The following is a 55,490-nucleotide window of genomic DNA, read 5'->3' on the forward strand; positions in this document are numbered from 1 at the left end:
CACATCATCGCCAAGACGATCGTGACCGAGGCTGAACGCACCTCGGCCGGGATCTCCCTGGAAGAACTCAAGGGAATCCGGCAGAGGGTACGGCTTGGCAAGCCCCAACGGGTCGCGCTCCACTCCTGGTCCTTCGCCCAGCTCGCAGACTTCATCGTCTACAAGGCCAAGGGGGCAGGCGTGCCCCTGGTCTTCGTCGATCCCGCGTACACGTCCCAGACATGCGCCGAGTGCGGCCACGTCGACAAACGCAACCGTGTCGACCAGGGACTTTTCATCTGCCGCGGGTGCGGGGTCGTTGCCCACGCCGACCGGAATGCTTCCCACAACATCGCCACCCGTGGCGAGATCGTGTGGAACGCGGGGCGTGAGTCACGCGTCCCTGCCACCCGATAGGGGTGTCTGGACGGAGGAGTCAACCCAGCAGCCAGTTGGGCGCTACCTCCAAGCCCGGTCCTTTAGGGCCGGGTCAAGTTGACCCGAGGTTCCCCGTCCGGGCGTCCCGCCACAGGTCGACGCCGCCGTCGGTCGCGTACTTGTCGATCTCGGCGAGCTCCTCGGTACTGAAGTCGAGGTTCTCCAGTGCGGCGACGTTCTGCTCCAGCTGCTCCGTCCGCGATGCGCCGATCACGAGCGACGTGACCCGCTCGTCCCGCAGCGCCCAGGCCAGCGCCATCTGCGCCAGCGTCTGCCCGCGCCGGGCGGCGATGTCGTTCAGCGCACGCAGCCGGCCCAGCATGTCCTCCGACAGCCACGACGTGTCGAACGACGTCCCCGCCGCGGCCCGCGAGCCCTCCGGCACACCGTCCAGATAGCGCCCGGTCAGCAGCCCCTGCGCGAGGGCCGTGAACCCGATGACCCCGAAGCCCTCCTCCTGCGCGGCATCCAGCAGCCCCTCGGTCTCGATCCAGCGGTTCAGCATGCTGTACGACGGCTGGTGGATGAGCAGCGGAGTACCCAGGTCCCGCAGGATCGCCGCGGCCTCACGGGTGCGCTCGGCGTCGTACGAGGAGATGCCGACGTACAGGGCCTTGCCCTGGCGCACCGCCGTGTCGAGCGCGCCCATCGTCTCCTCCAGCGGCGTGCTGGCGTCCAGGCGGTGGGAGTAGAAGATGTCGACGTAGTCCAGGCCCATGCGCTTCAGGGACTGGTCGAGCGAGGCGAGCACGTACTTGCGGGAGCCTCCGCCCTGGCCGTAGGGGCCGGGCCACATGTCCCAGCCGGCCTTGGTGGAGACCACCAGCTCGTCGCGGTACGGCGCGAGGTCCTGGCGCATCAGACGCCCGAAGTTGATCTCCGCCGAGCCGTAGGGCGGGCCGTAGTTGTTGGCGAGGTCGTGGTGGGTGATCCCGAGGTCGAAGGCGCGCAGGGCGATCTCGCGCTGCCGCTCGAACGGCCGGTCGTCGCCGAAGTTGTGCCAGTAGCCCAGGGACAGCAGGGGGAGGTCGAGGCCGGAACGTCCGGTGCGCCGGTAGCGCATGGTGCCGTTGTAGCGCTCGGGATCCGCGAGGTGGTTCATGGGTTCACTCTGCGCGCGCAGGATTCCGGAGTCCAACAACTCCCTTTCATCGGATTCAGCGATGTCTCTTCTTAATCGGGCTGCGGGGCGGGTGAACTCGTGAACTAGGGTGCGGGACGTGCCCACCCTGCTGATCGTGCATCACACACCCTCACCCAACTGCCAGGCCATGCTCGAAGCCGTCGTCTCCGGAGCCACCGCGCCCGAGATCGAGAACGTCGACGTCGTACGGCGGCCTGCACTGTCGGCCACGGCGTCCGACGTCCTGGCCGCCGACGCCTGCCTGCTCGGTACCCCCGCCAACATCGGCTACATGTCCGGCGCCCTCAAGCACTTCTTCGACCAGATCTACTACCCGTGCCTGGACGCGACCCAGGGCAGGCCCTTCGGCTACTACGTCCACGGCGGGAGCGACGTCACCGGCGCGGTGCGCGGGATCGAGGCGATCACGACCGGCCTCGGTTGGAAGCTCGCCGCGCAGCCCGTCACCGTGACGGGAGAGCCCGCCAAGAGGGACATCGAGGCATGCTGGGAACTGGGCGCGACGCTCGCCGCCGGGCTGCTGGACTGATCCCGAACTGCCGTGCCCCAGCGGCCACTTGAGCCCCACGGTCCCCGCACAACGGTGGCTCTTGGGGAACAGGTGCGCTAATTTGAGGTGCAGGTCACAGGTGACGTACACCCGTGGAGAGCGGGGAGGTTCTCGTTGACCCCGGCACAGCTGCGGGCCTACGCAGCCACCGTGCGACTCGGCTCGGTGAAGGCCGCCGCGGCCGATCTCGCCGTGACCGAGTCCGCCATCTCGATCCACATCGCCCATCTGCGCAGGGAACTCGGCGACAAGCTGTTCACCCGGACCGCCCACGGGCTGGCGTTCACCCCGGGCGGGCTCCGGCTCGCCAGCCGAGCGACCGAGATGCTGGGCCTGCAGGACCGCACCATCCTGGAGGTACGGCGGGCCGGCTCCGGACGGCGGCTGCTGCGCGTGGCCGCGTCGAGCCTGTTCGCCGAACACGCGGCCCCCGGCCTCATCGAACTGTTCGCGCAGCGCGCCGCCGACCTGGACGTCGAGCTGAGCGTGGACGACCCTGAGCGGTTCGGCACGATGCTCGTCAACCGCGCGGTCGACGTGGCGATCGGACCCCGGCCCGCCACCCTCGAATCCGCCATGACCTGCGCCCACTTCCTCAACTACCAGGTGATCGCGGTCGTCGGCCCCGACCATCCGCTCGCCGCCGGCGGCGTCGGCCCCACCGAGCTGCGCGAGCAGACATGGCTGCTCGGCCCCTCCGCCGTCGGCCGCACCGGCCTGGTGCCCTCGGTGCTGCGCCGGCTGAGCGTCCCCGAGCACAACCAGCGCATCTTCCAGAGCCACGCCGCCGCCGTGGACGAGGCCAAACGCGGCAAGGGCATCTCCCTCGTGGTCGCCTTCGCCGTCGCGAAAGACCTGGCCGACGGCCATCTACGGCGGCTCGACGGCCCCCACCTGCCGGCCCGCGGCTCCTGGAACCTGCTGGCCCTCCCGGACCGGGAGGCCCCGCCGGTCGCCGCGGAACTGCGCCGCTTCGTGACCACACCGCGGGCCACTCAGGCCATGCTGCGGGGCGCGGGAGTGACCGCGGGCCGCTTCCGGCCCGCCATCCACGTCACCTTGTGGAGCTAGGTTGCCGCGCCGCGGACGTTCCGCCGATGAGTTTTCGGCGGTGGTGCGGTCTACCTGTCGACGAAGGGAGCGCACCATGCGCCAGATCATCGTTTGCACGTTCCTGACGCTGGACGGCGTCATGCAGGCGCCGGGCGGTCCGGACGAGGACGCTGAGAGCGGCTTCGAGCACGGCGGCTGGCAGAAACCGGTGGACGACGACGAGGTCGGCGCGGCCATCGCCGGTTGGTACGAGCACTCCGACGCGATGCTGCTCGGCCGCAAGACGTACGACATCTTCGCGTCGTACTGGCCGACCGCCGATCCGGGCAACCCGTTCACCAGCCGGATGAACAGCATGCACAAGTACGTGGCGTCTCGGACCCTGACGTCCGTCGAGTGGCAGAACTCCACGCTGCTGGAGGGCGACGTCGTCGATGTCGTACGCAGGCTGAAGGAGTCCGACGGCGGCAACATCAACGTCGTCGGCAGCGGCGACCTCGCCCAGACCCTCATGCAGCACGGCCTCGTCGACGAGTACCGGCTGACCATCCATCCGGTGATCATCGGCACCGGCAAGCGGCTGTTCGCCGACGGGGCGATCCCCACTGCGCTGGAGCCGGTCAGCGTCTCGACGACGAAGGGCGGCACCATCGTCGGCGTCTACCGGCCGAACGGTAAGCCCAGCTACGACAGCTACTAGGCGATTTACCCAGTCCTTGCGTGGAGCCGGGGGAGACGCAGGTCACATTCGGGCGTGTCACACCGTGTCGAGTCGCTCCGTCAGAGGGGTGTAGCCACCAACAACGACACGGGAGCGCAGCATGGAAGCTCGCATGAACGTCTTCGAGAACGCGGTCGCCGCCAAGGTCTTCCGTTACATCAACTCGGCGGGCAAGGCCGTCTCCGACTCGACGCTGCCGCACGCCACACAGGAGCTGGTGAAGCTCCGTGCCAGTCAGATCAACGGCTGTGGTTTCTGCACCGACATGCACACCAAGGACGCCCTGGCCGCGGGCGAGGACTCGCAGCGCCTCCACTTGGTCGCGGCCTGGCGGGAGGCCAAGGTGTTCACCGAGGCCGAGCGCGCCGCCCTGGAACTGGCGGAGCAGGGCACCCGCATCGCGGATGCGGCCGGCGGGGTCACGGACGAGGCCTGGGAGAACGCCGCCAAGCACTTCGACGAGGACCAGCTCGCGGCCCTCGTTGCGACCATCGCCCTGATCAACATGTACAACCGCTTCAATGTCATCGTCCAGCAGCCCGCCGGCGACTACCAGCCCGGCATGTTCGGCTGACGCGCAGCACGGACGGCACACGGCCCGGACAGGCTCCCCGCCCCGGGCCGTTCAGCCGCGCCGCGCATGCCGGGCGATCTCGCCCGGCACCCGCAGCAGCGCCCCGAAGCTGTCCGCCGGCAGCAGCAGGTCGACGTACGGCAGCGCCGCCGCCATCGTCGTCGTACGAGGGACGAATCCGGGTGTCCCGGCCCGCGGGTTCAGCCAGATCACCGTGTGCGCACGGCGCCGCAGCCGGGCCATGGCCGCGGCCAGCCGCTCCGGCGGATCACCGTCCCAGCCGTCCGAACCGATCAGGACGACCGCGCCCCGTACCGTGCCGCCGTGGTGCGAGGCGAGCAGCGTCGACAGACAGTGCGCGATCCGGGTACCGCCGAACCGGTCGGCGACCCGCTCCGTCGCCTCGTCCAGTGCCTCCTGCGCCGAACGGTGGGCGAGAGCCGTGGTGAGCCGGGTCAGCGAGGTCGCGAACGCGAAGACCTCGGCGTGGGTGGTCAGCGTGAGTGCCCGCATCAGATGCAGATAGGCCATCGCCTGCGCCTGCATCGAACGGCTCACATCGCACAGCACCACCACCCGACGCGGCCGGGCCACGGGCCCTGTACGCACCAGTCGGACCGGATCCCAGCCGGTGCGTCGCGCCCGGGCCGCCGTCTCCCGGATCGCCACCCGGGGTCCGCCCGGCCGCACCGCGTACCGGCGCGACCGCCGGGTGGGCCACTCCCGCAGCGCCCGCTCCAGCCACCGGCCCAGCAACTGCGCATCCGCGGCGCCGAGTTGCTCGAACGGCGTGTCCAGGGCACCGGCGAGATCGCTGGGCAGACGGTCCGGCACGGACAGGGCGACGTCGTCCCGGTGGTCGGGGCGCGCGACAACCGGCGGCAGGGTCACCCAGGGCAGACCGCGCCGGTCGCCGGATGCATCGGAGACGTCGTACGGCTGCACGGGCGCCGGCGTACGGGCTTCGCCCCCGCGCGGGGCCGGCCGGTCGCTGCTGCGCCGGGCGTGCGGGTCGACGGAGAGCAGCGCCTCGCCGAACACGGCGTCGAAGACCTCGTCGAACCGCGGCAGATCCGGTTGACGGCGGACGAGCGTCACGCGCGCCGCCCAGTACAGCGCCGTCCGCGACACGGGCGGAACGGCGACGAGCGCACGGACGAAGTCCTGCGTGGCGGTGAGCCCCACGGCAACGCCCCGCTCCCTGAGCCGGGCGGCGAACGCGACGGCGAAGGCGGCCCGGTCCACCGCCGGGAGCAGTGGCCCGGCCCTGGTCACAGCGTCAGCAGGAGGACCACGGCCGCGATGACCACCACGACCACGACGAGCGCCGGGACCAGCCGCCGGTACACGGACTTCCCCGCCAGCCGCATCAGGTCCAGGGGCTCGGTTGCGGCCTGGGGTGCTTCCGCGGGCTCGGGGACGGCCGCCTCCTCCGGCTCGGGAACGGCCGTCTCCTCGGCCGACTCCTGCGGAGCCAGCAGCTGCGTCTCCACGTTCTCGACGAACTGCGCGAACAGCTTCTCCGAGATCTCCTTGATCATGCCGCTGCCGAACTGGGCAAGTTTCCCGCTGATGTTGAGATCCGTGCTGACCGTCACGACCGTGCCCACGCCGTCGGGGCGCAGCCGGGCGTGGATGGTCGCGGAGGCGTTCCCGCCCCCGCGGGTGTCCTTCCCGGCCGCACTGATGACGGCGATGTGGGCGGCGTCGTCCAGCTTCACGAAGCGAGCCGTACCCGCGAACTGACTGACCACAGGCCCTACTTTGACCTTCACCCGCCCCTTGTAGGTGTCGCCCTCGACTCCGGTCAGCTCGGCGCCCGGCATGCACGGGGCGAGGCCCTCCAGATCGGTGAGCGCCTGCCAGGCACGCTCGACGGGCACGTCCACACCGAACTCCTGGTCGATCTTCATGGTCTCCTCGCCTGTTCGGGGTAGCCGAGTTCTTCGAGCGCCTCGGTGATGGCGATGCGGTCGTCGGGGCTCTTGGCGACCGCGCTGAGCGTGCTGACCACGTCGGTGCGGGTAAGCCGTGCGACACGCAGTGCTGCCAGCGCCGAGAGCCAGTCGATGGCCTCCGCCATGCCGGGCGCCTTGTCGAGGTCCAACTGCCGTACGCGACCGATGAAGTGCGTCGCCGACGCGATCAGGGGCTCGTTCGCGGCCGGTACCGAACGGCGCAGGATCCGGGCGGCGCGCTCCGGGGAGGGGAAGTCGATCCAGTGGTAGAGGCAGCGGCGGCGCAGCGCGTCGTGCAGTTCGCGGCTGCGGTTGGAGGTGAGCACCACGACCGGCGGCCGCACGGCGGCGAACGTGCCCAACTCGGGCACGGTGATGGACCGTTCGCCGAGGAACTCGAAGAGCAGCGCCTCGAACTCGTCGTCGGCCCGGTCGATCTCGTCGATCAGCAGGACGGGCGGAACCGGGCCCGCATGACGCACCGCCCGCAACAGCGGCCGGTCATGCAGGAACTCCTCGGTGAACACATCTGCGTCGTCGAGCCGCCCGCCGCGCGCCTCGGTGAGCCGGATCGCGAGCAGTTGGCGCTGGTAGTTCCACTCGTACAGGGCCTCGCCCGGTGTGAGTCCCTCGTAGCACTGCAGCCGGATCAGCGCGGTGTCCAGCACCTCGGCGAGGGCCTTGGCGAGGCTGGTCTTGCCGACGCCGGGCTCGCCCTCCACCAGGAGCGGTCGGTCGAGGACGGTGGCCAGGAAGAGGGCGGTCGCGGTGCCCTCGTCGACCAAGTGGCCGACGGCATCCAGGCGTTGGCGTACCTCCTCGGCGTCCGTGAACAGCTCGCTCACGCGCTAGCCCACCGGCCTCGCGGCGTGACGGTCCCGGCAGCCGGTGCCGCAGAACCACAACTCGCCCTCGTCCGTGGTCAGATGAGGGGTGTCGGACCGAACGATCACGGTCATCCCGCACACCGGGTCGACGGCCTCGACCGGCCGCGCCGCGGTCACGGGTTTCGCCCGTACGACCTCCACCACCTCGGCCAGGATCGACAGTGCGATCTCGGGTGCCGTGCGGGCGCCGATGTCCAGGCCGGCGGGGGAGTGGACACGGGCTCTTTCCGCCTCGTCCAGGCCGAGTTCGTCGAGGAGGGCGGAGCCCCGACGGCGGCTGGCGACCAGCTCGATGTGCGGGACGGCTGCGTCGAGGGCGGCACGTACGGACTCGGCGTCGCCGTGCCCCTGCCCCGCGACGATCACCGCGGCCGCGTTCTCGGCGGGCGGGCCGTCGGGCAGGGAGCGGGCGGTGGCGTAGCCGAGGACCTCGGCCAGGGCGAGGAACGCCTCGGCGATCGGCGTGTCCCCGGCGACCTCGATCAACGGCGGCGGCAGCACCGGCTCCAGGAAGATCTCCAGAGCACCGCCCGACAGACAGGGATTGACCACGACCTGCGCGCCCGGCGTCTCCGGGAACCCTTCCTCGCCCGCCGGCAGCACCCGCAGCAGCAGCGGTGTGCCGCCGTGCAGGGCGCCCAGCGCGGCCGTACGCACCGAACCCTCCGCGCACTGGCCGCCGACGAAACCGTCGATCGTGCCGTCGCCGTGCACGATGGCCTCGTCACCGGGATGCGCGGAGGCCGGCGCCTGGGCGCGCACCACGCGCGCGTGCACGAACGGCACCCGCCGCTCGACGAGTTCCAGCGCCCGCGCGCTCACTGTGCCGGTCATCGCGACCACCTTCAGATCGGCGGTGTCGGCCGGCCCTGCATGGCCTCCCACACCCGGGACGGAGTGAGCGGCATGTCGGCATGCCGTACACCGAAGGGCTTCAGCGCATCGACGACGGCGTTGACGATCGCGGGCGGTGAGCCGACCGTCGCGGACTCGCCGACGCCCTTGGCGCCGATGGGATGGTGCGGGGACGGGGTGACCGTGAACCCCGTCTCCCAGTCGGGGACTTCGAGGGAGGTCGGGATGAGGTAGTCCATCAGCGAGCCGCTCAGGCAGTTGCCGTCCTCGTCGAAGGCGATCATCTCCATCAGCGCCATGCCGACGCCGTCGGTGAGCCCGCCGTGCACCTGCCCCTCGATGATCATCGGGTTGATACGGGTGCCGCAGTCGTCGACCGCGACGAAGCGGCGGACGGTGACCTTCGCGGTGCCCGGGTCGATGTCGACGACACAGATGTAGGCGCCGTGCGGGTAGGTGAGGTTCTCCGGGTTGTAGCAGATCTGCGCGTCCAGGCCGCCCTCCACCCCGTCGGGCAGATCGCCCGCGCCGTGCGCGCGCATCGCGACGTCCTGGATGGTGACCGAGGCCTTCGGGTCGCCGGCCACGTGGAAGGAGCCCTTCTCCCACTCCAGGTCGGCCACCGACACCTCCAGCATCGAGGAGGCGATCAGCCGGGCCTTGTCGCGCACCTTGCGGGCGACCAGCGCCGCGGCCGCGCCCGAGACGGGGGTGGAGCGGCTGCCGTAGGTGCCGAGCCCGAAGGGCGTCTGGTCGGTGTCGCCGTGGACCACCTCGATGTCCTGCGGCGGGATGCCGAGCTCCTCGGCGACGATCTGCGCGAACGTCGTCTCGTGCCCCTGTCCCTGCGTCTGCACCGACAGCCGCACGACCGCCTTGCCGGTGGGATGCACCCGCAGCTCGCAGCCGTCGGCCATGCCGAGACCGAGGATGTCCATGTCCTTGCGGGGGCCCGCGCCGACGGCCTCGGTGAAGAACGACACGCCGATGCCCATGAGTTCACCGCGGGCCCGCTTCTCGGCCTGTTCGGCGCGGAGTTCGGCGTATCCGGCGAGCTGTGTGGCCAGCTCCATGGTGGGCGCGTAGTTCCCGGAGTCGTACACCCAGCCGGTCTTGGTCCGGTACGGGAACTGCTCGGGCCGGATGAAGTTCTTCTTGCGCAGCTCGACCGGGTCCATCTTCAGCTCGTACGCGAGACAGTCCACGATCCGCTCGACCAGGTACACCGCCTCGGTGATGCGGAACGAGCAGGCGTACGCCACCCCGCCCGGCGCCTTGTTGGTGTAGACGGCCGTCATCTTGCAGTGCGCGGCCTCGAGGTCGTAGCTGCCGGTGAAGACGCCGAAGAAGCCCGCCGGGTACTTCACGGGCGCGGCGGTGCCGTTGAACGCGCCGTGGTCGGCGAGGACATGGGTGCGGATGGCGAGGATCCTCCCCTCGCGGGTCGCCGCGATCTCGCCGCGCATGATGTAGTCGCGGGCGAAGCCGGTGGTGATGAGGTTCTCCGAGCGGTCCTCCATCCACTTCACCGGTTTCCCGGTGAGCAGGGACCCCACGATCGCGCACACGTAACCCGGGTAGATCGGCACCTTGTTGCCGAAGCCGCCGCCGATGTCGGGGGAGACGACGCGGATCTTGTGCTCGGGCAGCCCGGCGACGATCGCGTACAGGGTGCGGTGGGCGTGCGGTGCCTGCGTCGTGGACCACATGGTCAGTTTGCCGTCGACGGCGTCGTAGTCGGCGACCGCGCCGCACGTCTCCATCGGCGCCGGGTGTACGCGCGGATAGACGATGTCCTCACTGACCACGACGTCGGCGCGGGCGAAGACGGCGTCGGTCTCGGCCGCGTCGCCGGTCTCCCAGTCGAAGCAGTGGTTGTCCCGCTTGTCCTCGAGGTCGTCGCGGATGACGGGCGCGTCCGGGGCGAGCGCGGTGCGCACGTCGATCACCGGGTCGAGCGCCTCGTACTCGACGTCGATCAACTCCAGTGCGTCGCGCGCCGAGTAGCGGTCCTCGGCGACGACGAAGGCCACCTCCTGGCCCTGGAAGCGGACCTTGTCCGTGGCGAGCACGGCCTGGACGTCGTTGGAGAGGGTCGGCATCCACGCCAGGCCCTTCTCGGCCAGCATCGCGCCGGTCACCACCAGGCGGACCTTGGGGTGCGCCTCGGCCAGGGTGGTGTCGACGGAGACCACGCGCGCGTGGGCGAGCGGCGAGCGCAGGATCGCCAGGTGCAGCATGCCGGGCAGTTGGAGGTCGTCGACGTAGCGGCCCTTGCCGCGGACGAAACGCGGGTCCTCCTTGCGGAGCATCCGCCCGTGGCCGCAGGGCTTCTGGTCGTTGTCGACGAACTCGGTGCGCCGGCCGTTCTCGGAGACGGTGGTCATGACGCACTCCCCGAGACGCTCTCCGGAGCCGTGGTGCGGGTTCCTGCCTCCTCGGCGGCCGCCCAGCGCACGGAGCGGACGATGGTGGCGTAACCGGTGCACCGGCAGATCTGCCCGGAGATCGCCTCCCGGATCTCCTGCTCCGACGGGTCGGGATTACGGTCCAGCAGCGCCCGAGCCGTCATCATCATGCCCGGCGTGCAGAAGCCGCACTGCAGGCCGTGGCACTCGACGAACCCCTTCTGCACGGCGTCGAGTTCGCCGCCCTGCTCCAGTCCCTCGACGGTGCGCACCTCGTGCCCGCCCGCCATCGCGGCCAGCACCGTGCACGACTTGACCGGCTCGCCGTCCAGCCACACCACGCACGTACCGCAGTTGCTGGTGTCGCAGCCCCAGTGCGTCCCGGTCAGCCGCAGGTGATCGCGCAGGAAGTGGACGAGGAGCAGCCTGCCCTCGATCTCCCGGGTGACCTCTTCGCCATTGACGGTCATGGTGACCTGCACGATCACGCCTCCTGTCCGCCGGCCCGGGCCACGGCCCGGCGCAGCACCCGCACGGTCAACTCACGCGCCAGATGGCGCTTGTACTCGGCGCTGCCGCGCCGGTCGGTCACCGGCGAACAGGCCGCGGCCGCGAGGTCCCCGGCCCGTGCGTACAGCTCCTCGCCGGGCGGCCGGCCGCGCATCAGCTCGGCGATGCCCGGGATGCCGGCGGTGTTCGGGCCGACGGCGGCGAGACCGACCCGGGCGTCGGACACCAGCCCGCCGTCGAGCCAGACCGCGGAGCCCGCCGAGACGACCGCCCAGTCGCCGGCCCGCCGTTCGACCTTCTCGTAGGCGCTCGACCCGCCGGGGCGGACGGGAAAGCGCACCTCGGTGAGCATCTCCGCGTCGCCGACCGCGGTCTCGTACGGCCCCTGGTGGAAGTCCTCCATCGGCACGATCCGTTCGCCCTCGCGCCCCTGGATCACGCAGGAGGCGCCCAGCGTCGTACACACGGCGGACAGGTCCTCGGACGGATCGGCCTGGCACAGCGAGCCGCCGAGGGTGCCCCGGTTGCGAACCACCGGGTCGGCGATCACGCGCTCGGCGTCGCGGAAGATCGGGAAGGCGGCGGCGAGTTCGTCGGACTCCAGCAGCTCGCGGTGCCGGGTCATCGCGCCGATGCGGATCGACCCGGGCTCCACGCGGATGTAACCCAGCTCGTCGTGCAGCTCGTTGATGTCGATCAGGTACTCGAAGTTGGCCAGCCTGAGCTTCATCATCGGGATCAGGCTGTGCCCCCCGGCGACCAGGCGCGCAGTGTCGCCCAGCCGGTCCAGGAGCGCGATCGCCTCGTCGACGCTGTGCACCCGCTGGTACTCGAACGGAGCGGGAACCTGCATGTTGCCCTCCCCCTGTCAGGGCCCCATTGGGCCCTCGGCACCCAGGGGTGTCAACGGTTGGTTAACTGTTCACTTAAGTCGCCGACGCGGGTGGAGGGCGGTGCGGCGGGTCGACTGTCTTTGTGCATCGGGCGCACTGCAACACTCCGGCTCCCGGCACGGTCCTCGGCCGGCCCCGAAGTGCCGGACATCCACGACGAGTACGAGGTCCGCGTGCTGGTCGGAGCCGACTGACGCAGGGCTGCCGGCGTGCGGCGGAGCCGTTGGAGTCCTTTATGCTCCTCGCCATGAACGAGGGGGAGCCCGCCAGACGGGTTGTCGACGGTCGCTTCGAGCTGGAGTCCAGGCTCGGCGGCGGAGGCATGGGCACGGTGTGGCGCGCTCGCGACCTGCTGCTGCACCGCAGTGTGGCCGTCAAGGAGGTCCGGCCTGCGGATCCGGACCTCGCCGAGTACGACCCCGGCACGGCACGGATGCTGCGCGAGCGAGTGCTGCGCGAGGCGCGCGCCCTGGCCCGGGTCCAGCATCCGAACGTGGTGACGATCCATCACATCGTCGACGGCGGCGAAGGCACCTACCCGTGGATCGTCATGGAGATGGTCGACGGCGGTTCGCTCGCCGACCGGCTGGCCCGGGGGCCGATGGCTCCCGCCGAAGCCGCCCGCATCGGCCGGGGCGTACTCGACGCCCTGCGCGCGGCACACGCCGCTGGTGTGGAGCACCGGGACGTGAAGCCCGCCAACGTCCTGCTGCGCATCGACGGCCGCCCCGTGCTCACGGACTTCGGCATCGCCGCGATCCGTGAGGCCACCGCGCTGACCGCCACGGGCTCGATCATCGGCACGCCGGACTTCATGGCCCCGGAACGCGTCTCTGGCGATCCCGGCGGCCCGGCGGCCGACCTGTGGTCGCTGGCGATGATGCTGTACGTGGCCGTCGAGGGCCACCATCCGCTGCGGCGCGGAACGACACTGGCGACGCTGGCTGCCGTGCTGCACGAGGACGTACCGCCACCCGTGCAGGCCGGCCCGCTGACGCCCGTACTGGCGCGTGTGCTGGTACGTGATCCTGCGGCGCGGCCGGATGCGGAGACGGTGGACCGGATGCTCGCCGTCGCGGCCCAATCAGGCGCCGATGTGATGCCGACGGCCTACCCGCCGGCGCCTCCGCAGGACACCGCGCCCACGTCCTATCCGCTGTCCCCTCCGCAGAGCTCCGTGCCCACCTCCTATCCGCTGGCGCCGCCGCAGGACGCCGTTCCCGTCCCGCCGCCGTCGGCGCTCTCCAGCACCGTCGTGCCATCGGCACCCCCGCAGCGGCACCCGCGTCGGATCGCCCTCGCCTCCGTCGCGGTCGGTGCGCTGCTGGTGGGCGGGGTGACCTGGGTGGCCCTCTCGGGCGGGGACGGCAATGACGCCTTGGCGCCCACCGGCAAGGGCGAACAGACGCAGCAGACCGGGACCGGTCACACGGGCTCGACCGCCACAGCGTCCACTACAACGCCCTCCACCGCGGCGAGCACGGCGAAGACCGCCAACCTGCTCACCCCCGGCAACATCCGGATGGTGATCAAGGCTCTCGAGGACGCATCGGGAAGCGACAGCTTCGGTGACTTCCTCGTCTACCCGGACCACGCGACCGGGTCCATGATGGCGAACGGCAGCAAGACCCGGTACATCGACTACAACTACCGTCCCGGGACCGGGGCGGAGGAGGGCATCATTAAGAGCACGCTGCCCGACAGCGAGGAGCCGGTGAGCCTGAAGAACTTCCGCTGGGACGCTGTGCCCGCCCTGTTCGCCCGGGCGGAGAAGGAGCTGAAGGTCAAGAATCCGACCACCCGCTACCTGACGATCCGGCAGCCGGACAACGTCTTCCACACCCCGGCGGCCATCGCGGTCTACCTCAGCGACGACTACGGCAGTGGCGGCTACCTGGAGGCCACCCCCCAGGGCAAGGTGACAAAGGTGATGCCCGCCGACGAATGAGTCGTTGGGCCGTATGCAGCAGCTCAAGGGGCCTCCACCCGGACCCGGCGAAAGGCTTGGCCGCATCACCGGCCTGTCACGGGAGTTCCGATGCCCCTTCGCTCTGCCCCGGCCCGCCCTTTCCGCTCCCGCCTGCGGGCGACCTGCGTCATCGCGGTCTGCGTGACGGCGCTCAGCCAGGCGCCCACCAGCACGGCCGCCGCCCCCGGATCGGGCGCCGACGACCTGCGCGGCCAGCTCGAACAGCTCGTGGCCGCCCCCGGCGGACCGCCCGGTGCCATCGCCGTGCTGCAGCGGGACGGCGTGACCCGCGTCGTCCGCGCGGGCGTGGCCGATCTCGCCACGGGACGGCCGCCGCAGCCGGGCGACCACATGCGGATCGCCAGTACGGCGAAGGCCTTCAGCGGGGCGGTTGCTCTGAGCCTGGTCGACCGGCATGCCCTGCGCCTGGACGAGACCATCGGCCGGCGGCTGCCGCGGCTGCCCCGCGCCTGGCACAGCGTTACGCTCCGGCAGCTGCTCAACCACACCAGCGGTCTGCCGGACTACACGGAGGACGAGGAGTTCCGGCAGATTCTCGCGGCCGACCCGCGCCATCACTTCGACTCCCGCCGGCTGCTCGACTTCGTCGCCGACCGGCCCCTCAACTTCCCCCCGGGAACCCAGTACCGCTACTCCAACTCCGACAACATCGCCGTCGCCCTGATGGCGGAGGCGGCGACCGGCACCCCGTACGAGCAGCTGCTGCGCATCCTGGTCTACGGGCCGTTGGGCCTGCGCAACACGAGCCTTCCCCAGGGTTACCGGATGCCCGAGCCCTATCTGCACGGGTACGCCGTGACCCCGCCGCCCCCGGAGGACGTCAGCGAGCTCTTCGGCGTCTCCGGCTCCTGGGCGTCGGGCGGCATCATCTCCACACCGGCCGACATGACCCGCTTCATCCGCGGCTACGCGGGCGGCGCGCTCTACGGCAGGGGTGTCGTACACGAGCAGCGGCGCTGGATCCCCGGCGCCTCCCAACCCGCGGGCCCCGGCGCCAACATGGCGGGCCTTGCCATCTTCCGTTACACGACACGCTGCGGCGTGGTGCTGGGGCACACCGGCAACTTCCCCGGCTATACGCAGCTGATCGCCGCCACCCCGGACGGCCGCCGGTCCCTGACCTTCTCCATCACCACGCAGATCAACGACTCCAGCAACCCGGACCTGTTGAACCGGATGCGAGCCGTTCAGGAGAACTTCGTCTGCGCACTGCTGACCCGGTCCGCGCACTGACCCGGTCCGCGCACTGACCTGGTCTCGCTAGCCGCCGCCATGACGAGGGAAGATGGGGCGGCAAGCGTTTTGGTCAACCGATGTGGAGGAGCGGGCACATGCAGCACGAGCGAGCGGGTCAGCCTGCCGGTCCCGAGGATCTCGTCGACGTCGCCCGGCTGGTCACCGCGTACTACGCGCTGCACCCGGACCCGGCCGACCCGGGGCAGCGGGTGGCGTTCGGTACGTCGGGACATCGCGGGTCGTCACTGGCGACCGCGTTCAACGAGGACCACATCGCCGCGACCAGCCAGGCGATCTGCGAGTACCGCGCCGACCAGGGCACCGACGGCCCCCTGTTCCTCGGCGCCGACACCCACGCCCTGTCCGAGCCCGCGCGGGTCACGGCGTTGGAGGTGTTCGCGGCCAACGAGGTGACCGTGCTCATCGACAGCGGGGACGGCTACACGCCCACCCCCGCGCTCTCGCACGCCATCCTCACCCACAACCGCGGCCGCACCTCCGGCCTCGCCGACGGCGTGGTGGTCACCCCCTCGCACAACCCGCCCGCCGACGGCGGCTTCAAGTACAACCCGCCGAGCGGCGGCCCGGCCGGTTCCGACGCGACGTCCTGGATCCAGAACCGGGCCAACGACATCATCGCCGCCGGGATGAAGGACGTACGGCGCATCCCCTTCACGCGGGCGCTGGCAGCGGAGACCACCCGCCGCCACGACTTCCTCGGCGCCTACGTGGCCGATCTGCCCAGCGTGCTGGACCTGGACGCGATCCGCGCCGCCGGCGTCCGCATCGGCGCCGACCCGCTCGGCGGGGCCTCGGTCGCCTACTGGGGCCGTATCGCCGAACAGCACCGGCTCGATCTGACGGTGGTCAACCCGCTCGCCGACCCCACCTGGCGCTTCATGACGCTCGACTGGGACGGCAAGATCCGTATGGACTGCTCGTCGCCGTATGCGATGGCCTCGCTCATCGAGCAGCGCGACCGCTTCCAGATCGCGACCGGCAACGACGCCGACGCCGACCGGCACGGCATCGTCACCCCGGACGCCGGGCTGATGAACCCCAACCACTACCTGGCCACCGCCATCTCCTACCTGTACGCCCACCGCAAGGAGTGGCCCGCCGGCACGGGCATCGGCAAGACGCTGGTGTCGTCCAGCATGATCGACCGCGTCGCCGCCGACCTGGGGCGCCAACTGGTCGAAGTGCCGGTCGGGTTCAAGTGGTTCGTGGACGGCCTGGTCGACGGATCCATCGGCTTCGGAGGGGAGGAGTCGGCCGGTGCGTCGTTCCTGCGCCGGGACGGCTCGGTGTGGACCACGGACAAGGACGGCATCATCCTGGCGCTGCTCGCCTCCGAGATCACCGCGGTCACCGGGAAGACGCCCTCGGAGCACTACGCCGACCTGACCGCCCGCTTCGGCGAGCCCGCCTACGCGCGCATCGACGCCCCGGCGACCCGCGAGGAGAAGGCCCTGCTCGCCAAGCTCTCGCCGGCACAGGTCACCGCCGACACCCTGGCCGGAGAGGCGGTCACCGGGGTGCTCACCGAGGCGCCGGGCAACGGCGCGTCGATCGGCGGCATCAAGGTCACCACCGAGAACGCCTGGTTCGCGGCCCGGCCCTCGGGCACCGAGGACGTGTACAAGATCTACGCCGAGTCCTTCCGTGGCCCCGACCACCTCCGCCAGGTGCAGGACGAGGCGAAGGACGTGGTGATGGCGGCACTGGGCGGCTGACACGGCACCGAGGGGCCTGGTTCGTCCGGGCCCCCTTTCGTAGATATTTCCGGTTTGTCTGGTCAGGGGCTTATGTCGCTATCATCTCCTAAACGCGACGTATGGGTTTATGCCCAGAAGGGGCCACGGCCCACGGCCCCGCCGGAGTGATCAATGTCCCTCGAGCGCCCAATGGAGGACGGCGACGAGCTGCTCGCCAGACTCGGGTCGCTGACCGCCCAGGCACGTGAGCTCGCGGAGCTGCAGCGCTCCCGGGTCGAACTGGCCGTCGCCCTGCAGCGCGGCATGCTGCCCCGGGATCTGCCCACGGCCCGCCGCTTCCACCTTGCCGTCCGCTATGCCCCCGCCTTCCACGGCCTCAACGTGGGGGGCGACTGGTACGACGCCTTCACCATGCCCGACGGCCGCATCGGGCTGTCCATCGGTGACGTCCAGGGCCACAACATCGAGGCGGCCGCCTTCATGGGCCAGGTCCGGGTCGGCCTGCGCGCCCTCGCCTCCGTCACGAGCGAACCCGGCGAGCTGCTCTCCCGTACCAACGACCTGCTCATGTCGCTCGGCACCGATCTGTTCGCCACCTGCACCTTCATGCGGCTCGACCCGTGCACCGGCGTGCTGGAGAGCGCACGGGCCGGGCACGTGCCCCACATCTGGGCCACCGCGGACGGACAGTCCGGCATCGCCGACGACGAGGGCGGACCGCCCCTGGGCATCGTGGAGGGGATGGAGTACCCGGTTACCCGGTACCGGCTGACCAAGGGCGGTGTGTTCGTCCTGCTCACGGACGGCGTGGTGGAAGGGCCGTCCCTGAGCGTCGACGACGGCCTCGACCACGTCGTACGGCTCGCCGGGATCGCCGCCGTAGCCGGCATGGAGGCCGACGCACTCGCCGGCGCCGTGATGAAGGTGGCCGAGCGAGTGGGGCACGAGGACGACGCGGCCGTACTGGTCGTCGGCCACGACGGGCTCGACGACCGCCCCCGGGGCTGGAGACCGCGCCGCTCGCCTCGCCGAGCGGGCGGCAGCGGTGTCTGATGGCAGCTGTGGTGGGTATCGCGGATCTGCGCCGACCGGCCGGCCTCGCCCTCCAGACGCTGGCCGTCGCCGCCGGGTACTACGCGGCCGGGCGGCTGGGGCTCATGCGCCGGCTCGTCGTCGATGGCGCGGTGGTCACACCCATCTGGCCGCCCACGGGCGTCGCGGTGGCTTGTCTGCTCCTCTTCGGCCTGCGCGTCTGGCCCGGCATCGCGCTCGGGGCCCTGCTCGTCGTCATGTCCATCACCTCTCCGCAGCCCGCAGTGATCGGCACGCTGGTGGGCAACACCGCCGCCCCCGTCTGCGCGTACTACATGCTGCGCAAGGTGGGCTTCCGCACCGACCTCGCCCGTTTACGGGACGGCTTCGCTCTGGTCTTCCTGGGAGCCCTGACCGCCACGCTCATCAGCGCGACCGCCGGCGCCGGCCTCCTCGTCCTGACCGGCAAGCTCGCCCCGCACGGCTTCTGGCTCGTCTGGTCGGCCTGGTGGGCGGGCGACGCGATGGGCGTCTTGATCGTCACCCCGGCCCTGCTGGTGCTGTTCGGACTGTACGGCGCGCGCCGTACCGCGCACCCGCGCCGGTGGAAGGAGGCGGTGGGGCTGACCCTCATCGCGTGCGGCCTCGTGCCGTTCGCCGCCCAGAGCTCCGTCAGCCTGCTGTTCCTCGTCTACCCGCTGGTGATCTGGGCGGCGCTGCGGTTCCAGCTCGCGGGCAGCATGCTGTGCGCCCTCTTCGCCTCCGTCATGGCCACCATCGCGGCGACGGACCAGGCCGGACCGTTCGCAGGACTCAGCCCTATCGAGATCATGATCAAACTTCAGGCGTTCAACGGCGCGATGGCCCTCACCGCGCTGCTCCTGTCCGCCGTGATCACCGAACAGCTCAACACCAGACGCTCGGTGGAACGGGCCTGCCAGGAACTGGTCGAGGTCCTGGAACACCTCACCGCAGGCGACACCCCACAGCCCAGACCGCCCCTGGACGCGGACGACCGCCGCTGAGGCGGGCGGCACGCCGCATCGTCCGGCCCTCCCGGCGATCAGCGCCGCGAACCGGGGTAGGCGAAGTCGACCACGACGGAAGGACCGCCATGACGACGTACCTGATCACCGTGCCCGGCACCTTCACCACCGCGACCGGCGCCGACACACGGGCCGAGCTGACCCGCGCCCTGCGCCCCGTCGACCCGCACCGCACGCGGACGGGCGACGCGGAGGGCCTCGACGTCCTCACCGTGAACGAGGACAACACCTTCACCATCCGCCTCACCGTCGAGGCCGACAGCGGCCCGCGCGCCGAACAGGACGCTCAGCACCTCGCGGAATCCGCTCTGCGAGCCGCGGGTCTGGACATGGACAAGGCGCCACTCGGACCCGCCGTGATCACCGGCATCGACTCCGGCGCCTGAGCCCGGCGCGCGGTCAGTTCCACAGCGGATACGTCACCGTCCGCGGGAAGTCGTCCGGCCTGCCGTCGGAGTAGGTGAGGGTCATCCGGGTGTAGTGCTGCACCTGTGGGCGCTTCTTCCAGGGCTCTGCTCGGTCGAGGCGCACGACGACCCGGTACGAGTGGAACTTGCCCGCCGCGCAGTAGGGCTTGCAGTCGTTGAGCCAGTTGACGCCCTCCGCCTTCGCCGAGTGCGCACCCCAGTGGGACCAACGCAGCGAGGACAGGCGGCTGTTGCCGTCGCCGCACGCGAGGATGAAGTCGGCCGGGCGCACATGCGGGTGCCAGAAGCAGTCGACGATCACCGGGCCCCGGGGCCGCTGCTGAACGGCCTGCGCGGCCGGCGACGAGGTCGTTCTGGCGGCGGAGGGAGCTCCCGCGGCCGCTGCAAGTGATGCAGCAAGACAAAGCGTGATCGCCGTGGTCAGTACGTGTGCGCGCATGTCCGCTCCCGGCTGCCGCCTCCGGAACCGGGGCCGCAAGCGAAGGCCCCGCTACCGACGCTACGACCGGTGGGAGCCGTGCACCACTCGGACGGAGCAATGCACTGCGCGACCGCGCGGTTCAATATCGACAAAAGGGGCACGCGTCGCCTTGTACGACACCCTGCCGAGGGACGAGGAGCGATGACCGAATACGAGCGTTCCCGCGCCATGCCCGCGCTGCCCGAGCATGTCTTCGACCAGGCGGCGAACATCGGCCAACTCGACGGCTGGCTGCCGGACGAACTGCACGTCCACGCCGAGGCCCCGCCCGCCGTCACCGTCCACGAGGACCAGACCGACCAGGACACCCCCGCCCTCCTGCGGTCCCGCCAGGACCGGATGCGTCTGGAGTGGGGCACCCGCGACGACGGCAGCTACACCGGCTGGCTCCAGGTCGAGGACACGGGCAGCGGCACCAGCGAGGTGACCGTGCACCTGTCCTTCGCCGACGCCGAGCACGACCCGGGCGACACGGCGGCGCAGGAAGCCCTCGACCGAAGCCTGGAGCGCCTCGAGGAGCAGGTACGGCTGCGGGTCGACAACGCGGGCGGCTGACGTACGGCACCCGCAGGCGAGTGCCTGACCCGCAGCGTCGGGTCAGCCTCCTTGGCGCAAGGCGAAGGTCGTGAGGACCGCCGCATGGTCCGACGGCCAGTCGTTGTCGGCGACGTCCGGCCAGGCCCGCGGGACGCCGGTCACGACCGTGCGGGAGTCGACCACTGCCAGACCTCGTCCGTTGTGCAGGACATAGTCGATCCGGTCCTGCGGCTCCGGGAGGGCGGGGTCGTTCTCGTGCCGGGGGTGGATCGGGGACCAGGTGTGGCCCGGGTCGAGAACGGGATCGGGACGGGCCTCGCGGTACGAGTCGCGCAGGCCGGCCTCCTCGGCCGCCCTGGTCACCGGCCATGCCACGGCGGGCCAGTCCAGATGGGACGGGGCGTTGAAGTCCCCGGTGAGGATCACGGGCCGCTCGCTGCCACCCGACTCGGCGATCTGCCGCAGGGCCTCCCGCATCTGGGAGAGCCTCAGCTCCTCGTGCGCGATCAGCTCCTCCGGCGGCAGCCCGTCGAAGGCGGCTTCGTAGGGGCCGTACGGCGTGTAGTGGAGGTGGGCCGTCCATACGTCCACCTCGTGCGCGCGGCCGATGCGCAGGCGTACGCCCGCCGCCCCGTAGAAACCGACGTCGGGGTCGCCGAGGCGGGCCGTGATGGGGTGGCGGCTGATGATGCCGAGGTTCTCGCCGGCCTGGTGGTGGTGCCAGCCCAGCGCGTCGGCGAGCTCGCGGGCCGCCGTGCCGGCCGTCTCCTGCAGGCCCACGACGTCGGCCTCGGTGTCCAGGAGGACCTTGAGCTGTTTGGCGCGGTGGTCGTCGACCTTCGCGCCGCCGTACCAGAGGTTCCAGCTCATGACGCGCAGCCGGGGGGCGACAAGTGCGCGCAGCCGGTCCGGCGTCACCTCCTCCAGGCTGGCCACGACCGTCCGCCCGGGTGCCGCGTCGATGGGGGCCAGCGACGGCACCGCCAGGACCACGCACCCGGCGGCCTCCGCGGAGCTGACGCCGGTGGGCGTGTCCTCGACGGCCACGCAGCGGGCCGGGTCGACGCCGAGGGCCTGGCTGGCGGCGAGATACGGGTCGGGGGCGGGCTTGGTGTGCGGCGTGTCGTCCGCGGTGACGGACACCCGGAAGCGGTCGGCGCCGAGCACGGCCAGGACACTGTCGGCGACCGTGCGGGGGGAGGCGGTGACCAGGGCGGTCGGCACACCTTCGCGGGCGAGCGCGTCGAGGAGGTCGAGTGCGCCGGGGCGCGGCACGATGCCGGTGCGGACGCGGTCGGTGAACCCGCGGTGCAGGCGGTCGGTCAGCCCCGGGACCGGCTGCCCCGTGATCCGGCCGAGCCATGCGGCGGTGTGCTCGACCGGCCTGCCGAGCACCTCCGGCTGATCCGCTTCGGTCAGTGGCCTGCCGAGGCCCGAGGCGATGTCCTGCACTGCCTCCCACCACAGCCGCTCGGTGTCGACGAGCGTGCCGTCCATGTCGAACAGGACGGCCTGGAGCGGGGGTTGGGTCACGGTTTCTTCTTTCGCGTGGGGGGATTTCCTACGAGGCAATGGTGGGCGTGCCTCACGCCGCTCGCTCGGCGACCAGGACCGGCCGCTCGGGCAGCGACACCCGTACGGCGGCTCCGGCGCCCAGCGTGGCGACCTCGTGGGTGGGCAGGTCGGCCTTCACCTCGGTGCCGTCGGCCAGCCGCACGGTACAGCGGGTGGCCGCGCCGAGGAACGCGGTGGCGATCACGCGCGCGTTGCCGGTGTCGTCGGCGGTGACGTGTACGGCCTCCGGTCGCACCAGCACATCCACCTCCGCCGTCGCGGGAAGGGTGCCGTCGGCGGGCAGCCGGAGCCCGAGGACCTCGACCGTCTCTCCGGACAGCCGTCCGGGAATCCGGCTCATCGTGCCGACGAACTCGGCGACGAAGGCGGTGGCAGGTCGGCCGTACAACTCGGCCGGTTCGGCGCACTGTTCGAGCCTGCCCGCGTGCATCACGGCGACCCGGTCGGCGACGGACAGGGCCTCCTCCTGATCGTGCGTCACGAACAGTGTGGTGATGCCGAGTTCCTGCTGCAGCCGACGGATCTCCTCGCGCAGCGTCAGCCGCACCTTGGCGTCGAGCGCGGACAGCGGCTCGTCCAGCAGGAGCACACGCGGACGCAGCGCGAGCGCCCGGGCGAGCGCGATGCGCTGCTGCTGGCCGCCGGAGAGCTGGTGCGGAAACCGGTCGCCCTTGTCGGCGAGCCCGACCAGCTCCAGCAACTCGGCCGCACGGGACCGGCGTTCGGCCGTACGCACCTTCCGCATCCGCAGCCCGAAGGCGACGTTGTCGAGGGCGTTGAGATGCGGGAAGAGGCTGTACGACTGGAAGACCATCCCGGCGTCCCGGCGGTGGGCCGGCACCCGGGTGATGTCCTCGCCGTCGACCAACACCTCGCCGGAGTCGGGGTGTTCGAACCCGGCGAGCATGCGCAGCGCGGTGGTCTTGCCGCAGCCGGACGGGCCGAGCAGCGCCAGGAACTCGCCGGGCTGCACGGTCAGGTCGAGTCCGTCGAGGGCGACGGTCGCCCCGAACTCCCGGCGCAGCCCGCGGAATTCGACCGTGGCGGCCTTGTCGACGGCTGTCTTCTCAAGCGTGGTGACGGTCATGGATCATCCCCGGGACGAAGCGGTACGGGTCCGCCCGCCGACACCGGCGAGCGCGAGCAGCAGGGCCCATGTGACGAGCAGGCTGAGCACGGACACGGCGACGGACAGCTGGGCCTGCGAGCCGCCGACGCTGTAGATCCACACCGCGAACGGCTGGAAGCCGAGCAGCTGGGCCACGGTGAACTCGCCGAGGACCAGGGCGAGGGTGAGGAAGGACGCGTTCAGCAGCGCCCCGCGCAGGTTGGGCAGTACGGTCCGCACGAGGGCCTGCGGCCAGTTCGCGCCGCAGCTGCGGGCGGCCTCCACGAGCGTCCGCACGTCGATCGCGCGCAGCCCGGCGTCCAGCGACCGGTGCACGAACGGCAGCGCCATCACGACGTACGCCATGACCAGCACGAACGGAAAGCTCGGGTTCTGGACTGCCACGAACGTCTCGAACAGCGGGGTCCGCGACAGGTACTCGGGGCCCCACTTCAGCACGGTCGAGATCCCGGCGACGAACGCGATCGGCGGGACGACCAGCGGCAGTTGGCAGATCACCTCGACCACCGGCCGCAGCCGGGGCGCGCCGAGCCGCAGCGCCACCATGGCGGGCACCATCAGCAGCAGCACGATTGCGATGGTCGCGAGCGCCAGCTCCAGCGAGAGCAGCAGGCTGGAGACGAAGCCGTCGGTGGAGACGATCTGCGAGTAGGCGTCGAAGGTGACGCCCTGCCCGGGCACGTCCACGGTGAAGACCACGGACGCGGCCAGGGGCACCAGGAAGTACAGCGCGGCGAGGCCGAGGACGACCCACCGCCACGGGTTCAGGCGAGCCATCGCGTACTCCGTCGTTGCAGGGGCAGATACACGGCCATCACGAGGCCCGCGACCAGGACCATGTCGAGGCTGAGCGCGAGCGCCACGTTCTCCTGGCCGACGAGCACGTTGCCGGAGATGGCGTCGGCGATCTGCAGGGTGACCAGCGGGACCGAACTGCCCACCATCGCCGCGGCGGTGGCGTAGGCGGCGAACGCGCTGCCGAAGAGCAGCACGAACCCGCCCAGCAGCGAGGGCACCAGCACTGGCAGGGCGACGTGCAGCCAGTACTGCACGGCCGTAGCCCCGTTGTTCTGCGCCGCCTCCCGCCACTGGGAGCGCAGGCCCTCCAGCGCGGGCATGATGGTGAGCACCATCAACGGGATCAGGAAGTACAGGTAGACGATGACCAGGCCCCAGAAGCTGTAGAGATCCCAGCCCTTGTCCGTGAGGCCCAAGTGCCGTGTCAGTACACCGGCGTTGCCGAGCGTGGCGACGAAGGCGAAGGCCAGCGGGATGCCGCCGAAGTTGGCGAGCACGCCGGACGCGGTGAGCGCGGCGTTGCGCAGTGCCTGGAACCGGGAGGTGACCACGACCTGCGCGAGCGGCAGTCCGAGCACGGTGCCGATGCCCGCGGAGACGGCGGAGAGCTTCACACTGCCGAGCAGGGCGGTCAGGTAGGCGCCGTGCAGCGAGGTGGTCAGGTTCTCCGCGCTGTACGAAGTCGCCCCCGTCGTCTGGTTCTTGACGGTGAACGCGCCGTTCAGCATGGCGATCGCCGGTACCCCGAAGGCGATCGCGGTGAACACGAGCAGCGGGACGACGGCGAGCCAGCCGGGGGCACGGCGCCGCCGCTTCACCGAAGCGACCGGCGGCGCCACGTCCACGCCCGTGAGGGTGGCCGTCATCCGGAGACGGCCTTCGCCCAGCCCTGCGCGATGACCGTCTTGGCCTTGCTCTGCTGGGCCTCGGTCGGGAAGGACGGCGTACCGGAGACCTTCGGCAGCTTGGCCGCGGCCGTCTTGTCGAGCGTGCCGGCCTTCTCCATGGCCGTCATCAGCGCCGGACGGGCGTACCCCTTGAGCCACAGGTTCTGGCCCTCGGTGCTGTAGAGGTACTCCTGCCACAGGCGGGCGGCCGCCGGGTGCGGGGCGTCCTTGTTGATGGCCTGGGAGTAGTACTGCGAGAACTGGCCGTCGGACGGCACCGACACCTTCCAGTCGACGCCCTTGGACTTGAACTCGTCGGCGTAACCGGCGTTCAGGTAGTCCCAGTCGATGCTGATCGGCGTCTCGCCCTTCTCGACGGTCGCCGGAGTCGACTCGACGGGCGTGTAGTTGCCGTTCTTCTTCAGCTTGGCGAAGAAGTCCAGACCGGGCTGGATGTTGTCGAAGGAACCACCGCTCGCGAGCGCGGCCGCGTAGACGCCACCGAAGGCCGAACCCGACTTGGTGGGGTTGCCGTTGAGCGCGACCTGGCCCTTGTACTGCGGCTTGAGGAGGTCCGCGAAGGTCGTCGGACAGGTCTTCACGCGCTTGGCGTCGCAGCCGATGGAGATGTAGCCGCCGTAGTCGTTGTACCAGCGCGCCTTGGGGTCCTTCTGACCGGTGGGGATGTCCGCGTACGAGGCGACCTTGTACGGCGCGAGCAGGCCCTGCTGGGCGGCGCTGAGCGCGAAGGAGGAGCCGAGGTCGAGGACGTCCGGGGCGCGGTCCTGGCCCTTGCGGGAGGTCACCGCGTTGATCTCGTCCTGGCTGGAGCCGTCGGGGTTCTCCACCTCGATCTTGATGCCGTACTTCTTCTTGAAACCGTCGATCAGCGCGCCGTAGTTGGCCCAGTCGCGGGGCAGCGCGATGGCGTGCAGCGTGCCCTCCTTCTTGGCCGCCTTCACCAGCGCGTCCATACCGCCGAAGTCGGCGGCGGAGCTGGCGGTGGCGGCGTTCTTGCCGTCGGCGGTCGTCGACGCGTTGTCGGGAGCGGCGCCGCAGGCACTCAGGGCGAGCGCGGCTACGACCGCGAGGGAGCCGGTCAGGACGGCTGTTCTCGGCTGGGACACGGTGACTCCAGAAGGGGGTGCAGGGGACGCACAAGAGGCGGCAACTTGTCTGAACAAGTTGGCCCCAGTAATGCTGCCTGTGGTGACGCGTTCGTAAACAGTGGCGAAATTGTGACCTCCCAATCCCTGCACAGTTCGAGGAAAGCGCAGTCACCCGCCGGCCTCGACTAGGGTGGTCACGCTGTGCACAGCTGCCGACTCGGAGGGAAACGGTGCCGACGCGACACGAGGAGATCGCCGACGAACTGCGGCGGGCGATCGACCGCGAGGAGTACGCGGTCGGCGGCAGGCTGCCCTCCGAGTCCGAACTCGCCGCCCACTACGGCGTCTCCCGCGGCACGGTCCGCCAGGCCGTCGCCGCCCTGACCACCGAGGGCCTCATCGGCTCCCGGCAGGGCGCCCGTCGTGTCGTCCTGGCCAGCCGGCGCAGCCAGAGCTTCGCCGAACTGCGCAGCTTCGCCCAGTGGGCGCGCGCCATGGGCCGGGAGGCGACCGGGCGCGTCGTGGCGCAGGAGTACCTGCCCGCCACAGCGCAGGACGCCGCCCGGCTCCAACTGCGCGAGGGTACAAGGGTGTTGCACGTCCTGCGCGTGCGCGGCCTGGACGGCGAACCGGTCCTGGTGGAGCGCACCGTGTACGCCGACTGGATCTCACCCGCCGTCGAGGTCATCGACCCCGACGCCGCGTCCGTCACCCAGCTGCTGTTCGAGAGCACGGGCCTGGTCTTCGCATACGGCGAGCACATCATCGACGCGGTCGCGGCCGGCGCCCAGGACGCCGACCTGCTCGGCATCCGCCGCACCAGCCCCCTGCTGCGCGTCCGCCGCGTGACCACGACCCGCGAGGGACGCCCGGTGGAGTGGTCGGACGACCGCTACCGCTCGGACGCCGTGAGCTTCAGCGTGCACAACTCCATCGACAACAACGCACTGGCCCGCAAGACGGCCGAGTGAGGCGTCAGGGACGCGTCGGGGAGGTCCGGCCGCCCGTGACGCGCAGAAGGTCCAGCTTACCCGCGTCGCTGCTCCCGGCTGCCGCCGTGTAGGTGACCATCCGCAGGTCCGCGCCCGGCACCACGAGGACGTCGCAGTCGAGGACGATGTCTCCGACCTCGGGATGCTCGACGGTCTTGCGGTCGCTCGTGTGCTGAGAGGCCGTCGCCGTGGCCCAATAGTGGGCGAAGGCAGGAGACGCCGTCCTCAAGTCCTCCACCAGGCGGGCCAGTTGGACGTCGGCGGGGTAGCGGGACACGGCGTGTTTGAGGTCGGCGACGATCGACGCGGCGAAGGCGTCGTCCGCTCGCTCGGAGCGGAACGGACGCAGCGCGGCGTGGGCGGGTCCGTCGCCGAACACGGCGCGGGCGAGGTTGCGTTCGGAGACGGGCAGGGTCTCGGGATCACCGTGCAGGGCGCACCACATGGCGTTCCACCACACCAGGCTCCAGTCGGCGGAGAACACCCCGATGGGCACATCCGCCAGGCGTGCGGTGAGTCGCTGGACGCCTGGCGGAACGTGCGTGTGGATCGTGGCGTCCTGCGGCGGCAGCAACCCGGCGCTCCGGTACAGCTCGTCGCGTTCGGCCCGCGAGAGCTGCAGGGCCCGGGCGAGCGCGCCGACGACCTGGGCCGATGGGTGCTGCGCGCGCCCCTGCTCCAGACGCAGTACGTAGTCGACGGAAAGGCCGGCCAGCTGCGCGAGTTCCTCACGGCGCAGCCCCGGGGCACGCCGACCGGCCGTGGCGGTGAAGCCGGCGTCGGCGGGGGAGAGTCGGTCGCGCCAGGCGTGCAGAAGCGAGCCGAAGTCGGAGCGGGAGGCAGCCATACGGCCATTGTCGTCACCCGCGCCGGGATCAGCCTGGGTACTGCCGGTCCTACCGTTGCGGGCGGCCCTGGCTGCCGGGACGGGGAGAGGCGAGCGTGGGTGACGCACCGCTCGAATCGGATTCCGACCGGCGAAGGAGCCGTACATGCAGTCCACCATCGTGATGACGGGCGCCGGCCGCGGAATCGGCCGTATCGCAGCGGAGCGAATCCTGCGTGACTCGCCTGACACACACCTCCTCGTCGTGGCGCGCGGCTCCTCCGGGCCGCGGCCGGCCGCCGAACTGGGTGCAGCAACCGGGCGGAAGGTCACAGACGTCACGGCAGACCTCGGGTCACTCGAAAGCGTCCGCTCGGCGGCCGGGGAGATCCGTGACCGGCTCGACCGCGGTGAACTGCCGCCCCTGCACGGCTTCGTGGGCAACGCGGGCATCCAGTACACGAACGCGCTCACCGAGACACCCGAAGGCCACGAGGCCACATTCGCCGTCAACGTCCTGGCCAACCACCTGCTCGTCCGCCGGCTCCAGGAGCACTTCGCCCGCCCCGCCCGGATCGTGATCACGGTCAGCGACACCCACTTCGGCGACTTCAGGCACAACCTGGGCATGGTCCCCGGTCCGGCCTGGCGCGCCCCGGACACCCTCGCCCGCCCGGGCGCCTTCCCCGAGCCGCACACCACGGCCGCAGGCCGCACCGCGTACTCGACGAGCAAACTGGCCGCCATCCATCTCGTCCACGAGTACGCACGCCGCCTGCCGGCCGGCATCGACGCCGTCGCCTACAACCCGGGCTTCGTCCCCGGCACCGGCCTGGCCCGCCACGCGGACGCCCTCTCCCGCTTCGCGATGCGCCGCATCCTGCCGGCGCTCACCCTCACCCTCTTCGCCACCACCCGCACGGCCGCGGGCCGCCACCTCGCCGACCTCGCCCTCGGCGCGATCCCTGCTCCGACCGGTTCGTATGTCGACCGTGCGCGGGTGGCCCGGTCGTCGGCGGAGTCGTACGACCCGGAGCGTGAGCGTGAACTCTGGGACGCCGCCGAACGGTTGGTACGCTCTCCCGGCTGATCATGGACTGGACAGGGGGATCCATGCGGAACATGGCCGCCGCGGTGACGACCGCACTCACATGCCTGTTGACGGGAGCAGCGGTATCGGGATGCGGTGGCGACGGCAGCGCCGACGAGCGGTCCGCCGAGGAGATACTCGACGACGCCAACGACACGATGCGCGCACTGAAGTCCGTGAGGATCGACGTCACCGCCGACGCGACCAAAGGCGGCACCGTCACCAGCCGGCTCGTGACCGACCTGGACGATCGGTGCCGGGCGAAGACCACCTGGTCCGAGGGCGGCAGCCTCGAACAGATCCGGCTCGGCGAAACGGACTACGTCCGCCCGGACCGCACCTACCTCCAGCGATGGAAGGGCGACACGAGCGTCCGCAGCTCACTGAAGCTGTGGGTGAAGTCGCCCGTCGAGGAGGGGCAGGACGGCGAGAACGGTCTCACCTCCTGCGAACGCTCCTTCGACTCCTTCGGCAAGGCGACGAAGGGCAGGATCACGCGCATCGACGGCAGGAACGCTCTCGCACTGACCGTGACCGACGAATCGGTCAAGGAAGGCACGTACACCTTCTACGTGGCCACCGACGGCAAGCCGTACCTACTCAGAACGGTCTACAAAGGCACCGACTACCACACCACCACATCGTTCAGCGACTTCGACGAACCGCTGAACGTCCAGGCCCCGAAGCCGGCCGAGGTGCTGGACGTGGAGGGCCTCACCGACTGACCGGGCGAGCCAGCAAGTGGGTGACGTGCTCACGTACGGCTCCCCACGCCGCCGGCTCGAGCGTGCCGATGGAGGTGTCCGCCAAAGAGTCGATCGCCTCGTCGCTCCCGGCATCGCAGCCAACGCTGTCCGTGAGCACGTCGTAGCCGTCACGGACGGCCACGTGCAGGCGGTTGCGGCCGCCGTCGCCGGTGCGCACCGCGGCGGCGACGACGAGCGGCGGCGGTCCGCCCGCCTCGCCGGGCAGCTTGCGGTAGCTGCTGGTGAGCGGATCGCGCCAGTGGAGGCTGAGCAGCAGGTGGCGCTTGGCCAGGACTTCGGCGAGGTCGGTCTCGTAGACCCGGTCCTGGTCGAGCACTGTCGCCCGGGCGTCCAGCACCAGGGCGGCCGGCAGCAGACAGCGCAGCGTGCTGCCGACGAGGTTGCCGCCGACGGTGGCCGTGCGGCGTACGGCTCCGGTGCCCACCGTGGCGGCCGCATGCGCGAGGACCTCGGGCACCCGGTCGTCGATCCGGTTCAGCACCACGGCGGAACCCAGCGTCCCGCGCGCGATGACGTTGGCCTCCGGGAGGTTGCGCAGCGACATGGCCTGCGCCGGAAACCCGTCCTGTTGCCAGCCCGCCCAGACGAGCGTCGCCCCGCCGATGGGCACCGCCCCCTCCGCCATGCACTCCTGCGCTTCGGACACGGACTCGGGCAGACGTAGCAGCACGGGAGCCGACCTGCTTTCTCGACGAGTTGGAGCTGAGGTGCACGACGACTCGGTCACGAGACCGCCGACCTGGCGCATTTTCCCCGTCCGCGTGGAGGCGCGTACAGGGCTCACTTCTCCGCTTAGTGCGCCCCCCGCGCAGTCGGCGCTCCGGATCTCTGGGGGAGGATGGGGGAGTCCGGAGCGGAGAGGTGCCGTATCGATGAGGGCTGGTGGGGACGTGCAGCGCAACGAGTCCGCGCTGATGGTGCGGCACGCGCCGAGCGGAGCCGCGACCGCGGCGATCGTGACACTGCACGGCGGGCGCGAGGTGAGCCGTCGGGCGGCGCGCCCGTGGCAGCCGGCCGCGCTCCGTATGCACCCGGTTCTGCGGGCCGCCGCGGCGGCCTCGCCCGGAGACGTCCTGCTCGGGCACGTTCGCTACCGGTACCAGGGCTGGAACGACAGCGATCCCGCCCAGGACGCACTACGGGCGCTCGACGAACTCGAGCGGCTGGTCGGCGACGTGCCCACCATCCTCGTAGGGCACTCGATGGGCGCGAGAGCGGCCCTGCGTGCCGCATCGCACCCGCTGGTGCACGGCGTGCTCGCACTGGCACCGTGGTGTCCGCCCCAGGACTCCGCCGCCCATCTCGGCGGTGTGCGGCTGGTGGTCGTGCACGGTGACCGCGACCGCGTGACGTCTCCCGCCGAATCGGCGGACTATGTGCGCCGGGCCCGGGCCGCGGGGGCCCAGGCCGGCATGGTCATGGTCAAAGGCGGAGACCACGCGATGCTCCGCCGCAGCGCCGACTGGCACCGGGCCACGGGCGAGATCGTCGCCCAGATACTGCAGCCGGATCAGGACGCGCAAGGGCTGGCCACGCAGGCCTGCGCGGCGGACGGCGCGATCGACCTCTAGCCGGGACCGGAGGAGTGCCGAGCGGGAGGCACCCGAGTCGCGGCCTTCCGTCTCTCGTGCGAGCCTGAACTCATGATCAGGTGACCGCCTTGCCGCCTGCCCGTTCGGGGGAGGGCATGGAGGGGTGGCCGTCGGGCGGGAACGCTCCAAAGGAGTTGGCCACATGATTCCTGTCACCGCGTCGCCTGTGCGTATCGAAGCGTTTCTCGATCCCCGGCTGTCCAGATGGCTGTGGCTGGTGAAGTGGCTCCTCGCGATCCCGCACTACATCGTGCTGTTCTTCCTGTGGATCGCGTTCTTCTTCGTGACCGTCGTCGCGTTCTTCGCCATCCTCTTCACCGGCCGCTACCCCCGGTCCCTCTTCGACTTCAATGTCGGCGTAATGCGCTGGAACTGGCGTGTCAGCTATTACGCCCACACCGCGCTCGGCACCGACCGGTACCCGCCGTTCACCCTGGCGGAAGTGCCCGACTACCCGGCGCATTTCGACATCGCCTATCCGGAGCGTCTCTCCCGCGGCCTGGTCCTGGTGAAGTGGTGGTTGCTGGCCATCCCGCAGTACATCGTCGTCGGCATTTTCGTCGGTGGCTGGGGTTGGGGAGAAGGTGACAGCTGGCGTGGCGGCGGCCTGATCCCCTTCCTCTCACTGGTCGCTGTGATCATCCTGGCGTTCACCGCCCGTTACCCGGTTCACCTCTTCGACTTCCTGCTGGGCCTGGCCCGCTGGGCCGCACGGGTGGCCGCCTATGCCGCACTGATGACGGATCAGTACCCGCCGTTCCGCCTCGACCCGGGCGGCCAGGACTCCCCGGTCACCGTCACCGACCGGGCGTGAGCAGCTCGCTCAGCCGCGTGCCCTGGCCCCAGCGCCGGAGCGAGGAGCCGTCGAGCAGCCATGTCTTGCCCTGACGCCGCGCCCAACGGATGTCACGGTCTCTGAAAGTGCCGCGGTGCACGACCAGTTGGAGATGCGGAGCGGTGTCCGTGCCGCGCAGCTCGGAGTGCGGCACGTCCTCGTCGGGGAGGGGCTCCGCGACCGGCCGGAAGGCCACGTCGAGCCGGCGGCCACTGCTGTCCCGGGCGCAGAGTCGCGGCCGGTCCGGTGCGGGCAGCAGCCGTACCCGCCACCCGTCCCGGCGCAGCATCCGGGCCACGGCCAATGCGAGTCCCTCGGTGTCGAGTTCGAGCAGTTCGCCGGGGTCGTAGTAACCGAGCCGTCGGCGTGCCGCCGGACGTCGGCGCCGGACTCCCATCACGACGAGGAAGACCAGAAGCGCGACTCCCCCGAGGGGAACACCGATCCCGAGTGCTCGATAGCCGGTGGCGAGTACGGCGACCACCGAGCACCACGCGGCAACCACTCCGGCGAGCGCCGGCAGTACGTCGCGAAACCTGGGCCCGTGGCGTCCGGGCGCCCGCACGGACGCCACGGTGTTCCGTCGCCATGATCGGTGTGTCTGAGAGGGGCTGGAAGTCCACCCTCGGCGCGCCACAGTGCCAGCCCCCCCAACGCAGTCCGCTTCGGCCTATGCGCAGGGATACCCAGTGGACAGAGGACGGGCCGACCGGGGGAAGGAATCCGGCCACTCGCGCCGTCGCCAGGAGCGAGCCGGAATCAGCACGCCCCCTCGTCCTGCCACGGACCCCAGTCGGTGGCGGCCGGGACCTCGTTCTGGGTCCACCATTTCGCCTTCCAGTTGTGCTTGTTGTACGAGACCTCGTCGCCCGCGGTGTAGACCGAGCCCGAACTCCAGGCGGCCTTGCACCCGGTGGGCGTCGGAGTCGGTGTGGGGGTCGGGGTGGGCGTCGAGGACGGCGGGGTGGCGCCCGCGAACTTCACCGAATACTTCGCGAAGTCCCAGGAGTTCTGCGCCACGCTCGAGCAAGTGCCCGACGTACGGCCGCCGTTGTCGGGCGGCGTGCACTGCCGGTCGCGGTTGAGGGACCAGAACGTGAAGCGGTCCATGTTGTGGCTGGTGGCGTAGTCCAGCACGGTCTGGAAGTCGGCCTGGGTGAAGATCTCGCCGGTGTCGCTGCGCCCGTTCATGCCGGAGAAGCCCTCATGGGCGTAGGCCGTCGCCTGGTCCCAGCCGAACGTCGACTGCAGGATGGCGTTGAAGTTGGTCAGCGCGCTGGTCTGCGAGGCCGCTCCGTTGAAGCCGCCGTCGAACGGCATGATGGAGAAGTTGTTCGGCGTGAAGCCCTGCGACTTCGCCTCCAGCAGCATCTGCTTGCCGAACCAGCCGGTGCCGTCGGCCGTGCCGGCCGTCGTGACGGAGACGTACAGCCCCGGGTTGTTCTGCTGGAGTATCTTCGCGGCGCCGATCTCGTTCTTGATCGCTGCCGTGTTCTCGTACTCCGGCTCCTCCAGGTCGAAGTCGATCGCGTGGAGGCCGTACTTGGTGATGACCTGCTGGTACGCGGCCGCCGTCGCCGCCGCGTCCGAGCACACCTGGCCGAGCTTCGTGCCGCCGTAGCCTCCGATGGAGACGGACACGTCGCCGCCCTTGGCGCGGATGCCGTTGATGACGGACTGCACGGCGGTGTCCGAGGAGACCGGTGCGGTGCCGCCCCAAGTGGGTGAGCAGCCACCGCCGTTGGGGGCCAGGACGAAGGCGAGCTGGAAGGCCTTGAGGCCGGTGGCATCCATGATGGCGCCCGGGTCCGGCGGGTCGTTGTCCAGCGGCATCAGATAGGGAGCCGCCGCGTACCAGCGGTTGTCGAGCGTGGCGGTCGCGCCCGAGGCGTTGCCCGCTACCAGGGCTGTGGTGCCCACGGCGGTGAGTCCGACGGCGGCGGCTGCGCCCAGACATGCACGAAGACGTCTCACGGTGTGCCTCCGGTGGGGGTGGGGGAGTGCCCCAGCTTCCCGCCGAGTCGGTGACATGTCCACGCTCTGGACTAGACCAAACAGCATCTTGGTCTAGACCATACGTTCCCTTTACGGTGCCACTGTCGGTGCAGGTGGTGGGACTTGTGTGTCACCGCCGATGTGCGGTATTTCGTGACTCGTGACCTATTACGACCTCGGCAGCCACGGCCGACGCGTGACGACCTCGTCCTCCGAAGCGCAGTCGTGGTTCGACCGCGGACTGAACTGGACCTACGCCTTCAACCACGAAGAGGCCGTCCGCTGCTTCGAGGCCGCCGCCGCGGCGGATCCCGACTGCGCCATGGCCGACTGGGGTGTCGCCTACGCACTGGGCCCCAACTACAACAAGCCCTGGGAGTTCTTCGACGAGCAGGACCTGGCGCGGACGGTGGAGCGCACGCACGCGGCCGTCCAGAGCGCCCAGGCGAAGGCCGCCGCTGCCACCCCGGTCGAGCAGGCTCTCATCGACGCCTTGAGCGCCCGCTATCCGCAGCACCGGGCCCCGGCCGTCGAGGAGTGCTCGGTGTGGAACATCGCCTACGCCGACAGCATGCGGGCCGTCCACGGACTGGCCCCCGACGACCTCGACGTGGCCACCCTGTACGCCGACGCCCTGATGAACCTCACCCCCTGGCAGCTCTGGGACCTCCGCACGGGCAAGCCGGCTCCCGGCGCGCGCACCGTCGAGGCCAGGGCGGTGCTGGAGCGAGCACTCGCCAAGGAGACAGGCGGTCGGCACCCGGGCCTGCTCCACATGTACATCCACCTGATGGAGATGTCCCCGACCCCCGAGACCGCCCTGCCCGCCGGTGAACGGCTGCGCAATCTCGTGCCGGACGCCGGACATCTGCAGCACATGCCGTCACATCTCGAAGTGCTCTGCGGTGACTACCGCCGAGTCGTCTCCGACAACACCACGGCGATCGAAGTCGACGAGAAGTTCCACGCCAAGGCCGGGGCGATGAACTTCTACACCCTGTACCGGTGCCACAACCTCCACTTCAAGATCTACGGCGCGATGTTCCTCGGCCGCTTCCAGGACGCGATCGAGACCGTGCACCGACTCGAAGCTGCCGTGCCCGAGGACCTGATGCGCGTGCAGAGCCCGCCCATGGCCGACTGGCTGGAGGGCTTCCTCGCCATGCGGGTGCACGTGCTCATCCGCTTCGGCCGCTGGGACGCCATCCTCGCCCTTCCGCTGCCCGCCGACGCACGGCTGTACTGCGTGACCACGGCGATGCTGCACTACGCACGCGGCGTCGCGCTCTCGGCCACGGGCCGGATCGACGAGGCCGAGGCCGAGCGCGAACTCTTCCGCGCCGCGGTCGCCCAAGTCCCCGACACACGCATGCTGTTCAACAACACCTGCGCGGACATCCTGGCGATCGCCGCCGAGATGCTCGACGGCGAGCTCGACTACCGCAAGGGCAACCACGAAGCGGCGTTCGCCGCCCTGCGCCGGTCGATCGAACTAGACGACGGCCTGCCGTACGACGAGCCGTGGGGCTGGATGCAGCCCACCCGCCATGCGTACGGCGCACTGCTCCTGGAACAGGGCCTGGTCGCCGAGGCCGAGGCCGTCTACCGCGCCGACCTGGGCCTGGACGCAACCCTGCCGCGCGCACAGCAGCACCCGGGCAACGTCTGGTCCCTGCACGGCTTCCACGAGTGCCTCGTACGGCTCGGAAAGGACGGCGAGGCGCAGATCGTGGCCCAGCAGCTGAAGCTGGCCACCGCGACGGCGGACGTACCGATCGAGGCGTCCTGCTTCTGCCGTCTTGAGGCGGTCGCCGGTTCCACGGACGCCTGCTGCGGACGGGGGGACTGAGCGCCATGGACTGCCTCCCGCTGGGGCGGGCCCGGTGCGCGGTGCAGGCACTCCTTGGGTTTGACACGATTTGATGGTGTTCGGTGTTGTCCGCTTGATCCGCTCGCTCCGCGGTCCCCCGGCGAAGGACGCGGCCGGGCGCGTGGACCCGTCCGGCCCGGTGGAGGACGCACCGGTCGCGACGGGGGAGCTGCGGGCGGTGCTGGCCCGGATCGGCACGACGCTCGACGAGGGAACGACCTGTGCGGAGCTGACCCGGATTGTCGCCGACCGGTTCGGCTGCTCGGCCGCGGTCATGCGGGTCGACGGAGCGACCGTCTCGGGCTACGAGGCGATCACCGGGGACGCGGTCGCCCTCCCGGACGCCCCATGGGCAGCCGCCGTGGCCCGGGACACGACGTCCCCCTCGTCCCACCCGTCGACCGAGAGGGACGGGCAGCGCATCGCCTACCCGGCGGTCGGCACGCTCCGGCCGGTGCTCTGCGTCCCCCTGGCCACCGGCGAGCACTACTACGGCATCCTCGTGTGCGCCCGGGAGGGCGACCCCTTCACCCATGCCGACGCGGAACTCTTCGCCCTCCTGACCGAACGGGCCGCCTCACACATCCGCCACGCGCGGGAGTACGCCGAGGTGAGCCGGACCGCCGGGAACCTGCAGCGCGCCCTGCGCACCGAACCCGGACGGCCGCATCCGAACCTTGAGGTGGCCACCCGGTACCTGCCCGCGGGCAGGCGTGCCCTGGTCGGGGGTGACTGGTGCGAGACCGCACGGCTGCACTTCGGCCGCACGCTGCTGGTCGTCGGCGACGTCATGGGGCACGGCGTGGAGGCCGCCGTCGACATGACCGCGTACCGCGCCGATCTGCGTTCGCTCGCCGCCGCCGATCTGCCGCCGCACCGCATCCTGCGCCAGCTGGATGACATCGCCGCCGGCGAACCGGACCGCAGGCCGGCCACGTGCCTGGTCGCCCGGGTGGACCCGGTGCGCGCTCAGGTCACGCTGGCCGGAGCCGGCCATCTGCCACCCGCGTTGATCGGCGGGCAGGGCGACACCTCGGTGCTCCCGGTGCCCGTCGGGCCACCCCTGGGCACCGGAGTCGGCGGCTACGAACCCGCGACGTACGGCCTGGACGAGGCCCAGACCCTGCTGATGTTCACGGACGGCCTGGTCGAGCGCCGGGGCGAGGACATCGACCTGTCCCTGGACCGGCTCACCCGCATCCGTTTCACGCCGGGGGCCGGTGTCGAGGCCATCCTCGAAACCGTTCTGGCCCGCCTGGCCGCCCGGCACGCCGAGGACGACGTGGCGGTCCTGGCCGCCCGCCCGCGCTCCACGGGACACCGCTAGCCTGGGCGCTGTTCAGCCCGCGTGCTGTGGCGTCACAGGGCCCGGCACGGGCCGCTTCGCCGTGAATCCGTCGCCCGGCACATGGCCGCGCAGACGTCGCCACAGCCAGGGTCCGACATGGTCCACGGCCCAGCGCACATCGGCCCCGACGGCATGGAGGACGGGGACGGGGGAGCGCGGCGGCAGGGGCTCCGTCCAGCCGTCGTAGCCCGGCAGGCCGAACCTGTGAGCCATGCCGGCGGCTATTCGCTCATGCCCGATGGGGCTCGCGTGCAGCCGATCGTCGCTCCACAGGCGCGGGTCGGCCGTGAACGGGTGCGGGAAGACGTCCAGGACAGCGACACCGTGCCGCGCCGCCACGATCCGCAGACGGGCGTTGAGGTCGAGGATCCGCGGCCGCACCCGACGCGCGACCGGTGAGACCTTGCCCAGGTCCGGGAAGGTCATGGTGGCGACGCGGGCGCCCGCCGCGGTCAGCCGGGCGAACGTCTCCTCGATGTTCGCGGCGACCGACTCGGGGTCGAAGCGCGGGCGTACGACATCGTTCATGCCCGCCGTCACGGTCACCAGGTCCGGCTGCAACGCGAGGGCCGGGCCGAGCTGATCGGCTCTGATCTGCGTGCTGGTCTTTCCGCGTACGGCGAGATTGGCGTAGGCGAGACCCGGTTGCGCCTCCGCGAGGATCTCGGCGAACCGGTCGGCCCAACCGCGGTGCCCGCCCGCCGGACCGGGGTCGCCGATGCCCTCGGTCAGACTGTCGCCGATCGCGACGTAGCGCATGAACGGGTGTGAGACGGTCATGCCGCACGAGTCTATCTGCGGTTCATCAGGAGTTCAGACCCGCACCGCGGACCCGCGCTCGCTCATCCGCGGCGCACACAGCACCCGCTTCTTCCGTACCCGCTTCCCCTCGATCGCCGCGACGGTCAGCCGCGCCGCCTCCGCCGCGATGTCGGTCAGCCCCCAGTCCACCGTGGTCAGCGGCGGGGTGAGCACCCGTGACACCGGATGGTCGTCGAAGCCGACCACGGAGACGTCCCTGCCCACCGTCAGCGAGGCCTCCGCCGCGGCCGCGTACACCCCGTACGCCAGCGAGTCCGAGAAGCAGAACACGGCGGTCGTGGGGCGCGCACCGTCCAGCACCCGGCGTGCCACCGCCGTCGCCTCGCCCAACTCCTGGGGGCAGGGCACCAGTTCGGCCCGCAGGCCGAGCCGGTCGGCCGCCTCGCGCACATACACGTCGGCGGGACGGTCCGGTGTGCTCGGCCGGGTCGGGGTCAGGACGGTCACCCGGCGGTGGCCGAGCCCGTGCAGATAGTCCAGCACGGCGTCGATGCCGGCCCGGTTGTCGAAGATGACCTGACCGGCCGTCCGTGCCCGGCTCAGCGAGTCGCCGACAGCCACCACCGGCAGCGCGTCGGCGATCGCGGCCCAGCCCTTGGCGGAGGGGTCCACGGGAGACACCAGCAGCGCGTCGACCCGCTGGTCGCGCAGCTGCTTGGCGAGGACCAGCTCGCGGTCGGGGTCGCCGCCCGCGTCCAGGATCAGGGCGTAGCGGTCGCCCGCCAGCAGCTCCCGTCCGATGGCCGCCATCAGCTGCTGCTGCCACAGGTCCTGCAGGTCGCCCGCGAGGACGCCGACCATGCTGGTGCGGCCGCTGGCCAGGGCGCGGGCGATGGGATCGGCCTCGTAGCCGAGCTCGGCCGCGGCCCGGCGCACCCGCTCCTCGGTCTCCTTGGAAACGTGCTTGCCACGCAGGGCGTAGGAGACGGCTGCGGTGGAGAGGCCCGTGGCCTCGGCCACCTCCCTGAGGGTGGTGCGCTTGTTGGGCCTGGCCATGCCGGGAAGCCTACCGGGGTGTGTGCACGTTGTGGGCGTGCCGCCCCGTACGCGGTCCGGAGACATGCTTGACACGTCCTCTTGTTAAGCGGTTAAGTTAACCGTATCAGTGAAACGCTTAACCTACGCACTTCCCGGGATCACCGCGTGCCCACCGACGTCCACCAGCACATCTGGCCGCCCGCCTTCGTCGAGCTGCTTCGCTCCCGCACGACACCCCCCTACCTCGACGGCTGGACCCTGCACCTGACCGGCGAACCGCCCTACGACGTCGACCCGGCCGACCACGACATCGCGGCCCGCACCCGCCTCGCCGCCACCGACGGCCTCGACCTGGCCCTGATCTCCCTCTCCAGCCCCCTCGGCATCGAGTACCTGCCGCCCGCCGAGGCCGCCCCGCTGCTCGCCGCCTTCCACGACGGCGCTCTCGCCCTCCCGGCCCCCTTCGGCGTCTGGGCCTCCCCGTGCCTGTCGGCACCGGACGCCGAAGCCGTGGAACGTGAGCTCCACCGGGGCTGCGTCGGCCTCCAACTCCCCGCCACGGCCCTCCTCGACGCGGACGGCTGGGCCCACTGCGCACGCCTTCTCGACGTCCTCACGCACCACGACAAGCCCCTCTTCATCCACCCCGGAGCGGCCCTGCCCACTCCCGACGCCCCGCCGTGGTGGCCTGCCCTCGTCCCCTACCTCCAGCAGCTGCACGCGTCCTGGTTCGCCTTCCGCGCCTTCGGCCGCACTCGCCACCCACGCCTGCGCGTCTGCTTCGCCGCCCTCGCGGGCCTCGCCCCGCTGCACGGCGAACGGCTTGCCGTCCGCGGCGGCGGACGCGGCGAGATCGACTTCGACGTGTTCTACGAGACCTCCTCCTATGGCACCCGGGCCGTCGACGCGCTCGTCCGCGCCGTCGGCATCGACGTGGTCGTCAGCGGCAGCGACCGCCCCTACGCACCCCTGGTCGTCCCCGACCTCGGCGCGGACGCCGCCGTCCACGCCCTGCGCACCGCCAACCCCGCGCGCCTGCTGCACGGCCCCACCTGAGGCATGCCCGTGGCGGACCAGCCCGAAAGGAGCCACTCATGACGTACGAGTCCCTGCCCGAGCGCACCCTCGACAAGCGCGAACTCCAGGCGCTCGTGGCGGACTTGGCCGCCCGCCCGGACCTCTGGCGCGCACACGTGGCCTTCTCCGACCACGAGCGGCACTACGTCTCGCTGCACCGCGACGAATACGTCGACGTCTGGCTGCTGTGCTGGACCCGGCAGAACGACACCGGCTGGCACGACCACGACATCTCCGCAGGCGCCGTCGGAGTGGTCCAGGGCGCGCTCCACGAGTCCAGCCCGCGCATTGGCGGCAGCCATGCCTCCGTCACCGTCGACGCCGGCGAGTCCTTCTGCTTCGGCCCCGAGCACATCCACCGGCTCATCGGCGCGAGTGACGACGCGGTGTCCATCCACGCCTACTCCCCGCCGCTGTGGCGCCTCGGCCAGTACGACATCACCGAGGACGGCCTGATGCGCCGACTCTCCATCTCGTACGCGGACGAACTGCGGCCCCTGGACACGCGGCCACCGGAGGCGGCTCACCACTGATCACAAGGAGAGTAGCGCCGTAAAACCGGCTCTGACCTCCGCCAATGGAACGCATTCGGCGCACAAAGATGCGTCAGTCGGTCGTTGACCGGCGGTCCGCGGCAGGGACAGGGTGAAGGAGCCACATCGGATTCCGATCAGCCGCTTTCGGGCACCGAAATGCGTGCAGGAGGCCGTGATGCTCCAGACCCACACCCGCGAACACACCGCGTTCCAGGAAAGCCCCGCACCCGCGGACTACGGCGAACTGACCTTCCAGCGCTGCCTCTGGTGCGGCACCCCTGACTACCGCCGCTCGTTCTGCCGCGCCTGCGGGTCCAGGGCCTTCGCACCCGAACGCAGTGCGGGCGTCGGGGTGATCGTCCGCCGTTACGGCCACACCGCCCCGCACAACACCTGGTTCGTCGCGATGGACGAGGGCTTCAAGCTGGTCTGCGAGGTCACCAGCACGGCCTCGGTCGCCGTCGCGATCGGTGCAAGAGTGCGTGTCGTGCGGGCCGTCGCCCCCGTCGGGCAGGGCCTTCCCGTCGTGGAACTCACCCGTCCGGCACCGCCGTTGGAGCGCTGGTGGTGACGGGCGGGCGCGGTGCGCTGGAAGGGCTGCGTATCGCGGACTTCTCCCGGGTTCTCGCGGGGCCGTACGCCACCATGCTCCTCGCCGACCTAGGCGCAGACGTGGTGAAGGTGGAGCGGCCGGGCATCGGGGACGAGACCCGGGCCTGGCACCCGCCGGCGGACCAGGACGGCACGTCGACGTATTTCCTGAGCGTCAACCGGAACAAGAGATCCGTCGTCCTGGACCTCACGACCGGGACCGGCCTCGAACAGGCCCGCGCCCTGATCGCCGAGTCCGACGTCCTGGTGGAGAACTTCCGCCCCGGCACGATGGAACGGCTGGGGCTCGGCCACCGTGAACTCCTCGCCCGGCACCCGGGGTTGGTCTACTGCTCGATCAGCGGCTTCGGCAGCGGCGCGGGCGCGGCGATCCCCGGATACGACCTGCTCGTGCAGGCCGTCGGCGGTCTGATGAGTGTCACCGGGGACGCGGCCGGAGACCCGACGAAGGCCGGCGTGGCCCTGGTCGACGTGATCACCGGCCTGCACGCCTCGCTCGGCATCCTCGCGGCCCTGCGGCACCGGGACGCCACCGGGGAGGGCCAGCGCGTCGAGGTCAACCTGCTCGGCTCCTTGCTGTCGGCCATGGTCAACCAGGCCTCGGCGTTCGCCGTCGCCGGAGTGGTCCCGGGCCGCCTGGGCAACGCGCACCCGAGCATCGCCCCGTACGAGACCTACCCGACCGCCGACCGTCCGATCGCGCTCGCGGTGGGCAACGACCGGCAGTTCGCGGCACTCGCCGAAGCCGTAGGGGATCCCGGCCTCGCCCTCGACGACCGCTTCCGCACCAACGCCGACCGGGTCGCCCATCGCGCCGAACTGCGGGGCATCCTCGCCCAACGACTGGGCACCGCCGGGGCGGACCACTGGTCGGCCGTGCTGCTGGCCGTGGGCGTGCCCGCCGGACCGGTCAACACCCTCGACGAGGCCTTCGCCTTCGCCCACAAGCTCGGCCTCCCCGGCATCGTCGACATGCCCGCCGACGGGACAGGGGGCACCCCCTCCCGGCAGGTCGCGCACCCCATCGCATTGAGCGCCACACCGGCGCAGTACCGCCTGCCGCCGCCGAGCCTGGGCGGGCACACCGCGGAGGTGCTTCACCGCTCCGACGACCAGGCCTGAGATCCGAAGCGAGCGGTCACCCGACCGTTTCCGACGCACGCACCGACACCCCGACCGATCACCGCAACTTCCAGGAGCTCACGATGAGCGGCGCCAAGCCGATGAAGGACCCCCTCGACCTGATCGACCTCGCCTCCACCCTCACCGAGGAGGAACGCGAGATCCAGGCCACCGTCGCCAGGTTCCTCGCCGACCGGGTGCGCCCGCATATCGGCGAGTGGTTCGAGAACGCCCACTTCGCCCGCGAACTCGCCCCGGAACTAGGCAAGTTGGGCGTGCTGGGCATGCATCTGGAAGGCTACGGCTGCGCCGGCACCAACGCCGTGTCCTACGGTCTGGCCTGCCTGGAGCTGGAGGCCGCGGACTCGGGCTTCCGCAGCTTCGTCTCGGTGCAGGGCTCGCTGTCGATGTTCTCCATCTGGAAGTGGGGCTCGGAGGAACAGAAGCAGGAGTGGCTGCCCCGGCTCGCCGCCGGCGAGGCGATCGGCTGCTTCGGCCTGACCGAGCCCGACTTCGGCAGCAACCCCGCCGGGATGCGCACCCGGGCGGTGCGCGACGGCGGCGACTGGATCCTCAACGGCTCCAAGATGTGGATCACCAACGGCTCCCTCGCCGATGTGGCCACCGTGTGGGCGCAGACCGAGGACGGCATCCGCGGCTTCCTCGTGCCGCGCGGCACGCCCGGCTTCACCACCCAGGACATCAAGCACAAGATGTCGCTGCGTGCCTCGATCACCTCCGAGCTGTCCTTCGACGACGTACGGCTGCCCGACGCGGCCCGGCTGCCGCACGCGCAGGGCCTGCGCGGACCGCTGTCCTGCCTGAACGAGGCCCGCTTCGGCATCCTCTTCGGCGCGGTCGGCGCGGCCCGCGACTCGCTGCAGGCGGCCATCGAGTACGCCGACTCCCGTATCCAGTTCGACAGGCCGATCAGCGCCTTCCAGCTCACCCAGAAGAAGCTCGCCGACATGAGCGTGTCCCTGGGCAATGCCGCGCTGCTCGCCGTCCACCTGGGCCGGCTCAAGGACCAGCACCGCATCAGGCCCGAGCAGATCAGCGTCGGCAAGCTCAACAACGTCCGCGAGGCCATCGCCATCGCCCGCGAGTGCCGCACGATCCTCGGCGCCAACGGCATCTCCCTGGAGTACTCACCCCTGCGCCACGCCAACAACCTGGAGTCCGTCCTGACCTACGAAGGCACCAGCGAGATGCACACCCTCGTCGTCGGCCAGGCGCTCACCGGCCAGGCGGCCTTCCGCTGACCCCGGCCGCCCGCGGCAAAAGGCGCGGTCGACATCCGATCAGTTTCGGAGAAGCCGCCGTGGCTGCGGATCCCTAGCATGAAGTGGTCCGCAGCAAGCCGTGTACGAGGGGAACCCGCGATGAAGCGCACGCAGACGTCCGCCAAGAGCAGCAGCGCGACCGGCGAGAAGTACGACGGGTTCACGGACGAGGAGCGGGGCGCGATGAAGGAACGCGCCCAGGAGCTGAAGTCGGCCGCGCGCCGCGGCTCGCGTGCGGGCAAGGCGGACGCGGAGGGCGAGGTGCTCGCGAAGATCGCAGAGATGCCGGAGGCGGACCGCGTCCTCGCCGAGCGGATCCATGCCATCGTCAAAGCCGGCGCGCCGGACCTCTCCCCGAAGCTCTGGTACGGGATGCCCGCGTACGCCAGGAACGGCAAGGTCGTCTGCTTCTTCCAGAGCGCGCAGAAGTTCAAGTCGAGGTACGCCACGCTCGGCTTCAGCGACCAGGCGAACCTCGACGAAGGCGCCATGTGGCCTACGTCCTTCGCCCTCACGGAGCTGAGCCCGGCCGACGAGGAGCTCATCGGCGCACTCATCAAGAAGGCCGCGGGCTGAGGCCGTTCTCGTCACGGGCTCTGTGTCTGCTCGGTTCCCTCCGCCAGCTTCTTGATCGCGTCGAGGCGCTGTTCCCACTGGGCGGCGAGGGCGTTCATCCAGTGCATGGTCTGCTTCAGCGGCCGCAGGTCGGCCTCGTAGCGGACCTCACGCCCGGCGCGGTGGGCGCGGACCAGCCCCGCGCGGTCGAGGACGACGAGGTGCTTGGCCACGGCCTGGCGCGTGACGGGGAGGCGCGCCGCCAGGGACGTCGACGTGGCGCCGCCGTCGCGGGCGAGAGTGGAGAGCACCTCTCGGCGGATCGGGTCGGCCAGGGCCACCAGGACATCCTCGGGAGCCCGCTCCGCGTCGGCGGTGCGGGTCATGGCTTCAGCTGTTCGCTGTCCGCGCGGAGCTGGTCGAGCTTGCCCGGCCAGTTCCGGCTGTTGGCACGGTGGCGCTCGGCGGCCTCGCCACCAGGCAGCCCGAGCCGCGCGAAGCCGCTCTCGACCATCGTGAGCCGGGTGCCGCCCGTGGAGTCGTCCTCGCTCAGGGTGAACTCGACCAGAGTGGCGTTGCTGTCGTCCGGCTCTTCGCCGGCGGCACCCTGGGACCACCGCCAGGAGAAGACACGGGGCGGTTCGATCGTCTCGATTCGGGCGGGAATGACGCCGTGGACACCGTGATCGAAGACGAGGAGACCGCCCGGGCGCAGCTCGACCTTGACCGGCTCCCCGTTGCCGAACCACCGCCCCAGGAAGGCGGGTTGGGTCAGCACGGACCACACCCGTTCCACCGGGGCGTCGATCGCGACGGTGCGCTCGATCGTGTCAGGGATCATGGCAACCTCATCTCCTCCGGACGCGCTACCTGAAGGTTGCACGTTCGAGCTCTGATGTGCAACCCATTGGTTGCGCATCGAGGGGCTGTCTGTCCTCAAGCCGCCTGGTAGCTGAAGAACCCCTGTCCCGACTTACGGCCCAGCAGACCCGACTCGACCATGCGGCGCAGCAACGGGGGAGGGGCGTACAGCGGTTCCCGGTACTCCTCGTACAGCGCCTCGCCGATCGCCGCCACCGTGTCCAGGCCGATGAGGTCGGCCAGACGCAGCGGACCCATCGGGTGCGCGCAGCCCGCCGTCATCCCCGTGTCGATGTCCTCCGCGGTCGCCGTGCCGGTGCCGAGCATGCGTACCGCGGACAACAGGTAAGGCACGAGAAGGGAGTTGACGACGAAGCCCGCGCGGTCCTGCGCCACGATCGTCTTCTTGCCCAGGACCTCGCCGGCGAAGGCGCGCACTCGCAGTTCCGTGGCCTTCGACGTGTGCAGCGAGGGGACGACCTCTACCAGCGGCATGACCGGGACGGGGTTGAAGAAGTGCAGGCCGACCACCGCCTCCGGCCGTCCGGTCGCCGCCGCGAGCCGGGCGATGGGGATCGAGGAGGTGTTGCTGGCCAGCACGGCGGCCGGGTCGCCGACCACCTTGTCCAGCTGCCGGAACAGCTCCGTCTTGGCCTGCTCGTCCTCGACGGCGGCCTCGACGACCAGGTCCGCGCCGGAGAGGCGGGAGAGGTCGCCGGTCACCGAGATTCCGGCGAGGGCGTGCGCGCGCACCTGCGGGCTGATCGCACCGCGCTGCTCGGCCTTGAGCAGGGAGTCCGCCACGCCCGCCAGCCCGGCACGGGCCCGGTCCTCGGTCACGTCGCACAACGTGACGTGCAGCCCGGCACGGGCGCAGACCTCGGTGATGCCCCGGCCCATCTGCCCGGCACCGACGACACCCACGTGGTTGATCGATGTCATGCGTTCCTCCGCCTGTGACAGTGCGTTCGCGTATGGCAGTTGCGTTTCCGCGCACGGATGTGCGCCGGTCCGTCGTCGACCGCGGACCATCTCGCCTACGGCCGCTCAGCCGACGACGGCCGTGGCCTCGGCCGCCTCCCGCAGCCGGCGGATCACGCCGCGCACAGCGGGTGAGGTCTCGCCCTTGCGGTAGGCGCCGACCAGCCGGGTGGTCAGGGCCACGTCCGCCAGCGGGCGGTAGGCCACTCCCGGGATCTGCACCCGCCGTAGGGAATCGGGGACCAGGGCCACTGCGAGGCCGCCGCCCACCAGCGTCAGGGCGGCGATGAAATCCCGCACCGGGGGAGCGCACCGCGGCGTGAAGCCCCCTTGCTCCGCGACCTCGAGGATCTGGTCGCGGCAGCCGTATTCCTCGTCGAAGTGCGGGGCCACGAACCACTCGTCGCACAGCTCCGCCGCCGGAACCGCCTCGTGCGCCGCCAGCGGTGCGCCGGCCGGCAGCGCCAGGACGACATCCTCGGTGAGCAGGCAGGTCGTCGTGACCTCGGACGGGTACTCCGGCCGCCAGCGCAGGAAGCCGACGTCGATGTCTCCGCATGCCAGCGCCTCCAGCTGGGCGGGAGTCTCCAACTCGCGTACCTGCACGGTCAGTTCGGTGCCCCGCGCCGCGCAGCGGGTGAGGACGTCGGTGAGGACGCCGGAGAACGCGGCCGAGGCGACGTACGCGATCTGGGCGTGCCCCAGCTCCCCGCGACCGGCACGCCGGCCCACCGCCTCGGCCCGGGCGGCCTGCGCGAGGGTGAGCCGTGCCTCCTCCAGGAACAGCTTCCCGGCACTGGTCAGGGCCGGCCGGGTGCGTCGACCGCGGTCGATCAGCCGCACGCCCAGGTGCGACTCCAGCGCCCTGACCTGCGCACTGAGCGCCGACGGAGCAAGATGCAGCCGGTCCGCCGCCCTCGCGAAATGCAGCTCCTCCGCGACGGTGACGAACGATTCCAGCCAGCGCAGTTCCACCGGCTCCTCCGTTCTGCTCGTAGTGTGCGGACGATAGCAATGGCGTCCGTGGGCACGGTCGGGGCAGGGGCCGAGGACGTGGTCAGGGGATGACGACGTAGTTGCTGAATCCGCCGTCCCGGTCCTCGAGGCCCGAGATCGCCTCGTTGACCTTGGACAGCGGGAACGGCTTGGTCTCCAGATACGACAGATCCAGGGTGCCCGTGGCCACCATGTCGGCGAGTTCCTGTCCCTGGGCGGTGGTGAACCAGTTGGAGCCGATCAGCTGGATCTGCTCGTCCATGAGCCACTTCATGTCCACGGGCAGCCGGTCGGCCACGCCGCCGACGTTGACGACCTTGCCGCCCCTGCGGACACCCTGCATCGAGTCCAGCATCGTCTCCACCGGGGCCCTTGCGCCCAGCGCGCTGATCACGAAGTCCGCGCCCTCCCCGCCGGTGAGGGACTTCGCCCACTCGCCGGTGGAGCCGTCGCCCAGGCGGAAGACCTCGACGCGGTCGGGAGCAAGGTCCTTGACGCGCTTGAGGAGCGTTTCGTTGCGGCCGGTACCGAGGACCCGGGAGACACCGGAGGCGAGCGCGAGCACGGTCGACGCGACGCCGAGGGTTCCGGTGACCCCGTCGATGAGCGCGACCTGCCCGGGGCCGGCCGCCGCGTGCTTCAGGGCGCCGTACGACGTGCCGATGTAACCGAGCTTGCCCGCCTGCTCGAACGACATGTTGTCCGGGAGATTGACGATCGAGTACTGGGGTGCGGTCATGTACTCCGCGAATCCGCCGTACGGGTAGAGGTCGAAGATCCGCTGCCCGTCGCGCGAGGTGCTGAAGTACCCGTTCAGCGTGAAGTAACGGCATCGGCTGCGCTCGCCGCCCCGGCACACCTGACAACTGCCGCAGGAACGCAGCGGGTTGACGTACACCCGGTCTCCGGGCCTGGTGTGCAGCACCGCCTCGCCGACCGCCTCGACCACACCGGCGGCGTCCAGACCGAAGACGGCGGGAAACCTGGGCAGCGGCTGATGCGGGAACCAAGTGGGCCAGTTGTTGATCACGTTGGCCATGTTCGGCACGATCCCGCACGCCTTGACCCGCACCAGCACATCGGTCGGCCGAGGCGTGGGCACGTCGATCGTGTCCACCGACATCGGCTCACCGAGGGCGTGCAGTCGTGCAGCGAGCATTTTCGCCATTGAAATACCCCTTGGAATTACTGACGCGGCTTACGAATGTGCGAACGGGTTTGGGTAACCGCTCTCGAGATCGATGTCCAGCATCCCCATGAGCCGGACGCCGGAGTTGTACCAGGCGATGGACAGGGCGAGTTCCACCATCTGAATCTCCGTCAGACGGTCGGCCGCGGCACGCCACGTCTCCTCGGAAACGTCGACCTGGAGCGTGGATTCCCTCGCAAGCCGCATGACCGCCTTTTGCGTCTCGTCGAAGACGTCGGCCGACTCGAAATCGGCGACGGCCGCGAGCTGTTCCTCGGAGAGGCCGGCCTTGAGCCCGTGGGACTGGTGGTGGGCGACCTCGTACGCGGACCGGGTCACGTGTCCCACGGTCAGGATCGCCAGTTCGCGCAATTCGGGGCTCAGACCAGCGGCCCGCAGGGCGTTGGCGTAGGTCAGGAAGGCGTCGAGCTGGTCGGGCGCGTTGGCCAGGGCGAGGAAGATGTTCGCCGTCGGTACCTTGCGCTCGGCTTCGAGCCGGTCGTAGAGGGGCTTTCGTGACTCGTCCGCGTCCTCGCGGCGCAGATAGGGAACTCGTGCCATGGCGTCTCCTCGGGGGACGGAAGGGTCAGTGCGCGGACTGTTCGAGCAGGAACCGCTCGAGCGTCATCGGCTGGGGAAGTTCGGCGGGCGGCTTCTGCGGTACGTCCACGAAGGGCGACGCCTCGAAGTACCACTTCTCCACCGCCGGGAACCCCCAGCGGACGTTGGTGCTCAGCGATCCAGCGTCCCAGCGCACGGGCTCGACCTCGGTGTCGATCGTCTGGTAGTGGCTGTTGAAGACCTCCACCCGGTGCCCGTCGGGATCGCGCAGGTAGGTGAAGAGCATCCCGCCCGGACCGTGCCGCCCAGGGCCCCGCTCCACACCCTCGCCGTAGCCGAGGATCCCCGCCCAGTCGCAGGCGGTGAAGATGTCACTGCTCTCGGAGACGGTGTAGGCGAAGTGGTGCAGTGCGGGACCTGTGTTCTCCACGATCGCGAGATCCAGACAGGTGCCCTTGCGGTACATGAACGCACTCAGCAACTTGTCGCCGTGCGCCAGGTATTCGGAGTTGCGGAACCCCAGCTCGCCGTAGAACGCGCACAGTTCGTACGTGTTCGGCGCGAAGGTCTGGAAGTGGTCCAGCCGTTGCACATGGGCGCCCTTGTAGTGCTGGAAGTCGATGTGCAGCCTCGGCCGCGTCTCCATGTGCGCGCAGAGCTCGAGCGGCGTGCCGACCGGGTCGGAGACGTGCAACGTACGGCCCTGGTAAGGGAGTTCGACCCACTCCGCGGGCAACCCCCGGTCGCGGAACCAGTCGTACGCGATGTCGAGGTCCTCGTCGAAGAAGACCCGGAAACCGATCCTCCTGCAGGAGCCCGCGCCCTCCTCGTCAAGCTCCAGCACGAGGCTGTGATGGCAGGCCTCGGCGAGACCGCGGAGGTAGCAGGTGCGGTCGTCCTCGTCGCTGACGACGAGCCCGAGCGCGTTCACGTAGAAATTGCGGCTCTCGGCGAGATCGGCCACGGTGAGACGCACATGGCTGGTTCGGGTGATGTTGAAACTCGGGCGCAGATTGACGGGTGGCAGCATGCTGGTCTCCGTGCTCCGATCGGCTCTGGATTTCGTTGACTGTAATGCTTTGCGGCCCTGTTACGGCCGGGTGGAATCAGCAAACGGGAAGGCGGACCAGCCGCTGAATTCCGCGGATTCTCCGAGGGCCTCTTCGATACGCAGGACCTCGTTCCACTTGGCCATTCGCTCGGAGCGCGTGAACGAGCCCACCTTCAACTGGCCCGCGTCCCACCCCACGCTCAGATGGGCGACGGTGACGTCCTCCGTCTCCCCGGACCGGGCCGAGACGACCGTGCCGAAGCCCGCGTCCTTTCCGGCCCGCAGGGCCTGGAAGGCCTCCGTGACGGTGCCGGCCTGGTTCGGCTTGACGAGCACCGCGTTCACCGCTTTGGCGGTGGCCGCGGCCTCGACCCGCTTGGCGTTCGTGACCAGGTAGTCGTCGCCGATCACCTGGCAGTGCCGGCCGTGCCGCCGGGTGAACTCGATCATGCCTTCGTGGTCGTCCTCGCCCACCGGGTCCTCGACGGAGAGGATCGGATACCGCTCGATCCAGCGGCCCAGCATGTCGAGGAGTGCCTCGGTGTCCAGCGTGCGATCGTCCAGGGCCAGTGTGTACCGCCCGGCGCCGCCGAACTGCGAGGCCGCGACGTCCAGCGAGATGCCAACCTGGGCCGAGGGCGCGAAGCCCGCCTTCTCGATGGCGAGGGTCAGCGTCTCCAGCGCCTCCTCGTTGGAGTCGAACGCGGGCCAGAAGCCGCCCTCGTCGGCCACACCCTGCGCCTTGCCCGCCTTGCGCATCAGGCTTCCGGCGGCCCGGTAGATCTCCGCCGTCCAGTCCAGGGCCTCGGAGAAGCTCCCGGCCGCGGGACAGACCACCATGAAGTCCTGGACGTCGACGCGGCGGTCGGCGTGGGCGCCGCCGCCGAAGATCTGGATCTCCGGCAGCGGGATGCGGACCGGCCGCCCGCCTGCCAGATGCCGCCACAGCGGTACGCCCGCCGACGCGGCGGCGGTATGCAGCACCGCCATCGACGTGGCCACGATCGCGTTGCCGCCGAGACGGCTGCGGTCGGAGGTTCCGTCGAGGTCCACCAGGAGCCGGTCGACGGCTTCCTGATCGGACGCGTCGAGGTCCAGGAAGGTCGGCGCGATCTCCTGGTTCACCGCGCCGACGGCACGAACGACATCGAGCCCGCCGAAGCGATCGCCCCCGTCGCGCAGGTCGAGCGCCTCGCCCTGGCCCGTCGAGGCCCCCGCCGGTGCGATGGCCCGTCCGACGGCTCCGTCCGCGAGATGCACCTCGACCTCGACGGTCGGACGCCCGCGAGAGTCCCACACCCTGCGGCCGTGGAGCTTGGCGATCCGGGGGTCTGTCATTGCGGGACAACCTTTCGGAGTTCGGAAGATCGGAGGAGGGGAGCGGGGCCCTCGCCGACGCAAGGACGCGGGCGCACCTGTGGAGTGCCATCCGGATCGGCGCGAGGGCGTCGCGTGGCGCGCGACGTGTCGTACGGCTCTGTCACTGCGGCTCGTGCGTTGTGCTATCGATAGCGCAATCGTGCGAAGCGATGGCGGCTGTGTCAAGAGGCTGGTGGCGCTTCTGTCTCGCGAGGTTGCGGTTTGCGGTGGTCGCAATGGCTGGCTCACGGCTCGTGCTATCGTTCGCACAGTACGCCCGGAGCGTGCCCAGAAGGTGCCGGCAAGGACGCAAGGACTCCGGCGGGCCCGTGCGTTACCTGGAAGGACGGACAGCACAGGTAGGCGCGGGCCCGCCGGGCCGGATCGCGGGCGGGACGGCTCAGCGGGATTTGGCGGAGCCCCGGCTGCCGCCGGGAGGTGCCGTGCTGCCGCGCAGGACCAGCGATCCGGGGGAGACCGAGGTGTACGGGCCGTCGTTGCTCGGCTTGGTCTTGAGGCGGCGCATCAGCCACAGTGCGCAGCCGATGGCCATCTCCTGGATCGGCAGGCCGACGGTGGTGAGTCCGGGGCCCCACCAGGAGAACCCGGGCTCGTCCCCGAACCCGACCACCGACAGCTCTCCGGGCACCTTCACGCCCTGCTCGGACAGCTCCTCCAGGACGCCCAGGGTGAGTTGGATCGAGCCCAGGACAAGTGCGGTGGGCGAGTTGGGGCCCTGCAGCAGCCGGCGCACCGCCTGGCGCCCGTGGTCGACGGACGACGGCGGGCCCAGCTCCGTACGCCCGGCATCGTCCGGCAGGCCGCCCTCGCTCAGGGCGGTGCGGAAACCGCGCAGGCGCTCGGCGCCGGTGGGCAGTTCCTCGGGGCCGCCCAGGTAGGCGATGCGGGTGTGGCCCAGCTCCACGAGATGGGCCGTCGCCTGCCTCAGCGCCTCGTGGTCGTCCACTCCGAACCACTGGGAACCCAGCGACGGGTGCCTGCGCAGCAGTTGGAGGTGCGGTACGGCACGCAGCAGTTTGACCGACTCGCTGTGCGGGCGAGCGGTGGGCACGATGATGACGCCGGCCACGCGGTTCGCGGACAGCTCCCGCAGATGGCGCAGCTCCACCATCCGGTCGTCGTCGGTCTCCGAGAGCATCAGCTGGAAGCCCTCGGCCTCCATGTTCTTGGACAGCTCGTGCGCGATGGTCGAGTAGAAGCTGTTGCGGATGTCCGGGATCACCAGCGCGACCACGTTGCTGGACGCCCCGCGCATCATCCGCGCCGCGCGATTGGCGACGTAACCCATCTCGGAAGCGGTCTGGCGGACCCGGAACTTGGTCTCGTCGCTGATGCGGGGGTCGTCGGCGAGTGCCCGGCCGACCGTCGAGACGGAGATCCCGAGGCGTTCGGCGATGTCCCTGGTCGTGATCACGTAGCGGGTCCCCTCGGGCTGACTGGTGCGGTGAGCTGACTGATCCGGTCCGATGTCGTCACTGTCTGTGTGCCAACGATAGCACTGCCGTTGCGCTCTGTGGTCGAAAAGAGGTCGGGCTCCGCGGTCGTCACACTCGTCGTGCTAACGTTAGCATTGCTGATTGGGCCCTGCAGCCGCCCGCGGCTGCCCAGTTGCGGAGGTTCCCTTGCTGATCGTCAGGTACGCCGTCGGCGACGTGTGTCACTACGGAGAACTCGGCGCCGATGACGCCGGAATCGCCAGATTCGAGGGCGATCCTTTCACCGGGCTGAGGCCCACAGGCCTTGTCGACCAGATCGCCGACGTACTCGTTCTGTCGCCCGTCGAACGGCCCCGGATCTTCGGCTTCGCCTACAATTACGCCTCGCACATCGACGAGACCGACCGCGATGTTCCGGAAATTCCGGTGTGCTTCATGAAGCCGAGCACGGCGGTTGTCGGGCCCGGCGATGCCATCGTCTATCCGGCGGACGGTGAACTGATCCATTTCGAGGGCGAGTTGGTCGTCGTCATCGGAAAGGAGGCCCGTCATGTGAAGGCGTCCGAGGCTCATGAGTACATCCTCGGATACACATGCGGAAATGACGTCAGCGACCGCATCGTCCAGCGCAAGGAAAGCAAGTTCGGAACGCTGCTGATCGGGAAGGGACAGGACACCTTCGCTCCTCTCGGACCGGTCATCGCGACCGAACTCGACCCGTCCGCCCTGTCGTTGACGACCCGTGTCAACGGTGCCGTCATGCAGTCGGCGACCACGGCCGACCTGCTGCTCGCGGTGCCCGACCTGGTCGGCTACCTCAGCCGCCACCTCACGCTGCTGCCCGGCGACGTCATCATGACCGGCACGCCCTCCGGCGTCGGCCCGATCCACCCGGGAGACGAGGTCGAGGTCGAGATCGAGGGCATCGGTGTACTGCGCAACCCGGTTGTGGCCGAGGGAGTCTGACGTCGGGACCACGTACCGGGGGGCCCGTCCGGCGCTGAGCGGTGGACGGGCCCCCCGGTGTGCGTGAACGGGCCTGCTAGCTTTCCGCGTTGTTGAACCGCGACGGCCGTACGAAGGCCAGGGCGGCGACGCCCACCAGCGGCAGGAACGTGACCTGCACGAGGCCGGCCCGACTCCAGCCGAAGGAATCCACGAGGGCCGCGAAGAGCAGGCCCGAGAACGCGGCCGTCCCGTAGTAGCTGGTGACGAAGAGGCCGGAGGCGCGTCCGATCTGTTGGGGGCGGACCGCCCGCTGCATCGCACTGTTGGTGTTGGGATAGATGAAGCCCAGCCCGAACGCGCCCATGAGGAAGGCGAGTACGCACTGCACGCCGACTGAGGCATGCGTCTCGTAAATGCCCACTCCGATGGCGGAAACGGCCAGCAGGCTCAGGACCAGCAGGCTGCGCTGATTCACCCGGTCTCCGAGCCAGCCGCCCACAACGCCCAGCATGCCGCCGAAGCCGAGGAAGCTCATCGCCAGTGCTGCCTGCTCGGCGGAGTAGTGCAGCGAGGTGATGAGGAAGGTCGGGTAGAGGCCGAGGAACCCGTAGATGGCCACACCGCTGACGACCGAATGGACTGCCAGGGCAAGGGAGTTGCGGTTGTAGGCGGAGGCCGGCATGTAGTCGTACGCCCTGGTCGAGACGGCCTTCTCGACGGAGTGCTCGGTCAGGCCGGTCCTCACCAGGAACAGCGAGGCGGCGGCGATCAACAGCCCTGCCGTGCCGAAGAGATAGAAGGGTGTGTGCCAGGTGCCGTGCAGGGTCATGAGCCGGACGCCGATGAGCGGGGCGATGAACACGCCGACGGAGTAGCCCAGGCCGATGACGCCGAAGGCGAGCCCGCGCCGCTGGACGAAGAACGCGCCGAGCGCCGCGAAGATGGCGGCGGACTGCATGCCCTCACCGAAACCCGAGACGACCCGGTACAAGGTCATGTCGGCGAAACCGGTCGCCAGGGGAGTGGCCAAGGTGCCGAGGGAGTACACCACGATGCTGGTCACCAGCACAGTCTTGCGCCGGAAGAGGTCCAGCAGATAGCCCGCGGGCAGGCCGGCCAGGGCCATGCCCAGGGTGAAGTTCGTCGCCAGCAGTCCGCCCTGCTCCAGTGAAAACCCGTACTCCTGGCGGATGTTGGGCAGCAGCGGCGGAAAGACCTGACGATCCATCGCGTTGACCATGTAGGAGAGGACCACCAGCAGGAAGCCCGCCCCGATCATCACTCGGGAGATCGGAGCGCGACTGCTTGTTTGTTGCGTGCCCGTGGTGGGCGCGGCTGTGGTGTCGACTTGTGCTGCGTGATTCATTACGGCTCCTGAAGAGGAGTTGGGCCATGGCGGGCCGAGGCGAATTGCTCGCCGAGCAGTGAGGTGAAAACGGACTCGAGTCGGCTACGACGAATCTGTCGCCGGCTGACGAAAATGAGGGCGGACGGCTGCCGCGCGGTCGGACACCGCATGCGGAATTCAGCCGTGCATCGCCCGTCGGGGACGTCCGTGGCTGTGGAGTCTTCGACAGTCGGACCTTGTGCGGACATTTATGGGGCCGCGCGGTCGGGACTGGACGAAACCATGAGGGGAAGTCCCTGGCGCGTCAAGATGTGCGGAGCGGATTTCTTTGCCGGATGGACGGTGGACCTGGTTGGTCTGGGCGTCGCCTACGGCGGGGGCGTCGGCGGCGCTGCCGGGCAGTCGCACTCTTGACGCGTCGCAGACCCTCAATGCTATCGTTAGCATCACGTGGCTGTGACAGAGTGATTCGACATGCCCCGGCGTCACCTGAACCGAACCCA

General features: G+C 70.3%; 56 protein-coding genes. 26 read left to right on the forward strand and 30 right to left on the reverse strand.

The window, feature by feature from the left end:
* A partial coding sequence (locus ACFY1L_RS44210; protein ID WP_388838485.1) for an RNA-guided endonuclease TnpB family protein occupies nucleotides 1-396 on the forward strand: 396 nt, incomplete at its 5' end.
* 73 nt (nucleotides 397-469) lie between these two features.
* Here ACFY1L_RS44210 and mgrA read toward each other — a convergent pair.
* Nucleotides 470-1,519: an L-glyceraldehyde 3-phosphate reductase gene (gene mgrA / locus ACFY1L_RS44215; RefSeq protein ID WP_388838488.1), complete on the reverse strand. Its 1,050-nt coding sequence runs from the start codon at nucleotides 1,517-1,519 to the stop codon at nucleotides 470-472.
* 118 nt (nucleotides 1,520-1,637) lie between these two features.
* On the opposite strand from mgrA, the gene ACFY1L_RS44220 reads away from it, so the two are divergent.
* The 4 genes from ACFY1L_RS44220 to ACFY1L_RS44235 all read left to right on the forward strand — a co-directional run bounded on the left by ACFY1L_RS44220 (nucleotide 1,638) and on the right by ACFY1L_RS44235 (nucleotide 4,459).
* A complete protein-coding gene (locus ACFY1L_RS44220; protein ID WP_388838491.1) occupies nucleotides 1,638-2,090 on the forward strand; it encodes a flavodoxin family protein in 453 nt (150 codons plus the stop codon).
* Nucleotides 2,091-2,225: 135 nt separating this feature from the next.
* Nucleotides 2,226-3,182, forward strand: coding sequence for a LysR family transcriptional regulator (locus ACFY1L_RS44225; protein ID WP_388838494.1), 957 nt, complete (start codon nucleotides 2,226-2,228; stop codon nucleotides 3,180-3,182).
* Nucleotides 3,183-3,258: 76 nt separating this feature from the next.
* On the forward strand, nucleotides 3,259-3,864 hold the full coding sequence (locus tag ACFY1L_RS44230) for a dihydrofolate reductase family protein (RefSeq protein ID WP_388838497.1): 606 nt from the start codon (nucleotides 3,259-3,261) through the stop codon (nucleotides 3,862-3,864).
* Nucleotides 3,865-3,985: 121 nt separating this feature from the next.
* Complete coding sequence (locus ACFY1L_RS44235; protein WP_388838500.1) at nucleotides 3,986-4,459, forward strand: carboxymuconolactone decarboxylase family protein; 474 nt, start codon at nucleotides 3,986-3,988, stop codon at nucleotides 4,457-4,459.
* A 51-nt stretch (nucleotides 4,460-4,510) separates the two neighbouring features.
* On the opposite strand, the gene ACFY1L_RS44240 is transcribed toward ACFY1L_RS44235, so the two are convergent.
* From ACFY1L_RS44240 to ACFY1L_RS44270, 7 genes are read right to left on the reverse strand one after another with little or no spacing between them, the layout of a single operon-like run.
* Entirely contained in the window at nucleotides 4,511-5,734 is a 1,224-nt protein-coding gene (locus ACFY1L_RS44240) for a VWA domain-containing protein (RefSeq protein ID WP_388838503.1), read from the reverse strand.
* Nucleotides 5,731-6,372 (reverse strand): SRPBCC family protein, encoded by a 642-nt coding sequence (locus tag ACFY1L_RS44245; RefSeq protein WP_388838506.1) that lies wholly within the window; start codon nucleotides 6,370-6,372, stop codon nucleotides 5,731-5,733. Before ACFY1L_RS44245 ends, ACFY1L_RS44240 begins: the two co-directional genes overlap by 4 nt.
* Nucleotides 6,369-7,262, reverse strand: coding sequence for an AAA family ATPase (locus ACFY1L_RS44250; RefSeq protein ID WP_388838508.1), 894 nt, complete (start codon nucleotides 7,260-7,262; stop codon nucleotides 6,369-6,371). The genes ACFY1L_RS44245 and ACFY1L_RS44250 overlap by 4 nt, the downstream gene beginning before the upstream one ends.
* A gap of 3 nt (nucleotides 7,263-7,265) precedes the next feature.
* A complete protein-coding gene (locus tag ACFY1L_RS44255; RefSeq protein ID WP_388838511.1) occupies nucleotides 7,266-8,138 on the reverse strand; it encodes an XdhC family protein in 873 nt (290 codons plus the stop codon).
* A gap of 11 nt (nucleotides 8,139-8,149) precedes the next feature.
* On the reverse strand, nucleotides 8,150-10,546 hold the full coding sequence (locus tag ACFY1L_RS44260; protein ID WP_388838514.1) for an aerobic carbon-monoxide dehydrogenase large subunit: 2,397 nt from the start codon (nucleotides 10,544-10,546) through the stop codon (nucleotides 8,150-8,152).
* Nucleotides 10,543-11,055, reverse strand: coding sequence for a (2Fe-2S)-binding protein (locus tag ACFY1L_RS44265; RefSeq protein ID WP_388838517.1), 513 nt, complete (start codon nucleotides 11,053-11,055; stop codon nucleotides 10,543-10,545). Before ACFY1L_RS44265 ends, ACFY1L_RS44260 begins: the two co-directional genes overlap by 4 nt.
* The gene (locus ACFY1L_RS44270; RefSeq protein ID WP_388838520.1) at nucleotides 11,052-11,930 is read right to left on the reverse strand and encodes an FAD binding domain-containing protein; all 879 of its coding nucleotides are present in this window, start codon (nucleotides 11,928-11,930) and stop codon (nucleotides 11,052-11,054) included. The genes ACFY1L_RS44265 and ACFY1L_RS44270 overlap by 4 nt, the downstream gene beginning before the upstream one ends.
* A gap of 287 nt (nucleotides 11,931-12,217) precedes the next feature.
* On the opposite strand from ACFY1L_RS44270, the gene ACFY1L_RS44275 reads away from it, so the two are divergent.
* The 6 genes from ACFY1L_RS44275 to ACFY1L_RS44300 all read left to right on the forward strand — a co-directional run bounded on the left by ACFY1L_RS44275 (nucleotide 12,218) and on the right by ACFY1L_RS44300 (nucleotide 19,378).
* Complete coding sequence (locus ACFY1L_RS44275) at nucleotides 12,218-13,918, forward strand: protein kinase (RefSeq protein ID WP_388838523.1); 1,701 nt, start codon at nucleotides 12,218-12,220, stop codon at nucleotides 13,916-13,918.
* Between the two features lie 90 nt (nucleotides 13,919-14,008).
* Nucleotides 14,009-15,193 (forward strand): serine hydrolase domain-containing protein, encoded by a 1,185-nt coding sequence (locus ACFY1L_RS44280; RefSeq protein ID WP_388838526.1) that lies wholly within the window; start codon nucleotides 14,009-14,011, stop codon nucleotides 15,191-15,193.
* 98 nt (nucleotides 15,194-15,291) lie between these two features.
* Nucleotides 15,292-16,932 (forward strand): phosphoglucomutase (alpha-D-glucose-1,6-bisphosphate-dependent), encoded by a 1,641-nt coding sequence (pgm, locus tag ACFY1L_RS44285; RefSeq protein ID WP_388838529.1) that lies wholly within the window; start codon nucleotides 15,292-15,294, stop codon nucleotides 16,930-16,932.
* Between the two features lie 153 nt (nucleotides 16,933-17,085).
* Nucleotides 17,086-17,967, forward strand: a complete 882-nt coding sequence (locus ACFY1L_RS44290; RefSeq protein ID WP_388838532.1) for a PP2C family protein-serine/threonine phosphatase — start codon at nucleotides 17,086-17,088, stop codon at nucleotides 17,965-17,967.
* Complete coding sequence (locus ACFY1L_RS44295; RefSeq protein WP_388838535.1) at nucleotides 17,967-18,971, forward strand: MASE1 domain-containing protein; 1,005 nt, start codon at nucleotides 17,967-17,969, stop codon at nucleotides 18,969-18,971. The genes ACFY1L_RS44290 and ACFY1L_RS44295 overlap by 1 nt, the downstream gene beginning before the upstream one ends.
* 89 nt (nucleotides 18,972-19,060) lie before the next feature.
* Nucleotides 19,061-19,378 (forward strand): hypothetical protein, encoded by a 318-nt coding sequence (locus ACFY1L_RS44300; protein ID WP_388838538.1) that lies wholly within the window; start codon nucleotides 19,061-19,063, stop codon nucleotides 19,376-19,378.
* 13 nt (nucleotides 19,379-19,391) lie between these two features.
* Here ACFY1L_RS44300 and ACFY1L_RS44305 read toward each other — a convergent pair whose 3' ends face one another.
* Nucleotides 19,392-19,859, reverse strand: a complete 468-nt coding sequence (locus ACFY1L_RS44305) for a hypothetical protein (protein WP_388838541.1) — start codon at nucleotides 19,857-19,859, stop codon at nucleotides 19,392-19,394.
* A gap of 183 nt (nucleotides 19,860-20,042) precedes the next feature.
* Between ACFY1L_RS44305 and ACFY1L_RS44310 the strand changes: the two genes are divergently transcribed.
* Nucleotides 20,043-20,456, forward strand: a complete 414-nt coding sequence (locus tag ACFY1L_RS44310; RefSeq protein ID WP_388838544.1) for an SRPBCC family protein — start codon at nucleotides 20,043-20,045, stop codon at nucleotides 20,454-20,456.
* A 42-nt stretch (nucleotides 20,457-20,498) separates the two neighbouring features.
* Here ACFY1L_RS44310 and ACFY1L_RS44315 read toward each other — a convergent pair whose 3' ends face one another.
* The 5 genes from ACFY1L_RS44315 to ACFY1L_RS44335 are packed head-to-tail and all read right to left on the reverse strand — an operon-like array spanning nucleotide 20,499 to nucleotide 25,954.
* Nucleotides 20,499-21,971 (reverse strand): HAD-IA family hydrolase, encoded by a 1,473-nt coding sequence (locus ACFY1L_RS44315; protein ID WP_388838547.1) that lies wholly within the window; start codon nucleotides 21,969-21,971, stop codon nucleotides 20,499-20,501.
* Nucleotides 21,972-22,023: 52 nt separating this feature from the next.
* Nucleotides 22,024-23,100, reverse strand: a complete 1,077-nt coding sequence (locus tag ACFY1L_RS44320) for an ABC transporter ATP-binding protein (protein ID WP_388838550.1) — start codon at nucleotides 23,098-23,100, stop codon at nucleotides 22,024-22,026.
* Nucleotides 23,101-23,103: 3 nt separating this feature from the next.
* Nucleotides 23,104-23,919 carry an ABC transporter permease gene (locus ACFY1L_RS44325; RefSeq protein ID WP_388838553.1) on the reverse strand — a complete coding sequence of 272 codons (816 nt, stop codon included), beginning with the start codon at nucleotides 23,917-23,919 and terminating at the stop codon, nucleotides 23,104-23,106.
* Entirely contained in the window at nucleotides 23,907-24,806 is a 900-nt protein-coding gene (locus ACFY1L_RS44330; protein ID WP_388838555.1) for an ABC transporter permease, read from the reverse strand. The genes ACFY1L_RS44325 and ACFY1L_RS44330 overlap by 13 nt, the downstream gene beginning before the upstream one ends.
* Nucleotides 24,803-25,954, reverse strand: a complete 1,152-nt coding sequence (locus tag ACFY1L_RS44335; protein WP_388838558.1) for an ABC transporter substrate-binding protein — start codon at nucleotides 25,952-25,954, stop codon at nucleotides 24,803-24,805. The genes ACFY1L_RS44330 and ACFY1L_RS44335 overlap by 4 nt, the downstream gene beginning before the upstream one ends.
* 212 nt (nucleotides 25,955-26,166) lie before the next feature.
* Between ACFY1L_RS44335 and ACFY1L_RS44340 the strand changes: the two genes are divergently transcribed.
* Nucleotides 26,167-26,907 (forward strand): GntR family transcriptional regulator, encoded by a 741-nt coding sequence (locus ACFY1L_RS44340; RefSeq protein ID WP_388838561.1) that lies wholly within the window; start codon nucleotides 26,167-26,169, stop codon nucleotides 26,905-26,907.
* A gap of 4 nt (nucleotides 26,908-26,911) precedes the next feature.
* On the opposite strand, the gene ACFY1L_RS44345 is transcribed toward ACFY1L_RS44340, so the two are convergent.
* Nucleotides 26,912-27,775, reverse strand: coding sequence for a helix-turn-helix transcriptional regulator (locus tag ACFY1L_RS44345; protein WP_388838564.1), 864 nt, complete (start codon nucleotides 27,773-27,775; stop codon nucleotides 26,912-26,914).
* 145 nt (nucleotides 27,776-27,920) lie between these two features.
* On the opposite strand from ACFY1L_RS44345, the gene ACFY1L_RS44350 reads away from it, so the two are divergent.
* Both ACFY1L_RS44350 and ACFY1L_RS44355 read left to right on the forward strand, forming a co-directional pair.
* Complete coding sequence (locus ACFY1L_RS44350) at nucleotides 27,921-28,844, forward strand: SDR family NAD(P)-dependent oxidoreductase (RefSeq protein WP_388838568.1); 924 nt, start codon at nucleotides 27,921-27,923, stop codon at nucleotides 28,842-28,844.
* A 23-nt stretch (nucleotides 28,845-28,867) separates the two neighbouring features.
* Nucleotides 28,868-29,569 carry a hypothetical protein gene (locus ACFY1L_RS44355; protein WP_388838571.1) on the forward strand — a complete coding sequence of 234 codons (702 nt, stop codon included), beginning with the start codon at nucleotides 28,868-28,870 and terminating at the stop codon, nucleotides 29,567-29,569.
* Here ACFY1L_RS44355 and ACFY1L_RS44360 read toward each other — a convergent pair.
* Complete coding sequence (locus ACFY1L_RS44360; RefSeq protein ID WP_388838574.1) at nucleotides 29,559-30,281, reverse strand: FAD binding domain-containing protein; 723 nt, start codon at nucleotides 30,279-30,281, stop codon at nucleotides 29,559-29,561. The two genes, ACFY1L_RS44355 and ACFY1L_RS44360, sit on opposite strands and share 11 nt — an antisense overlap.
* Nucleotides 30,282-30,483: 202 nt before the next feature.
* Between ACFY1L_RS44360 and ACFY1L_RS44365 the strand changes: the two genes are divergently transcribed.
* Together ACFY1L_RS44365 and ACFY1L_RS44370 are read left to right on the forward strand one after the other, a co-directional pair.
* A complete protein-coding gene (locus tag ACFY1L_RS44365) occupies nucleotides 30,484-31,182 on the forward strand; it encodes an alpha/beta fold hydrolase (RefSeq protein ID WP_388838577.1) in 699 nt (232 codons plus the stop codon).
* 163 nt (nucleotides 31,183-31,345) lie between these two features.
* Nucleotides 31,346-32,017: a DUF4389 domain-containing protein gene (locus ACFY1L_RS44370; RefSeq protein ID WP_388838580.1), complete on the forward strand. Its 672-nt coding sequence runs from the start codon at nucleotides 31,346-31,348 to the stop codon at nucleotides 32,015-32,017.
* Here the strand turns inward: ACFY1L_RS44370 and ACFY1L_RS44375 are convergent.
* Nucleotides 32,001-32,603, reverse strand: a complete 603-nt coding sequence (locus tag ACFY1L_RS44375) for a hypothetical protein (protein ID WP_388838583.1) — start codon at nucleotides 32,601-32,603, stop codon at nucleotides 32,001-32,003. The two genes, ACFY1L_RS44370 and ACFY1L_RS44375, sit on opposite strands and share 17 nt — an antisense overlap.
* Nucleotides 32,604-32,797: 194 nt before the next feature.
* Complete coding sequence (locus ACFY1L_RS44380) at nucleotides 32,798-34,012, reverse strand: carbohydrate-binding protein (RefSeq protein ID WP_388838586.1); 1,215 nt, start codon at nucleotides 34,010-34,012, stop codon at nucleotides 32,798-32,800.
* Between the two features lie 181 nt (nucleotides 34,013-34,193).
* On the opposite strand from ACFY1L_RS44380, the gene ACFY1L_RS44385 reads away from it, so the two are divergent.
* Both ACFY1L_RS44385 and ACFY1L_RS44390 read left to right on the forward strand, forming a co-directional pair.
* Complete coding sequence (locus tag ACFY1L_RS44385) at nucleotides 34,194-35,882, forward strand: hypothetical protein (RefSeq protein WP_388838589.1); 1,689 nt, start codon at nucleotides 34,194-34,196, stop codon at nucleotides 35,880-35,882.
* 94 nt (nucleotides 35,883-35,976) lie between these two features.
* Complete coding sequence (locus ACFY1L_RS44390) at nucleotides 35,977-37,230, forward strand: PP2C family protein-serine/threonine phosphatase (protein WP_388838592.1); 1,254 nt, start codon at nucleotides 35,977-35,979, stop codon at nucleotides 37,228-37,230.
* A gap of 12 nt (nucleotides 37,231-37,242) precedes the next feature.
* On the opposite strand, the gene ACFY1L_RS44395 is transcribed toward ACFY1L_RS44390, so the two are convergent.
* Nucleotides 37,243-38,031 (reverse strand): SGNH/GDSL hydrolase family protein, encoded by a 789-nt coding sequence (locus ACFY1L_RS44395; protein ID WP_388838595.1) that lies wholly within the window; start codon nucleotides 38,029-38,031, stop codon nucleotides 37,243-37,245.
* Nucleotides 38,032-38,064: 33 nt separating this feature from the next.
* Complete coding sequence (locus ACFY1L_RS44400) at nucleotides 38,065-39,069, reverse strand: LacI family DNA-binding transcriptional regulator (RefSeq protein ID WP_388838598.1); 1,005 nt, start codon at nucleotides 39,067-39,069, stop codon at nucleotides 38,065-38,067.
* A gap of 147 nt (nucleotides 39,070-39,216) precedes the next feature.
* Between ACFY1L_RS44400 and ACFY1L_RS44405 the strand changes: the two genes are divergently transcribed.
* The 6 genes from ACFY1L_RS44405 (at nucleotide 39,217) to ACFY1L_RS44430 (ending at nucleotide 44,257) form a co-directional block, all read left to right on the forward strand.
* On the forward strand, nucleotides 39,217-40,107 hold the full coding sequence (locus ACFY1L_RS44405) for an amidohydrolase (protein WP_388838600.1): 891 nt from the start codon (nucleotides 39,217-39,219) through the stop codon (nucleotides 40,105-40,107).
* A gap of 38 nt (nucleotides 40,108-40,145) precedes the next feature.
* Complete coding sequence (locus ACFY1L_RS44410; RefSeq protein WP_388838603.1) at nucleotides 40,146-40,661, forward strand: cysteine dioxygenase; 516 nt, start codon at nucleotides 40,146-40,148, stop codon at nucleotides 40,659-40,661.
* Nucleotides 40,662-40,839: 178 nt separating this feature from the next.
* On the forward strand, nucleotides 40,840-41,235 hold the full coding sequence (locus tag ACFY1L_RS44415) for a zinc ribbon domain-containing protein (protein WP_388838605.1): 396 nt from the start codon (nucleotides 40,840-40,842) through the stop codon (nucleotides 41,233-41,235).
* On the forward strand, nucleotides 41,229-42,398 hold the full coding sequence (locus tag ACFY1L_RS44420) for a CaiB/BaiF CoA transferase family protein (protein WP_388838608.1): 1,170 nt from the start codon (nucleotides 41,229-41,231) through the stop codon (nucleotides 42,396-42,398). Before ACFY1L_RS44415 ends, ACFY1L_RS44420 begins: the two co-directional genes overlap by 7 nt.
* An 83-nt stretch (nucleotides 42,399-42,481) precedes the next feature.
* On the forward strand, nucleotides 42,482-43,660 hold the full coding sequence (locus ACFY1L_RS44425; protein ID WP_388838611.1) for an acyl-CoA dehydrogenase family protein: 1,179 nt from the start codon (nucleotides 42,482-42,484) through the stop codon (nucleotides 43,658-43,660).
* Between the two features lie 120 nt (nucleotides 43,661-43,780).
* Nucleotides 43,781-44,257 carry an iron chaperone gene (locus ACFY1L_RS44430; RefSeq protein ID WP_388838614.1) on the forward strand — a complete coding sequence of 159 codons (477 nt, stop codon included), beginning with the start codon at nucleotides 43,781-43,783 and terminating at the stop codon, nucleotides 44,255-44,257.
* A gap of 11 nt (nucleotides 44,258-44,268) precedes the next feature.
* On the opposite strand, the gene ACFY1L_RS44435 is transcribed toward ACFY1L_RS44430, so the two are convergent.
* From ACFY1L_RS44435 to ACFY1L_RS44475, 9 genes are all read right to left on the reverse strand, one after another.
* Complete coding sequence (locus tag ACFY1L_RS44435; protein WP_388838617.1) at nucleotides 44,269-44,622, reverse strand: ArsR/SmtB family transcription factor; 354 nt, start codon at nucleotides 44,620-44,622, stop codon at nucleotides 44,269-44,271.
* A complete protein-coding gene (locus ACFY1L_RS44440) occupies nucleotides 44,619-45,077 on the reverse strand; it encodes an SRPBCC domain-containing protein (protein ID WP_388838620.1) in 459 nt (152 codons plus the stop codon). The genes ACFY1L_RS44435 and ACFY1L_RS44440 overlap by 4 nt, the downstream gene beginning before the upstream one ends.
* 95 nt (nucleotides 45,078-45,172) lie before the next feature.
* The gene (locus ACFY1L_RS44445; RefSeq protein WP_388838622.1) at nucleotides 45,173-46,039 is read right to left on the reverse strand and encodes a 3-hydroxybutyryl-CoA dehydrogenase; all 867 of its coding nucleotides are present in this window, start codon (nucleotides 46,037-46,039) and stop codon (nucleotides 45,173-45,175) included.
* A 105-nt stretch (nucleotides 46,040-46,144) separates the two neighbouring features.
* Nucleotides 46,145-47,053, reverse strand: coding sequence for a LysR substrate-binding domain-containing protein (locus tag ACFY1L_RS44450; protein ID WP_388838624.1), 909 nt, complete (start codon nucleotides 47,051-47,053; stop codon nucleotides 46,145-46,147).
* Between the two features lie 82 nt (nucleotides 47,054-47,135).
* The gene (locus ACFY1L_RS44455; protein WP_388838627.1) at nucleotides 47,136-48,233 is read right to left on the reverse strand and encodes an alcohol dehydrogenase catalytic domain-containing protein; all 1,098 of its coding nucleotides are present in this window, start codon (nucleotides 48,231-48,233) and stop codon (nucleotides 47,136-47,138) included.
* Nucleotides 48,234-48,272: 39 nt separating this feature from the next.
* On the reverse strand, nucleotides 48,273-48,824 hold the full coding sequence (locus ACFY1L_RS44460) for a carboxymuconolactone decarboxylase family protein (protein WP_388838630.1): 552 nt from the start codon (nucleotides 48,822-48,824) through the stop codon (nucleotides 48,273-48,275).
* A gap of 25 nt (nucleotides 48,825-48,849) precedes the next feature.
* A complete protein-coding gene (locus ACFY1L_RS44465) occupies nucleotides 48,850-49,854 on the reverse strand; it encodes a VOC family protein (protein ID WP_388838633.1) in 1,005 nt (334 codons plus the stop codon).
* 60 nt (nucleotides 49,855-49,914) lie between these two features.
* Entirely contained in the window at nucleotides 49,915-51,213 is a 1,299-nt protein-coding gene (gene eno / locus ACFY1L_RS44470; protein WP_388838636.1) for a phosphopyruvate hydratase, read from the reverse strand.
* A gap of 421 nt (nucleotides 51,214-51,634) precedes the next feature.
* Entirely contained in the window at nucleotides 51,635-52,669 is a 1,035-nt protein-coding gene (locus tag ACFY1L_RS44475; protein WP_388838639.1) for a LacI family DNA-binding transcriptional regulator, read from the reverse strand.
* A 208-nt stretch (nucleotides 52,670-52,877) separates the two neighbouring features.
* Here ACFY1L_RS44475 and ACFY1L_RS44480 point away from each other — a divergent pair, with 208 nt between their 5' ends.
* The gene (locus tag ACFY1L_RS44480) at nucleotides 52,878-53,657 is read left to right on the forward strand and encodes a fumarylacetoacetate hydrolase family protein (RefSeq protein ID WP_388838642.1); all 780 of its coding nucleotides are present in this window, start codon (nucleotides 52,878-52,880) and stop codon (nucleotides 53,655-53,657) included.
* A 76-nt stretch (nucleotides 53,658-53,733) separates the two neighbouring features.
* On the opposite strand, the gene ACFY1L_RS44485 is transcribed toward ACFY1L_RS44480, so the two are convergent.
* Complete coding sequence (locus ACFY1L_RS44485; RefSeq protein ID WP_388839069.1) at nucleotides 53,734-54,918, reverse strand: MFS transporter; 1,185 nt, start codon at nucleotides 54,916-54,918, stop codon at nucleotides 53,734-53,736.
* Nucleotides 54,919-55,490: the final 572 nt, after the last annotated feature.

The sequence above is a fragment of the Streptomyces sp. NPDC001663 genome, assembly GCF_042893105.1.
In the GTDB taxonomy this organism is placed as follows: Bacteria; Actinomycetota; Actinomycetes; order Streptomycetales; family Streptomycetaceae; genus Streptomyces.

Bases quoted from the DNA above. Each gene is read 5' to 3' on its own strand.
- mgrA (WP_388838488.1), bottom strand. From the start codon at position 1,519: ATGAACCACCTCGCGGATCCCGAGCGCTACAACGGCACCATGCGCTAC.
- ACFY1L_RS44230 (WP_388838497.1), top strand. From the start codon at position 3,259: ATGCGCCAGATCATCGTTTGCACGTTCCTGACGCTGGACGGCGTCATG.
- ACFY1L_RS44235 (WP_388838500.1), top strand. From the start codon at position 3,986: ATGGAAGCTCGCATGAACGTCTTCGAGAACGCGGTCGCCGCCAAGGTC.
- ACFY1L_RS44245 (WP_388838506.1), bottom strand. From the start codon at position 6,372: ATGAAGATCGACCAGGAGTTCGGTGTGGACGTGCCCGTCGAGCGTGCC.
- ACFY1L_RS44255 (WP_388838511.1), bottom strand. From the start codon at position 8,138: ATGACCGGCACAGTGAGCGCGCGGGCGCTGGAACTCGTCGAGCGGCGG.
- ACFY1L_RS44260 (WP_388838514.1), bottom strand. From the start codon at position 10,546: ATGACCACCGTCTCCGAGAACGGCCGGCGCACCGAGTTCGTCGACAAC.
- ACFY1L_RS44270 (WP_388838520.1), bottom strand. From the start codon at position 11,930: ATGCAGGTTCCCGCTCCGTTCGAGTACCAGCGGGTGCACAGCGTCGAC.
- ACFY1L_RS44275 (WP_388838523.1), top strand. From the start codon at position 12,218: ATGAACGAGGGGGAGCCCGCCAGACGGGTTGTCGACGGTCGCTTCGAG.
- ACFY1L_RS44280 (WP_388838526.1), top strand. From the start codon at position 14,009: ATGCCCCTTCGCTCTGCCCCGGCCCGCCCTTTCCGCTCCCGCCTGCGG.
- pgm (WP_388838529.1), top strand. From the start codon at position 15,292: ATGCAGCACGAGCGAGCGGGTCAGCCTGCCGGTCCCGAGGATCTCGTC.
- ACFY1L_RS44290 (WP_388838532.1), top strand. From the start codon at position 17,086: ATGTCCCTCGAGCGCCCAATGGAGGACGGCGACGAGCTGCTCGCCAGA.
- ACFY1L_RS44295 (WP_388838535.1), top strand. From the start codon at position 17,967: ATGGCAGCTGTGGTGGGTATCGCGGATCTGCGCCGACCGGCCGGCCTC.
- ACFY1L_RS44300 (WP_388838538.1), top strand. From the start codon at position 19,061: ATGACGACGTACCTGATCACCGTGCCCGGCACCTTCACCACCGCGACC.
- ACFY1L_RS44305 (WP_388838541.1), bottom strand. From the start codon at position 19,859: ATGCGCGCACACGTACTGACCACGGCGATCACGCTTTGTCTTGCTGCA.
- ACFY1L_RS44310 (WP_388838544.1), top strand. From the start codon at position 20,043: ATGACCGAATACGAGCGTTCCCGCGCCATGCCCGCGCTGCCCGAGCAT.
- ACFY1L_RS44320 (WP_388838550.1), bottom strand. From the start codon at position 23,100: ATGACCGTCACCACGCTTGAGAAGACAGCCGTCGACAAGGCCGCCACG.
- ACFY1L_RS44325 (WP_388838553.1), bottom strand. From the start codon at position 23,919: ATGGCTCGCCTGAACCCGTGGCGGTGGGTCGTCCTCGGCCTCGCCGCG.
- ACFY1L_RS44330 (WP_388838555.1), bottom strand. From the start codon at position 24,806: ATGACGGCCACCCTCACGGGCGTGGACGTGGCGCCGCCGGTCGCTTCG.
- ACFY1L_RS44345 (WP_388838564.1), bottom strand. From the start codon at position 27,775: ATGGCTGCCTCCCGCTCCGACTTCGGCTCGCTTCTGCACGCCTGGCGC.
- ACFY1L_RS44350 (WP_388838568.1), top strand. From the start codon at position 27,921: ATGCAGTCCACCATCGTGATGACGGGCGCCGGCCGCGGAATCGGCCGT.
- ACFY1L_RS44355 (WP_388838571.1), top strand. From the start codon at position 28,868: ATGCGGAACATGGCCGCCGCGGTGACGACCGCACTCACATGCCTGTTG.
- ACFY1L_RS44365 (WP_388838577.1), top strand. From the start codon at position 30,484: ATGAGGGCTGGTGGGGACGTGCAGCGCAACGAGTCCGCGCTGATGGTG.
- ACFY1L_RS44370 (WP_388838580.1), top strand. From the start codon at position 31,346: ATGATTCCTGTCACCGCGTCGCCTGTGCGTATCGAAGCGTTTCTCGAT.
- ACFY1L_RS44395 (WP_388838595.1), bottom strand. From the start codon at position 38,031: ATGACCGTCTCACACCCGTTCATGCGCTACGTCGCGATCGGCGACAGT.
- ACFY1L_RS44400 (WP_388838598.1), bottom strand. From the start codon at position 39,069: ATGGCCAGGCCCAACAAGCGCACCACCCTCAGGGAGGTGGCCGAGGCC.
- ACFY1L_RS44410 (WP_388838603.1), top strand. From the start codon at position 40,146: ATGACGTACGAGTCCCTGCCCGAGCGCACCCTCGACAAGCGCGAACTC.
- ACFY1L_RS44415 (WP_388838605.1), top strand. From the start codon at position 40,840: ATGCTCCAGACCCACACCCGCGAACACACCGCGTTCCAGGAAAGCCCC.
- ACFY1L_RS44425 (WP_388838611.1), top strand. From the start codon at position 42,482: ATGAGCGGCGCCAAGCCGATGAAGGACCCCCTCGACCTGATCGACCTC.
- ACFY1L_RS44430 (WP_388838614.1), top strand. From the start codon at position 43,781: ATGAAGCGCACGCAGACGTCCGCCAAGAGCAGCAGCGCGACCGGCGAG.
- ACFY1L_RS44435 (WP_388838617.1), bottom strand. From the start codon at position 44,622: ATGACCCGCACCGCCGACGCGGAGCGGGCTCCCGAGGATGTCCTGGTG.
- ACFY1L_RS44440 (WP_388838620.1), bottom strand. From the start codon at position 45,077: ATGATCCCTGACACGATCGAGCGCACCGTCGCGATCGACGCCCCGGTG.
- ACFY1L_RS44445 (WP_388838622.1), bottom strand. From the start codon at position 46,039: ATGACATCGATCAACCACGTGGGTGTCGTCGGTGCCGGGCAGATGGGC.
- ACFY1L_RS44455 (WP_388838627.1), bottom strand. From the start codon at position 48,233: ATGCTCGCTGCACGACTGCACGCCCTCGGTGAGCCGATGTCGGTGGAC.
- ACFY1L_RS44460 (WP_388838630.1), bottom strand. From the start codon at position 48,824: ATGGCACGAGTTCCCTATCTGCGCCGCGAGGACGCGGACGAGTCACGA.
- ACFY1L_RS44465 (WP_388838633.1), bottom strand. From the start codon at position 49,854: ATGCTGCCACCCGTCAATCTGCGCCCGAGTTTCAACATCACCCGAACC.
- eno (WP_388838636.1), bottom strand. From the start codon at position 51,213: ATGACAGACCCCCGGATCGCCAAGCTCCACGGCCGCAGGGTGTGGGAC.
- ACFY1L_RS44485 (WP_388839069.1), bottom strand. From the start codon at position 54,918: ATGATCGGGGCGGGCTTCCTGCTGGTGGTCCTCTCCTACATGGTCAAC.